Raw genomic sequence first — 55,447 nt, 5'->3', positions numbered from 1 at the left:
TCCGCCGGTGCCGTCTACCGTTACTTCGGCGGCAAGGAGGAGCTGATCCACGCCATCGTCACCGAGGTCCTCGACGAGGTGCGGACCGTCTACGAGGACGCCGCCGGGCAGACTCCGCCCCCGCCGCCGCACGAGCTGCTCGGGAAGGTGCTCGGCGATGTGCACGGCCTGCGCCCCGGCCTCGTGGCGGACGGGGCGCCGGTCTTCGCGCGCCTGATGGTCCAGGTCTGGACAGAGACGCTGCGCGACCCCCGGCTCGCGCAGGTGATCCAGGAGGGCTTCGGAAAGGTGCACGCGGCCTGGGTGCGGATCGTCGAGGCGTACCGGGAGGCGGGCATGATCCGCGCCGATGCCGATCCGGCCGCCGTCGCGACCACGCTGATCGCCGCCGCCCAGGGGTTCATCGCCCAGCAGGCCATCTTCGGATCGGTGCCGCTCGACGCTCTGGAGCGGGGGGTGCGCGACCTGACGGGTATGGGGGAAGTCAGCGGTTGACCATGGCGCGGTCAATCAACGGTTAACGTCGTTGAAACTCCGTCCAACTAGCCTGCGACCCACGCCACCAGGGGTTTTCGTAGCCGGGGTGCGCAAGATCGCGCGCATTTCTTGTGTGTTACATCTATATCCGTCGTGGTGGCCGCGGCAGCCGGGCCCCGCACGGCCCGGAGCGAAGGACGATGAGGTGCGACCGTGCAACTGACCCCGCACGAGCAGGAGAGACTGCTCATTCATGTGGCCGCGGACGTGGCCGAGAAGCGCCGCGCCCGGGGTCTGAAGCTCAATCACCCCGAGGCGATCGCCCTGATCACCTCGCACATCCTCGAAGGCGCCCGCGACGGCCGCACGGTCGCCGAACTCATGGCGTCGGGGCGCAAGGTGCTCACCCGCGACGACGTCATGGAGGGCATCCCCGAGATGATCCACGACGTCCAGGTCGAGGCCACCTTCCCGGACGGCACCAAGCTCGTCACCGTCCATGAGCCGATCGTCTGACGGGGGAGCGGCAGCCATGATTCCCGGAGAGATCCTCTTCGCCGACGAGCCCGTCGTATACAACGAGGGCCGTGACGTCGTGCGCATGACGGTGCTCAACGCCGCCGACCGCCCCATCCAGGTCGGCTCCCACTACCACTTCTACGAGGCCAACCCCGGCCTCGACTTCGACCGCGCCGCCGCCCGCGGCAAGCGGCTCAACATCGCCGCGGGCACCGCCGTGCGCTTCGAACCCGGCATCCCCGTCGACGTCGAACTCGTACCCCTCGCGGGAAACCGGATCGTCACCGGCCTGCGCGGCGAGACCGGAGGTGCCCTCGATGCCTGAACTGTCCCGCGCCGCCTACGCCGACCTGTTCGGCCCCACCACCGGTGACCGCATCCGCCTCGCCGATACCGATCTCCTCGTCGAGATCGAGGAGGACCGCTGCGGCGGCCCCGGCCGCTCCGGCGACGAGTCCGTGTTCGGCGGCGGCAAGGTGATCCGCGAGTCCATGGGCCAGTCGCGTGCTACGCGTGCAGAAGGCACCCCGGACACCGTCATCACCGGCGCCGTGATCATCGACCACTGGGGCATTGTCAAGGCCGACATCGGCATCCGCGACGGCCGGATCACCGCCATCGGCAAGTCCGGCAACCCGGACACCATGGACGGCGTCCATCCCGATCTCGTCATCGGCCCGGAGACCGAAGTCCTCGCGGGCAACGGGAAGATCGTCACCGCGGGCGGCATCGACACCCACATCCACTTCATCTCGCCGACCATCGTCGACGAGGCGCTCGCCTCCGGTGTCACCACGCTCGTCGGCGGTGGCACGGGCCCCGCCGAGGGCTCGAAGGCGACCACCGTCACGCCCGGCTCCTGGCATCTGACCCGGATGTTCGCGGCGATGGAGAACAGCCCGGTCAACATCGGCTTCCTCGGCAAGGGCAACACCATGTCGAAGGCGTCGATGCGCGACCAGCTGCGCGCCGGTGTCTGCGGCTTCAAGATCCACGAGGACTGGGGCGCGACCCCGGCCGTGATCTCCGCCTGCCTCGACGTGTGCGAGGAGTCCGGGGCCCAACTCGCCGTCCACTCCGACACGTTGAACGAGGCCGGCTTCGTCCAGGACACCTTCGACGCCGTCGGCGGGCGCACCCTGCACGCCTTCCACGTCGAGGGCGCGGGCGGCGGCCACGCCCCCGACATGATCACCGCGGTGCAGCTGGAGAACATGCTGCCGTCGTCGACCAACCCGACCCGGCCGCACACCATCAACACCGTCGAGGAGCACCTCGACATGCTGATGGTCTGTCATCACCTGAACCCGGCGGTCCCCGAGGACCTCGCGTTCGCCGAGTCCCGCATCCGGCCCACCACCATCGCGGCCGAGGACATCCTGCACGACATGGGCGCCATCTCGATCATGTCGTCGGACTCGCAGGCCATGGGCCGCGTCGGCGAGGTCATCATGCGCACCTGGCAGACCGCGCACGTGATGAAGCGCCGCCGCGGCTTCCTGCCCGGCGACCTCCGCGCCGACAACGCCCGCGCCCGTCGCTATGTCGCCAAGTACACGATCAACGCGGCGATCGCACAGGGCATCGAGGGCGAGATCGGCTCCGTCGAGACCGGCAAGCTCGCCGACCTCGTGCTGTGGGACCCCAAGTTCTTCGGGGTGAAGCCGCAGGTGGTGCTCAAGGGCGGACAGATCGCGTACGCGCAGATGGGCGACGCCAACGCCTCCATCCCGACCCCGCAGCCGGTCATGCCGCGCCCGATGTTCGGCGCGTACGGCAAGGCGCCCGCCGCCAACTCCCTGAACTTCGTCACGGAGACGGCGATCGAGGACGGGATCGTGGAGCGGCTCGGCCTCGACCGGTCCTTCGTGCCGATCCGCTCGACGCGCGGCCGCAGCAAGGCGGACATGGTCAACAACGACGCCCTGCCGCGGGTCGAGGTCGCGCCCGACTCGTTCGCCGTCCTCATCGACGGCGAGCTCGTCGAGCCCGCACCCGCCGCCGAACTGCCGCTCGCACAGCGGTACTTCCTGTTCTGAGCCCCGGGTGAGTACGTCATGACGCGCGCAACCCTGCTCGTCCTGGCCGACGGCCGCTTCCCCGCCGGTGGGCACGCCCACTCCGGCGGGGCGGAGGCCGCGGTCAAGGCGGGCCGTATCACCGGCGCCGCGACCCTGGAGGAGTTCTGCCGGGGGCGCCTGCACACCGGCGGGGCCGTCTCGGCGGCCCTCGCCGCGGCGGCGGCGCTCGGCGTCGACCCGGTCGTGCTCGACGCGGCCGCCGACGCGAGAACCCCGTCCGCGGCCCTGCGGGTCGCCGCCCGCAAACTCGGCCGGCAGCTGATGCGGGCCGCCCGTGCCACCTGGCCCCACCCCGAACTGGACGCCCTCGCCCGGCAGTTCCCCAAGGGCGCCCATCAGCCGGTCGTGCTCGGGCTCACCGCACGGGCCGCCGGGCTCGGGGCCGAGGACGCCGCGTACTGCTCCGCGTACGAAGGCGTCAGCGGGCCCGCGACCGCGGTCGTCCGGCTGCTGAGCCTCGACCCGTTCGACGCGACGAGAGTGCTCGCGCGCCTCGCGCCCGAGCTGGACCGGGTCGTCGCCGACGCCGTCGACGCGGCCCGGCGCGCCGTCTCCGAGGGGGTCGACGCGCTGCCGGCCGGGTCCGCGCCGCTCCTGGAGATCGGTGCGGAGGCGCATGCCGCCTGGCCCGTGCGGTTGTTCGCGTCGTAGCCCGGGCCATGGAGCCCGCCCCGCCACCCCTTCCCGTTCCCGACCCGGGGGCTTCGCCCCCGGCCCCCCCTTTTCGGCCCGAACCGCCTCGACCTCAAGCGCCGGACGGGCCGAGAAGAACCTCTCTGGAGCCGTGATCACCATGCACATGCACCTCGACCACTCCCACGACGAGGCCTCCGCCGTCTCCGCCGACGCGCGCAGGGCCGACGGCACCCGGCGCGCTCTGCGCATCGGGCTCGGCGGGCCCGTCGGGTCCGGCAAAACCGCGACCGTCGCCGCCCTGTGCCGCGCCCTGCGCGACGAGCTGTCCCTCGCCGTCGTCACCAACGACATCTACACCCGCGAGGACGCCGAGTTCCTGCTGCGCGAGGCCGTACTGCCGCCCGAGCGGATCACCGCCGTGGAGACCGGCGCCTGCCCGCACACCGCGATCCGCGACGACATCTCCGCCAACCTCGAAGCGGTGGAGGACCTGGAGAACGAGGTCGGCCCGCTCGATCTGATCCTCGTCGAGTCCGGTGGCGACAACCTCACCGCCACCTTCTCCAAGGGCCTCGTCGACGCCCAGATCTTCGTGATCGACGTCGCGGGCGGCGACGACATCCCGCGCAAGGGCGGTCCCGGCGTCACCACCGCCGATCTGCTCGTCGTCAACAAGACCGACCTCGCCCCGTACGTCGGCTCCGACCTGGCCCGGATGGCCGCCGACGCCAAGCAGGCGCGCGGTGAACTCCCCGTCGTGCTGCAGTCGTTGCGCTCGGAGGCCGGGGTCGCCGACGTCGCGGCCTGGGCGCGCGCACAGCTCGCCGCGTGGACGGCGCGATGACGGCAGGGGTCCGCTCCGCCGCCCGGATCCACGCCCGCGGCGACGGCCGGAGCGGCACCGCGTTGCCGGTCCTGGAGAGCGAGGGCTCGCTCGCGCTGCGCCGCACCCGGGCGGCGGCCGAGGGCGAGGCGCGCGTCATGCTCGTCGGCGCGATGAGCGGCCCCCTCGGTGGTGACCGCTTCACCGTCGAGGCCCGCGCGGACGAGGGCGCCCGGCTGCATGTCGGCTCCGTCGCCGCCACGCTCGCGCTGCCCGGGCAGGCCAAGGGCGAGGCCCGCTACGACGTCCGGCTCACCGTCGCCGACGGGGCCCGGCTCGACTGGCTGCCCGAGCAGCTGATCTCGGCGGGCGGCAGCGACCTGCGCGTCACCACGCGCGCCGAACTCGCCCCGGGTGCCCGGCTGGTGCTCCGCGAGGAGCAGGTGCTCGGCCGGGTGGGGGAGGAGCCGGGCCGGCTCACCAGCCGCCTGACCGTGTACCGCGGCGGCCGGCCGCTCCTCGACCAGGAGCTGGCGTGCGGCCCCGGCGCGCCCGGCGGCTGGGACGGGCCCGCCGTCCTCGCCGGGCACCGCGCCCTGGGTCAACTCGTCATCGTACGGCCCGAGTTCGAGAAGGACCGACCGGCCGCCGCGATCCTGGACGAGCAGGGCACGGCCGCCCTCACTCCGCTCGCGGGGCCCGCCGTACTCGTCACCGTCGTCGCTCCGGACGCCCTGCGGCTGCGCCGCACGCTCGACGCCGTAGGGGGCCGATTGGCGGACTGACCGCTCACCGGGACGAGTTATCCCGTTTATCGGATTGGTAAAGATCGCCTGTCTTCACTGTCCTCGGGATGCCCACAGCCGACAGGATCCCCGTACCGATCGCAACACGATCGACGTAACGATCGAATCCATGTACGGGAGGGCTCACTTGAGACGGACTCGACAGACGAGTCGTGGCGGCCGGAAGGCGGCGATCGGCTCCGCCGGTGCCGTCGCGGCGGCGGCGCTGATAGCGGGTGCGGTCATCGCCCCGGTCGCCAACGCTTCGACCCCGCACACGTCGTCCGGTACCAGCACCCAGAACCGCGAGGCCAAGGGAGCCGTGATCGCGGCCGCCAAGGCCGCGAAGACGGGCATCGACTGGAAGGACTGCCCCGCGGACTGGGGCTTCGCCAAGCCGATCCAGTGCGGTTACGTCTCCGTGCCGCTGGACTACACGAAGCCGTACGGCAAGCAGATCAAGCTCGCCGTCGACCGTGTCGGCAGCACCGGCACCAAGGACGAGCGCCAGGGCTCCCTCGTCTACAACCCGGGTGGTCCCGGCGGTTCGGGCATGCGGTTCCCGACCCGCGTGACCAACAAGAACCCGATCTACGCGAACATGGCGAAGGCGTACGACTTCGTCGGCTTCGACCCGCGCGGCGTCGGCCACTCCGCGCCGATCTCCTGCATGGACCCGCAGGAGTACGTCAAGGCGCCCAAGGCGGACCCGGTCCCGGACACCGAGGCGGACAAGCTCGCCCAGCGCAAGCTCGCCAAGGAGTACGCGGACGGCTGCTACGAGCGCAGCGGCGAGATGCTGCCGTTCATGACGACGCCGAACACCGCGCGCGACCTCGACGTCATCCGGGCCGCGCTCGGCGAGAAGAAGCTCAACTACCTGGGCGTCTCCTACGGCACCTACCTGGGCGCCGTCTACGGCACGCTCTTCCCGGGCCACGTCCGCCGCATGATCGTGGACAGTGTCGTCAACCCGGCCAAGTCCAACATCTGGTACCAGGCGAACCTGAACCAGGACATCGCGTTCCAGGGCCGCTGGAACGACTGGCAGGACTGGGTCGCCAAGAACGACGCGTCCTTCCACCTCGGCACCACGCGCGCCGCGGTGCAGAAGCAGTGGGAGACGCTGCGCGCCGCGGCGAAGAAGAACCCGATCGGCGGGGTCGTCGGCCCGGCCGAGCTCATCGGCTTCTTCCAGAACGCGCCGTACTACGACTCCATGTGGGTGCCGGTCGCCCAGGCCTGGAGCAAGTACGTCGCCGGCGACACCCAGGCGATGATCGATGCCGCCGCCCCCGACATGTCGGACACCGCGGGCAACGCCTCGTCGGAGAACGGCAACGCGGTCTACACCGCCGTCGAGTGCGCCGACGCCAAGTGGCCCACCAGCTGGTCGAAGTGGGACAAGGACAACACGGCGCTGAACGAGAAGTACCCGTTCATGACGTGGGCCAACGCCTGGATGAACCTGCCCTGCGCCACCTGGAAGACCAAGCAGCAGACGCCGGTCGACGTGAAGACGGGCAAGGGCCTGCCCACCGTCCTCATCGTCCAGTCCGAGCGTGACGCCGCCACTCCGTACGAGGGCGCCGTCGAACTGCACAAGCGCTTCAAGGGCTCCCGCCTGATCACCGAGAAGGACGCGGGCTCGCACGGTGTCACCGGTCTGACCAACCCCTGCATCAACAACCGGGTCGACACGTACCTGCTCACCGGCAAGGTCGACGGCAAGGACGTGACGTGCGCCCCGCACGCCACCCCTAAGCCGTAACCCTCACCCGGCGAACGGCCCGGCCTCCTCGTGGGGCCGGGCCGTTCGCACGCCCTAGCCGCGCGACGCCAGCCAGGCGTCCTCGGCCGCGTAGTCGAAGATGCCCGTCGTGTACGACGCCACCATCTTCGGGAAGCCGTCCTGCCAGTCCCGCTCGCGCAGCCGCGCGGTCAGCCACTCCACGGTCTCCGGGAGCGCCTCGGCATAGCTCGTCACCGGCTTGTACCCGAGCTCGCGCTCGGCGGCCGACATGTCGACGATCAGCGAATGAGGCACCGCCCACGGCGAATCGCCGACGTTCGGCGCCGGGGGAGGACCGTCGACGAGCACCGACTCCGTCTCCACGCCCATCAGCTCGTCGATCATCGCGCCGATCTCGCCGACCGAGGGCCGGTCCGGGTCCGCGCCGTTCAGCACCCGCGAGCCCGGCCGGGCCGCGGCGAGCCGCACCAGCTCCGCGAGGTTGTGCACGCTCGCCGGATGGAAGACGCTCGCCCCGTTGTACGCGAGCACGCGCGTACGGCGCCCGTCGAGGTTCCGCTTCACGAAGTACAACTCGCGCGGGGTGCGGCAGTACGGCCCGTGCACCGCGGTCGCCCGCAGCACGGTGGTCGGCATCCGCTCACCCAGCGCCAGCAGATCCTGCTCGATCCGCACCTTCCGCGCCCCGTACCCGTCGCCCGGGGCGATCGTGTGCCAGCTCTCCGGGACCGGCACCGGGTACTGCGGCCAGCCGTCCGGCTCCTCCTGCGTGTGGAAGCCGCGCCCCCGCTCGTCCACGTACACGGCGCCGCTCGACACCACGACCGCCGAACCGATCCGGTCGGTGAGGCCCGCGAGCTGCTGCCCGTGCTCCGGAGTGAAGGCGACCAGGTCCACGACGAGATCGACCCCGTCCCCGACGAGCGCCGCGACGGCGTCACCGTCCTCCCGGTCGAGCCGCACCGTCCGTACCGCGTCGGGCCAGTGCGCGTCCCGCCCGCCCCCGAGCGAGGCCGCCGTCACCTCCCAGCCGTCCTCCGCGAGCGCCCGCACCGCCGGCCGCCCGATCTGTCCCGCCGCACCGATCACCAAAGCCTTCTTCATGCCGGGACCGTACGACGATCATCAGTGTCCGGCCCAGGCTTTTCTGCTCAGCGCAGAGCGGCTCAGCTCAGCGGCATCCGCGGGAACCTGCGCGCCTTGGCCTCCTCGGCCTCCGCCTTCACCTGGGCCGCGTACTTGTCGACGTACTCCTGCCCGGACAGCTCCAGGATCGCGTACATGATCTCGTCGGTGACCGCCCGCAGGATCGCCTTCTCGCCGTCCATCCCCGCGTACCGGGCGAAGTCGAGCGGCTCGCCGAAGCGGATCGTGACCCGGCGCATGTTCGGGATCGCCTGTCCAGGCGGTTGCGCCTCGAACGTGCCGATCATGGCGCACGGGATCACCGGGACCTGCGCCTTCAGCGCCATCGCGGCCACCCCGACCTTGCCCTTGTAGAGGCGGCCGTCGTGCGAGCGCGTGCCCTCCGGGTAGATGCCGAGCAGCTCACCGCGGCGCAGCACCCCGAGCCCTTCCCGGATCGCGGCCTGGCCCGCCTCCTTGCCGGAGCGGTCCACCGGGATCTGGCCCGCGCTGCGGAAGAACGCGGCGGTCAGCCGGCCCTTGACGCCGGGCCCGGTGAAGTACTCCGCCTTCGCCAGGAACGTGATCCGCCGCTTGAGGATCGCCGGCATCAGGAAGTGGTCGGAGAACGACAGATGATTGCCCGCGACGATCGCCGCGCCGTCGTCCGGAACGTGCTCCAGGCCCTCGATCCGAGGCCGGAACATCAGCCGCAGAAGCGGTCCGAGAATCACGTACTTGAGCAGTCTGTAGAACATGGCCGTCGCCTTCCCCCATGGAGCACGAACCCTGATCAGATACGCGGGTGCGAACGCACAGTAGCCAATCCGTCGCCCCTGCGCGAGGGCCCGATCGGGCCCTGTCCGCATGCCGACCGGCGCGTCCGCTTGGCGACGGCAAAGACGCCAGGTCCGCTGGGGCCGACCCGCGCCACGTCCCGCACCGGAGGCCCCCGCATGCACCCGAGACACCTCGCCGCAGCCGCGCTGCTGTCCCTCGCGGCGGCCGTACCCACCGCCCACGCCGCCGACGGGCCGACGGACCGCCCCGACCTGCTCCTCACCGTCTCCGGTACCGAGCACACCTGGATCCGCGGCGTGCTGCTGAGCTGCGAGCCCGAGCCGTCCGGACACCACCCGTACGCAGCCGAGGCCTGCGCCGCACTCGACGCTGCGGGCGGTGATCTCGACGCGGTGCGGGCGGAGCCGCACGCCTGCACCGAGGAGGACGACCCGGTCACGGCAAGCGCCACCGGCGTCCACCGCGGCCGCACGATCACCTGGAGCAGGACGTTCCCGAACACCTGCGCCCTGGACGCGGCGACCGGCTCCGTGTTCCGGTTCTGACCGCCCCCGCGCCCGGTGCCGGGGCGTCACGCGCCCCGCGAGGCCGCCATCGCCACGGTGAGCAGGCCGAGGACGACCCAGCCGAACCAGAGCCAGCCGTTGCTGCCGAGCGCCACCGTGTAGGCGGTCACCGCGACCAGGCCGCCGACGGTGAACACGCCCATCGTCTTCGTGGATCCGGGCATCGCACACACCCTCCTCCCGGCAGCCGGGACGCCGTACGGCGGTGTTGTGCGGCGCCCGTGCCGCGGCCAGGAGGCCATCCTCACCCGGGACCGGGCGGCTGCGCTACTGCCCGCGCGCCTGCAGCGAGGCCAGGTAGGCGTTGTACGCCTCCAGCTCCTTGTCGCCGTCCCGGTCCGCGGCGCGGTCCTTGCGCCGTGCCTGCCGGTCGTCCGACTTCTTCCACTGGAAGAGCAGGGCGAGCAGCACGAGGACCGACGGCACCTCACTGAACGCCCACGCGATCCCGCCCGCGGCGGTCTGATCGGCGAGCGGATCGATGCCGAGCGAGGCCGGCGGGTTGTCGAACGTGCCGACCATCGTGGTGCTCGCCATCATCAGCGCGATCCCGAAGAACGCGTGGAACGGCATGCCCGCGAACAGCTCCAGCATCCGCATGATGTAGCCGGGCCGGTGCGGCCCCGGGTCCACGCCCATGATCGGCCAGAAGAACACCAGGCCCACCGCGAGGAAGTGCACCATCATCGCGATGTGCCCGACCTTCGACCCCATCAGGAAGTCGAACAGCGGCGTGAAGTAGAGCGCGTACAGGCTCGCGATGAACAGCGGGATGGTGAACGCCGGATGCGTGATGATCCGCATGTACCGGCTGTGCAGCAGCATGAGCAGCAGCTCGCGCGGCCCCTTGTCGCCGCGCTTCGCCGCCACCGGCAGCGCGCGCAGGGCGAGCGTGATCGGCGCGCCCATCAGCAGCAGGATCGGCGACAGCATGCTGATCACCATGTGCTGCACCATGTGCACGCTGAACATGACCATGCCGTAGTCGTTCAGCTTGGTGCACATCACCAGACCGATGGTGAGCACACCGACGACGAACGAGAGGGTGCGGGACACCGGCCAGGAGTCACCGCGCCGGGTGAGGCGCACGACGCCCCACCCGTACAGGGCGAGCGCCAGCACACAGCCGACGAGGAAGAAGGTGTCGGCCGACCATTGCAGACCGTTGCCCAGCGTGAACGGCGGCAAGTCCATGTTCATGCCGTCCATGCCGTCCATGCCGTGCCCGCTGTGATCCATGAGCCGGCTCCTGTTGCTCGTTTCGTACGGATTGTGCGCCACCAGAGTAGAACTGCCCCCGGCCATGACTTCGGCCGGGGGCAGTTCTCTTTAAAGGCGGACTAAAAAGTGCCGCGCTCTTCGACGGCTGGGCTCAGAGGACGCACTCCGCCTCGGCGTAGCGCTCCTCGGGCACCGTCTTCAGCGTCTCGACGGCCTCGGCGAGCGACACCATCACGATGTCCGTGCCGCGCAGCGCGGTCATGTGCCCGAACTCGCCGCGGTGCACGGCCTCCACGGCGTGCCAGCCGAAGCGGGTCGCGAGGACCCGGTCGTACGCGGTCGGGGTCCCGCCGCGCTGCACATGGCCCAGGATCACCGGACGCGCCTCCTTGCCGAGCCGCTGCTCCAGCTCGACGGAGAGCTGACGGGCGATACCGGCGAAGCGCTCGTGGCCGTAGACGTCCTTGCCGCCCTCGTCGAACTCCATCGAGCCGACGCGGGGCTTGGCGCCCTCGGCGGCGACGACGATGGCGAACTTCTTGCCGGCCTCGAACCGCTCGCCGACCTTCGCCGCGAGCTCGTCGATGTCGAAGGGGCGCTCGGGGACGACGATGGCGTGGGCGCCGGCGGCCATGCCGGAGTGCAGCGCGATCCAGCCGGTGTGGCGCCCCATGACCTCGACGATCAGCACCCGCTGGTGCGACTCGGCGGTGGTCTTCAGCCGGTCGAGGGCCTCGGTGGCGACGCCTACGGCGGTGTCGAAACCGAAGGTCACGTCCGTGACGGCGATGTCGTTGTCGATCGTCTTCGGTACGCCGACGATCGGCAGTCCGCTGTCGGAGAGCAGCCGGGCCGCCTTGAGGGTGCCCTCGCCGCCGATCGGGATGATCGCGTCGAGCCCGAGATCGGCGACGTGCCCCTTGGCCCGCTCCACACCGTCGCGCAGATGGGCCGGCTGGACCCGCGAGGAGCCGAGGATGGTGCCGCCGCGGGCGAGGATGCCGCCCACCGCGTCGAGGTCCAGTTTGCGGTAGTCACATTCGAGCAGCCCCTTCCACCCGTCGTGGAAGCCGATGACCTCGTCGCCGTGGTCGACGACGGCCCGGTGCACGACCGAACGGATCACGGCGTTCAGGCCGGGGCAGTCGCCGCCGGAAGTGAGGACACCAATACGCATAAGCCCGGAATACCTTTGCAAACGTGGGCCGATGACCGGACCACGTCGTCCGGCTGGATCCCCCGTACCTTATCGGCGCGAGGGGGGCCTCCTGCACGCCCCGTCCGGGTGCTGGACAGCCCCGCTCATATGGGCGCGGCAGCGCCCCGAAGGGGCGCGGGGCGGTGCCGATCCGCGGCTCCGTCACGTGGGCGCGGGCAGGCGGCGGACGCCTAGGCCGGCTGCGCCGTTGCGGCAGCGATCCGCTCGTTGCGGAGCGCCTCGTACCACCGGTCGTCCACCGGAGGCAGCGCGTTCACATCGAGCGCCAGCTTCAGCAGCAGGTCGCCGATGTGCGGGTTACGGGCGAGCACGGGCCCGTGCATGTACGTACCGAACACCGTGTCGTTGAAGGCGCCCTCGGTGCCGTCCCCCGTGCCGTTGCCCTTGCCGATGCGGGTGCGGGCGAACGGGCGGGCCGACGGGCCGAGGTGCGTGATGCCCTGGTGGTTCTCGAACCCGGTCAGCGGCGGCAGGCCCAGCTGCGGGTCGATGTCGGCCAGCACGTCACCGACGCACCGCTCGCCCTCGCCGCGGGTGGAGACGACGTCGAGCAGGCCGAGGCCCGGCTCGCGCTCACCGAGGTCGTTGATGAACTCGTGGCCGAGGATCTGGTACCCGGCGCACACGGAGAACACGATGGCACCGTTGGCCACCGCGCGCTGCAGGCCGCCGTCACGGCGCAGCCGCTCCGCGGCGAGCCGCTGCGGACGGTCCTCGCCGCCGCCGATCAGGTAGATGTCACCGGAGGTGGGCACGGCCTGGTCGCTGCGGACGTCGTGCCGCTCGACCTGGAGGCGGCGCTGCCGCGCGCGGCGCTCCACCACGAGGGCGTTGCCCTGGTCTCCGTACGTGCTGAGCAGGTCCGGGTAGACCCACACGAGACGCAGGCTGCTTTCACTCATGCTCATGATCCTTCGCTGGCTCTCGTGCGCGGGTCAGTTGCCGACGCGGCGGCGGACGTCCTGGAACGCGGTGTAGTTGGCGATCAGTTCGATCCGGCCGGGCGGGGACGCCTGCACGGCCTGGTCGAGGGTGTCGCAGACCTGGAACTGCAGGCCCGCCACCTCAAGACGCACCGCGAGGTCGAGCTTGCGGTCGCCGATGACGGCGATCGGGTGCCCGGCCAGACGCGTGTAGTCGACGTCCCACAGCCAGGAGGTGTCGGTGCCGTCCGCACCGCGTGCGTTGACCGAAAGGATCACCGGGGTCGGCGGCGGGTCGATCAGAGTGAACGTTTCGAGCCAGCCCGCCGGGTTCTTCGCGAGCAGCAGCCGCAGGTCGCGGTTGAGGAACTGCACGACGTCGTAGCGGCCGGCCACGGCCTGCACCTGGTACATGCGCTCCAGGGCGACCTGCGGCGGCACGCCGAAGCAGGCGGCCACGGCGGCGGAGGTGGCCGCGTTCGCCTTGTTGGCACGGCCCGGCAGCTGGAGGTGGATCGGCCAGGCGGAGCCGTGCGGGTCGAGGACGTAGTCGCCCTGCAGCGCCCAGCTCGCGGTCGGCCGGCGGAAACCGCACTCGCCGCAGAACCAGTCGTCGCCGGGGCGCTGCATCACGCCGCCGCAGGCCGGGCAGGACCAGGCGTCGTCCTTCCACTCCTGGCCCGCGGCGACCCACACCACGTTCGGCGAGGAGGACGCGGCCCACACGACCAGCGGGTCGTCGGAGTTCGCGATGACGATCGCCTTCGAACCGGCGAGCCCTTCGCGCCACTTCTCGGCGAGCATGCGGGTCTCGGCGGCGCGGTCCAGCTGGTCGCGCGAGAGATTGAGCAGCGCGATCGCCTTCGGGTCCACGTCACGGGCGACGCCGGCGAGGTACTTCTCGTCGACCTCGATGACGCCGAACTTGGCGTCGGAGCCGCCGGCCAGCGCGGAGGTGATACCGGCAGGCATGTTCGCGCCCAGCGCGTTCGACACGACCTCGCCGCTGGCGCGCAGCGCCTCGGCGATGAGGCGGGTGGTGGTCGTCTTGCCGTTCGTGGCCGAGACGAGCACCACGTCCAGGTGCTGGGCGAGCCGTCCGAGCAGCTCGGGGTCGAGCTTGAGCGCGACCTTGCCGCCGATCACCGAACCGCTGCCGCGGCCCGCCGCGCGCGACACCGCGGCCGCGGCCTTGCCCGCCGTCACGGCGAGCTTGGCCCGCGGAGTCATCGACTCCGAGTTGCCTGCCATCTTCTTGGGTCCTCCTTGCGTACGGCGCCGCGCCTGCCCCCGGCATCGCTTTCCGGCCTCAGCCTATCGAGATCCTCTGACAAGCCCGAACTGCGGCTCGGGGTACCGCTCGACCGTACCCTTACGGCCATGCGACACGGCTCTATCCCGGGCTCTTCCGGACACGTACGACCCCTGACCCTGCTCGGTGACCCCGTGCTGCACCGCCCGTGCGCCGACGTCACGGACTTCGGGCCCTCGCTCACCCGGCTCGTCGAGGACATGTTCGCGACGATGTACGCCGCCCAGGGCGTCGGCCTCGCCGCCAACCAGATCGGTGAAGCGCTGCGCGTCTTCGTGTACGACTGCGAGGACGACGACGATGTGCGGCACGTCGGGTACGTGGTGAATCCGCGGCTCGTCGAGGCGGACGGCGTCGTGATCCGCGGCCCCGAGGGCTGCCTCTCGCTGCCGGGCCTGGAGGCCGGCACCCCGCGCTTCGACCACGCGCGCGTGGAGGGCCAGGACCTGCACGGCGACCCCGTCGTCCTTCACGGCACGGGGTGGTTCGCCCGCTGTCTGCAGCACGAGTGCGACCACCTGGCGGGCACGGTCTACACGGACCGGGTGACGGGGTGGAGGCGCAGTCGGGTCCTGCGGCAGGCAGCGAAGGCGCCCTGGGGCAAGACGTCCCGATAGCGGCGCGGGGCTGCGTCGAGGTGCGGCTCCGCCGCGTGGACGCGACCCCCCACGACGTGCGCGCACGTGACGGGGCCGGGGGCGGAACCGGTCAGAACCCGGGACCGCCCACCTTGTCGCCCGCCGCGGCGAGCCGCCCCCACAGCAGGTCGGCGAGCCCGCGCACCAACTCGGCCCGGGTGCACGGCCGTTCACCGAGCCACCAGTCGCCGGCGGCGTGCATCATGCCGACGATCCCGTGCCCCCACACGCGCGCGAGCTGCGCGCTGCCGGGGCCGAGATCGACGCGCTCCTCGATGACCTCGGCCAGTTCCTCGCCCATGCGGCGCAGCAGCGGCGCGGAGTGGCGGCCGACGTCGAAACCCGCCTCGACGGGGGCGCCCTCCGCCGGATGCATCAGGAACCGGTAGACCTGGGGCCTGGCCTCGATCGCCGCGAGGTAGGTGTCGAGGGTCGCCTCGACGCGCTCGCGGCGCTCCGCCGGGGCGTCCAGGGCCGCGCGCAGGGAGGCCAGAAGGGCGTCCGTGTGCCGCTTGGCCAGGGCCGCGTACAGGCCGCCCTTGTCGCCGAAGTGCCGGTACAGGATCGGCTTGGTGATCCCGGCCTCGGCGGCGATCGCGTTCATCGACGCGCCGGGTCCGTCCCTGAGCACCACGCGGTCCGCGGCCTCCAGCAGCTCACGCCGCCGGCGCTCGGCGGCGGACTGCTGTTCCGCGCGCTGATCGGTCCGCTGTGTGGTCTCCATGACGATCTCCCCGCCCGTGCGATTGCTTGACGCACGCGAAAGGTAACACTCACGGCCCGTGCGGGATCGAACGCGCACTCGGAGGTTGACATGGGCTACTGGCGAGTAACAGACTCTCGTTACCGCAAGTAACATATGCAGTGTACGCAGCCCTGGAGGGGTCATGGCCGAGTTCACAATGGATCTCAACGACGAGCAGAAGGAAGTCCGTGACTGGCTGCACGGCTTCGCCGCCGATGTGATCCGCCCCGCGGCCGCCGAGTGGGACGAGCGCGAGGAGACTCCCTGGCCGGTCATCCAGGAAGCGGCCAAGATCGGAATCTACTCTCTCGACTTCTATGCGCAGCAGTTCTTCGACCCGAGCGGTCTGGGCATCCCGATGGCCATGGAGGAGCTGTTCTGGGGCGACGCGGGCATCGCCCTGTCGATCGTCGGCACCGGTCTCGCGGCGGTCGGCGTCCTCGCCAACGGCACCGAGGAGCAGATCGGCACCTGGATCCCGCAGATGTACGGCGACGTGAACGACGTGAAGGTGGCCGCTTTTTGTTCCTCGGAGCCGGACGCCGGCTCGGACGTCGCTTCCATGCGTACGCGTGCCGTCTACGACGAGGCCAAGGACGAGTGGGTCCTGAACGGCACCAAGACGTGGGCGACGAACGGCGGCATCGCCAACGTCCACGTGGTCGTGGCCTCCATCGACCCCGCGCTCGGCTCCAAGGGGCACGCCTCCTTCATCGTGCCGCCGAACACCCCGGGCCTGTCCCAGGGCCAGAAGTTCAAGAAGCACGGCATCCGCGCCTCGCACACCGCCGAGGTCGTCCTGGAGAACGTGCGCGTCCCCGGCTCCTGCCTGCTCGGCGGCAAGGACAAGCTCGACGAGCGCCTGGCCCGCGCGCGGGAGAAGGCCGCCAAGGGCGGCGAGCGCGTGAAGAACGCCGCCATGGCGACCTTCGAGGCGTCCCGTCCGGCCGTCGGCGCGATGGCGGTGGGCACGGCCCGCGCCGCGTACGAAGAGGCCCTGGAGTACGCCAAGACGCGTGAGCAGTTCGGCCGCCCGATCATCGACAACCAGGGCGTGGCCTTCCAGCTCGCGGACATGCGTACGCAGATCGACGCCGCCCGCCTTCTGGTGTGGCGCGCCTCCTGGATGGCGACCACCGGCAAGAAGTTCGAGAACGCCGAGGGCTCCATGTCCAAGCTGTTCGCGAGCGAGACCGCCAAGAAGGTCACCGCCCAGGCGATCCAGATTCTCGGCGGCAACGGCTTCACGCGCGAGTACCCCGTGGAGCGCATGCACCGCGACGCGGCGATCTACACGATCTTCGAGGGTACGAGCGAGATCCAGCGCCTGGTCATCGCCCGCACCCTCTCGGGGATGCCGATCCGCTAGCCGGTCTTCACGGTGCCGTGCCGCAGCGGCGTCAACTGCTCGATGTCGTACCGGGAGCGGAGATCGGCGATCGCCGCGTGATCCGGCGGCCCGTCCGCGGAGAGGATCTCCAGGAGTTCCTCGAAGTAGTGCTCGTGGTCGGGCGGGGGAGAGGCCTGGAAGAACATCTTCGCGGGCGTGTCCGTCGGGTTGGCGAACGCGTGCGGGCAGCCCGGCGGCACCACGATGACCGTGCCGGGGGTCGCCCGCACCACCTTGTTCCCCGAAGGGGACTGCCAGCGCTGCCAGCTGTCCGGGGTGCGCACCCGCGGCTCGAAGGCGAGGACGTCCAGCTCGCCTTCGAGGACGTAGAACAACTCCTCGCTGCGGGTGTGGACATGGGCGCCCACGTCGAAGCCGGGAGGGACCACGACCTCGAAGCTGGAGGCGCTGCGCGAATGGTTTCCGGTGACCTTGAAGGTGACCTGCTGGGCCGCCGTGTGCACGGTACGACCGTGTCCCGGCGGCACCAGCAGTCCCTCCGGCGGTGTCAGCGCCGTCATCCGTCCGCCGACCAGGTCACCGGAACCGCCTCGGGCCCGCGGATCAGGGCCCCCTTGCGGAAGGGGACCCGCTCCGCGGGCACCGCGAGGCGCAGCTCGCGGAAGCGGTCCAGCAGGGCGCCCACCAGAAGCTCCGACTCCAGCCTCGCCAGCATGCCGCCCACGCAGTAGTGCGGGCCGAAACCGAACGAGACGTGCGGATTCGGCGCACGGTCGAAGTCGATGCGATCGGGGTCGGGGAAGACGTCCGGATCGCGATTGGCCGCCAGGTACGAGACGTAGATCGGATCCCCTTCGCAGATCCGCACCCCCGCGACGTCGACGTCCTCCAGGGCGATGCGCGACAGACCGACCGCGCTGCGGTGCGGGATGTAGCGCAGCAGCTCGTCGATGGCCTGCGGACGCAGCGCGGGCTCGGCGCGCAGCCGTTCGGCGAGATCGGGGCGGGTGAGGAGGATGTAGGCCATGTTGCCGCTGTTGTTCGTGACGGCCTCGCCGCCGATCTGCACCAGGACCGCGAGGCCGACCGCCTCGTCCTCCGTCAGATCGCCCGCGCCGACCGCCGTGCCCAGCAAGGAGGCGACGTCCTCGCCCGTGCCGTCGTCGTGCGAGCGGATCAGCCGGGCGAAGTAGGCCGACATCTCGTTCTTGGCGCGCTCACTGACCTCGGCCCCGTGCGCCGACGACAGGATCAGCTGCGTCCAGGTGTGCATCAGGTGCCGGTCCTCGCCGGGCACGCCCATCAGCTCACAGATCACGGCGATCGGGAACGGGACCAGCAGCCGCTCGGTGAGGTCGGCCGGCGGCCCGTCACGGAGCATGCCCGTCACCAGCTCGTCGAGCAGCTCCTGCGCGCGCGTGCGCAGCCGCTCGACGCCGCGCGCGGTGAACGCCGCCGCGACCGAGCGCCGCAGCCGTGTGTGGTCGGGCGGGTCCGCGAACCCCACGGCGCCCGCCTGCGGGATGAAGTGCGGTGCCAGGCGCGTCACTTGACGCCCCACGACGGCCTCGCGGCTGAAGCGCGAGTCGTTCGTGACGGTCCGCACGTCCTCGTAGCGCGTCACCAGCCACGCCCAGCCCTCGCCGTTGGGCAGCTGGATCCGTGTCACCGGGCCCTCCCGCATCAGCCGGGTGAGAACCGGGTCGAAGTCGACGCCGTGCAGGTCCAGAGCGGGCCACTGGCGGACCGGCGGCCGCAGGGTGGTGTCCTCGGTCATACGGCGGCCTCCGCGGGCGCGGAGCGGCCGTCCTGACGGTTCCAGCGGCCCAGGGACATCTCCGCGGTGATCCCGGGCCCGAACCCGGCGAGCATGCCGCGCGCGGTGTCGTGGGCGCCGCCCTCGTCGAAGAGCCGGCGCAGCGCGTCCAGGACCACGGCGCTGGCGATGTTGCCGTACTCGGTGAGCGTGGCCCGGCTGAACCGGAAGGCGTCCGGCGGCACTTGGAGGAACTTGCTCAAGTCGTCGAGGATGCGCGGGCCGCCCGCGTGGATGATGTAGAAGTCCAGGTCGGAGGCGTCCCAGCCGTGCTCGCCCGCCAACTGCTTGAGCGCCGGGGCCAGCGGCTCCATCGTCGTCGGCACCCGCTTGTCGAGCATGAAGTGGAAGCCGGTGGCGCGGACGTCGTACGCGATCCAGTCCTCGGTCTTCGGGATCAGGTACGAGCCGTTGCGCTCCAGGGAGATGCCGGTCCCGCCGCGGCCGCGCACCACGGCGGCCGCCACTCCGTCGCCGAAGAGCCCGTTCGACAACAGGGAGCCCACGCCCAGGTCCGTGGGCTGGTAGCACAGCGAGCAGAACTCGCAGGCCACGATCAGCGCGTTCGCGTCCGGATAGGCCGTGCAGAAGTCGTGCGCCCGGTTCACCGCCGCACCGCCCGCCGCACAGCCCAGCTGGGCTATCGGTATCTGGCGGGTGTCGCTGGAGAAGTCCATCTCGTTGATCAGCCACGCGGTCAGCGACGGCATCATGAAGCCCGTGCACGACACGTAGATGATCACGTCGATGTCGGTGGTGAGCAGCTGCGCGTCGTCGAGCGCGCGCCGCACCACGGCCGGCACCCGGGCTTTCGCCTCGGCCTCGTAGAGGGCGTTGCGCTCCTTGAAGCCGGGATGCTTCAGCGTCTCCTCGATCGGCTGCACGATGTGCCGGGTGCGTACGCCGGTGTTCTCGATCAGGCGCAGCGCGAGCGGCAGTTGAGGGTGGTCGGCGTGGTGGGAGCGTGCCAGAGCGAGTGTCTCCTCCATGGTGATCACATGTTCCGGTACGGAGACAGCGGGTCTGCACAAAGTCGCCATGAGCCTGCGCCTTCTGGTAGCCCCCCGGCTGATCGGTGGCCTCCCTCGGAGGAAGGAGGTCCACCCACGATCACCCGCCGCGTGCCGTTCGTCCCGTCGGACTACTCCATGCCGGTTCCCGAACCCTTCCGGGAGTCGCCGGCGCCGAGGGCCGTGACCAGCGCGGACGCCGGATCGGACGCCGAGGGACCCGCAGGCGTCCAGCGGCCGCGTTCCTTGCGGTACGGCCACCAGCGCCCGTCCCGGCCCAGGCGCAGCTGGGCGTCGCCGCCGGAGACCGTCCAGCGGCCGCGCGAGCCCTTGAGGGCGGGCCGCTCGTCCTCCTCCCAGGCCGCTTCGAGCGCCGCACGCGCGCGTGCGGCGCTCTTCGCGTCGGGCGTCCAGTCGTCCTCCAGGGCGGCCAGCGCTGCGACGCCCCCGTGCTCCCAGGCACGGGCGGCCGACGCGAGCCCCTCGCGGTCCCGGCCCGAGGCGTGGGCGAGGCGGGCCGCGACGTGCGGCCCGGGACCCGCCGCCGCCAGCCGCGCGGCATCCTGCGCCACGGTCAACCCCGGCTCCGCGGCGCGCTGTTCGTGCCCCGGGCCCAGCGCCTCGGCCAGCAGCCGGTGCGCCTCGGCGGCGGCCCGCGCAGCCAGGAACTCCAGCGCGGCGACGTCCGTGTCCGCCGGCGGCGGTGTCTCCGTGTCCAGGGCGGGCGGCAGGCCGGGCTCGGCCGGCAGGGGCGGCGGCTCGGGCAGCGGCGGCAGCACGACCGCGGACGCGTAGGCCTCCGCGGCGTCCACGCCCTCCGGCTCCGCCGCGGGCGCCACGGGTTCCGCCGCCGCGGCGCTCCGCACCTGGAGCTCGTCCAGCAGGGCCTGCTCGCCGCGGCCGCGCAGCAGGAGCAGCACGAACGGGTCCTGGTCGAGCAGCCGCGCCACCTGGTAGCTCAGGGCGGCCGTGTGCGCGCAGTGGTCCCACGCGTCGCAGTCGCACCGCGGCTCCAGGTCGCCGATCCCCGGCAGCAGCTCGACACCGGCCGCCGCCGCGTCCTCCACCAGATGCGGCGGCATCTCACGGTCGAGGAGCGCAGCGATGTGCGCCGACCGCTCGACGGCCATGTCCAGGAAGCGGTCCCAGTCGTCGCCGCCGAGCTGCTGCAGCAGCACGTCGGAGCGGTGCTGGACGCCGCGCCGGTCCGCCACGAGCGCGGTGATGCGCCCGGGCCGCACCGTCACCGCGCCGACCGCCCCGGCCCGCGCCAGCCTCCGGCCCGCCTTGAGCTGCTGAAGGTCGAGCGCCGTGTCCTCCAGGGCCTTCAGCCACGCCTGACCCCACCAGGTGGCGGCAAAGCCCTTGCCCTGGATGGACGGCAGCGCGGCGAAGGTGCGCTCCTGCGCGTCGTCGGCGCCGGCCGCACCATCCTCGAACTCCTGATGCTCGTCGTACAGATCACTCATCGGGCGCCCCCTCGCAGCTCGACCAGATCGGCCAGTTCGGCATCGGTGAGTTCGGTCAGGGCCGCCTCACCGGCCCCCAGGACGGCATCCGCCAGATCCTGCTTGCGCACGAGCATCTCGGCGATGCGGTCCTCGATCGTGCCCTCCGCGATCAGCCGGTGCACCTGCACGGGCCGGGTCTGCCCGATCCGGTACGCGCGGTCGGTGGCCTGCGCCTCCACGGCCGGGTTCCACCAGCGGTCGTAGTGCACGACGTGCTCCGCGCGCGTGAGATTGAGCCCCGTACCGGCCGCCTTCAAGGAGAGCAGGAAGACAGGAACCTCCCCGTCCTGGAAACGCCCCACCATGGCCTCGCGCTCCGCGACCGGGACGCCGCCGTGCAGGAACTGGGTCGCCACGCCCCTGCCCTCCAGGTGCTTCTCCAGGAGGCGGGCCATCTGGACGTACTGCGTGAAGACCAGCACGCTCGCGTCCTCGGCCAGGATCGTGTCCACGAGCTCGTCCAGGAGCTCCAGCTTTCCGGAACGGCCCGCGACGCGCGGCCTGCTCTCCTTCAGGTACTGCGCCGGGTGGTTGCAGATCTGCTTGAGCGCCGTCAGGAGCTTCACGATCAGACCGCGCCGCTCGATCCCCTCGGCGCCGGCGATCTCCGCCAGCGTCTCGCGCACCACGGCCTCGTACAGGCCCGCCTGCTCCGTGGTCAGCGACACGGCGCGGTCGGTCTCGGTCTTGGGCGGCAGCTCGGGCGCGATACCGGGGTCCGACTTGCGGCGGCGCAGCAGGAAGGGCCGCACCAGCTTGGCCAGCCGCTCGGCGGCGGCCGGGTCCTTGCCGCCCTCGACGGCCCGGGCGTAGCGGGTGCGGAAGGTGCCGAGCCGGCCGAGGAGGCCCGGGGTGGTCCAGTCGAGGATCGCCCACAGCTCGGACAGGTTGTTCTCCACCGGGGTGCCGGTGAGCGCCACGCGCGCGCGGGCGCCGATGGTGCGCAGTTCCTTCGCCGTCGCGGAGAACGGGTTCTTCACGTGCTGGGCCTCGTCGGTGACGACCATGCCCCAGGGGACGGCGGCCAGTTGCGCCGCGTCCAGGCGCATCGTCCCGTACGTGGTCAGGACGAACTCGCCGTCCGCCAGGTCGTCCAGGGACCGGCGCCCGCCGTGGAAGCGGCGGACCGGGGTGCCCGGGGCGAACTTCTCGATCTCGCGCTGCCAGTTGCCCATGAGCGAGGTCGGGCACACCACCAAGGTGGCGCCGGAGGTCTCGGGTGCCGTCTGCCGGTGCAGGTGCAGCGCGATCAGGGTGATCGTCTTGCCGAGCCCCATGTCGTCGGCGAGGCAGGCGCCCAGGCCGAGCGAGGTCATCCGGGCCAGCCAGTTCAGTCCGCGCAGCTGGTAGTCCCGCAGTTCGGCCGCGAGCGCGGCCGGCTGCCCGACGGGGTCCATCCCCTCGGGGTCCGCGAGCCGGTCCCGCAGCTCCGCCAGCCAGCCCGTCGGGCGGACCTCGATCCGGCGCCCCTCCACCTCCGTGGAGCCCGTCAGAACGGCGCTCAGCGCGTCGACAGGGGTGACCTTGCGGTCCTGGTGGGCGCGGGCCCGCCGGGCCTCGTCCGGGTCGATGAGCACCCACTGGTCGCGCAGCCGCACCACCGGCCGGTTCGCCTCGGCGAGCACGTCCAGCTCCGCGCGGCTCAACTCCTGGTCGCCGAGGGCGAACCGCCAGTCGAACGCCAGCAGCGCGTCCGCGGACAGGAACGACGGGGTGTCCGATGCGAGCCGGTCCCCGCCCTCGTCGTCCGGCGGGCCGACCACGGCGCGGGCCGTGAGTTTGCGGGCCAGTTCCTTGGGCCAGTGCACCTCGACACCGGCCGCGGCCAGGGCGCGCGCCCCGCTTCCCAGCAGGTCGACGACCTCCTCGTCGGCCGGCTCCAGCGCATCCGGGACGGCGGCCGACAGCAGCGGGGCCAGTGGCGCCCACGCGCGCGTGGCGCGCCGCAGTGCCAGAAGGGCGTCCATGCGGGCGCGCGCACCGAAGGCCCTGGCGGCCGCGCTGGTCCCCGCCCACACCTCCGCGGCGTCCGCCACCAGCGCGGGATCGGCGACGCTGTGCATCTGCAGCACGATCCGGAACGGCAGCCGGGTCTGGGTCTCCTCACCGGCGGACAGCGCGAGGCCGGGCACCTCCACCCGCAGGGAGAGCCGCACCCCGGCGTCGTGCCCGGACGCGACGTCCGCCGCCCATGGCCGCAGCTCCGGCACCCGCTGCGGGCGACGCGCCGCGAACGCGGCGGAACCGGCGGCCGCCTGCGCGGCGGGGGAGCGCGGCAGCGTGTCGGCCACCGCGTCCAGGAAGGACCTCACGAGCCGCTCCGGAGCGTGCAGCCGGGGCGGCGCGTGCCCGTCCAGCGGGACGGCGTGCGCCTGCGGAGGCATCGCGGCCGCCAGCTCGCGCACCCGCTCCAGGTCCTCGGCGCGCAGCGGACCCGACCGCCACGCGTCGTGGTCGTCCGCGCTCACTCCCGGCAACAACAGCCCCTGCGCGGCGAGTTGCAGCGCCAGAAGGGTCGCGGCGCCCCAGAAGGCCGCCGTCGGATCGGCGTCGGCGGCCGCCCGCGCGCGCGTGAGGACCGGCAGCGCGGCCCGCACCGGCAGAGCCACCGCGGAGACCGTCACCACTCCTTCGGGCAGCGCCAGCGGCACCTCGACGGGAGTGCCCGCCTGCGGCAGGGGCGGCTCGTCGCCGTCGGGGCGCCAGAAGGCCACGGTCGAGGTGCGCGCCGGGTCCGCCGGCAGGAACAGGACACGACACCGTACGAGTTCGGTCGTCTCGGCAGGAGTGGGCACGGGATGCGTGTGCTCGGAGATAGCTGCTTCCTCGTTCTTCCGTCTCGAAGTCTTCAAATTTGACTACCCGCTCTGGAGGCGCCGACAGTACACCCCCGCGCAAGCCGGACGGGAACCTTTTTGTCGTGATGTGGATCACCTGACCCTTAAGGGTGGGGGTAACCCCCCGCTCGCCGTGTGGTGACCCCCTGTCGCAGTCGGGTGGTGGCGCCATGGCCGCCCAAGGGCCCTGATCCATACGTTCGTCGGGTCGGGCCGACGCGTAGCCCGCCGCTTCGCCCACGCCCATCACAGACCGGAGAACAGCCATGTCCCTGGCCGTCGCCGCACCGCCGTCACCGACCGACACGGGAAGCGAGTTCACGCCCCTGCTGAAGGACGTCAAGGGGCAGGGGCTGCTCGACCGGCGCACCGGCTGGTACGTGCGCACCATCGTGACCAACGCCCTCGCGCTCGCCGCCGTCGTCACCGGCATGGCGCTCATCGGCGGCACCTGGTGGGTGCTCGCCCTCGCGCCCGTCCTCGCCGTCCTCAGCGCGCGTACCGCCTTCATCGGCCACGACGCCGGCCACGCCCAGATCACAGCCAACCGGTCTGTGAGCCGAGTCATCGGGCTGATCCATGGAAACCTGCTGCTCGGCATGAGCTATGCGTGGTGGAACCAGAAGCACAACCGCCACCACGCGAACCCCAACCACATCGACAAGGACCCCGACGTCGCCGCCGACGTCCTCGTCTTCACCAGCGGACAGGCCGCAACCCGTACCGGCTTCCGCGGCTGGCTCACCCGCCACCAGGCCTGGCTGTTCTTCCCGCTCACGCTCCTGGAGGGCCTCGCCCTGAAGGTGTACGGGTTCCAGGACCTGCGCCGCCAGAGCGGCCGCGAGCGCCTGGTGGAGGGCGCGCTCCTCGTCGCCCACGTCGTCGGCTACGTGACCCTGCTGCTGTCCCTCATGCCGCTCGGCCACGCCCTCGTCTTCGCCGCGCTGCACCAGGCGCTGTTCGGGCTGCACCTGGGCATGGCCTTCGCGCCCAACCACAAGGGCATGGAGATGCCCGACCCCGACGGCGACAAGTGGGGGCACCTGCGGCGCCAGGTCCTCACCTCGCGCAACATCAAGGGCGGAGCGCTGACCGACTGGTTCCTCGGCGGCCTCAACTACCAGATCGAGCACCACCTGTTCCCCAGCATGCCGCGCCCCCACCTGCGCCTCGCCCAGCCCATGGTGAAGGCCCACTGCCGACGCCTCGGCATCCCCTTCGTGGAGACGGGGCTCGTCGACTCCTACCGCCAGGCACTGCGGCACATGTATGAAGTGGGGGAGCCGCTGCGGGCCGACATCTGACGCGCCCCGGGGACGTCCCGGGGGCGCGGGATCAGGGACGTATCAGGGTCGCGCGACGGAACCGTGGACGCCGCGGGCCCGTTTCTCACAGCAGAGGCGGGCCCGCTCCACCCATCCGAGGGCGGGCCGCCCCGAAGGAGGCCACACACATGTCGAAGAACGCGAAGATCGCCGCGGGAGGCGTGGCGGCCGGGATCATCCTGCTGATCTGGCTGCCCTGGTGGGCGGCCCTGCTCATCGTGCTGGGCGTACCCGCCGCGGCGTACCTGACGCTCGATCCGTCACAGCGGCGCAGGCTGCGCCGCGTGACACGCAAGGAGCTGGGTCGCTAGGGGGCGCTGACGGAGCACGAGTTGACGACGTCACCGCTCGCGGGCCGCCGCACCGTGTGGTCCGCGGGCGGCTTCGTGCCGTGCTCCACCCACCGGGTGAGGGTGTCGAAGGCGTCCCGGTAGCACGGCAGGATCGGCCGCAGCCGGTCCGGATAGGTGTCGTACAGGCCGTCGGTGTGCGTGCCGTCCTGGATCCGGTACGTGCGGTGCAGCCGCCCGCGTCCCTGGTCGTCGGCCATCCGTGCGTACACGTCGGCGTCCGTGGCGATCGGCAGCAGCGTGTCCAGGTCGCCCTGGAGTGTCAGCAGCGGCTTGCCGACGCGCCCGGTCAGCGCCACGCGCGAGACGGCCCGGCGCACCGGCTCCGGACGGTCGGCGTAGCGGTACGAGCCGTCCGACGCGCAGGGCGCGAGCATCTCGTCCAGTGTCGAACCGGCCGAGTCGCCGGGGCAGTCCGGGTCGTAGGACGGGTCGAACTCGGCGCGGTACACCTTCTGCGTCAGGCCCCAGTACGCCTTCTGGTGATACGGCCACAGGAACTCGGAGCCGCGGGCGAAACCGGCCGCGTACATGTCGTCCGCATCGGCTTTCCCCTGCCCGTACGCCACGGCTGTCGGCAGCGTGGTGAAGAGATTCGGGCCGTCCGTGGTCCACAGCACGCCTTCCCAGTCGACGCCGCCGTCGTACAGCTCGGGGTGGTTCTCCAGCTGCCAGCGCGTCAGATAGCCCGCGTTGGAGATGCCGGTCATGTACGTGCGCCGGGGCGAGTGTCCGTAGCGCAGGGCGACGGCCTTCTTGGCGGCGCGCGTGAGCTGCGTGGTGCGTTCGTTCCACTCGGCGACCGCGTCACCGGCACGCTTGCCGTCGCGATAGAAGTCCGGGCCCGTGTTGCCCTTGTCCGTGGCCGCGTACGCGTATCCCTGGGCGAGCGCGCGGTCGGAGATGGCCGTGTCGGTCGAGTACTGCTTGCGGTTGCCCGGCGAGGCCGTCACCACCAGGCCGCCGTTCCAGTGCTCGGGCATCCGGATCACGAACTGGGAGTCGTGGTTCCAGCCATGCGTGGTGTTCGTGTGCGAGCCGTCCCGGAAGTACCCGTCGATCTGGATGCCGGGGACACCGGAGGGGTTCTGCGTGGCCTTGGCCGTCAGACCCGCCTGGTCGGTCATGTCGGTGTACGCGGTGCCGGCCAGGCCCTTCGTCGTCAGGTCGTCCAGACAGGCTGTCTGCTGAAAGGCCGCGCCCGGCACGCGCGCGTGGACCTGCCCTGCGCACCGCGCGACGTCTTCGGTGGCCGCACTCGCCAGGTGCGGCCCCGAGACGGTCAGGGCCACGAAGGCGGTGGCCAGCAAGGTCACGGTTCTGGGCGTACGCATGGAAAGGCCTCCTCGTGAGGGTGGGAAGAGGCCTCATCGTCGGGGCACGGACCGCCCGCACCTATGGTGTGGGGCCACATGGAGCGCCCATGCCCTGTGTGGCAAAGGCGGTTCAGGCCGGGCGGACCGCCATCCTGTCGAGCGCTTCCAGCAGTCCGGGCAACTCGGCGCCCCTGCCGACCGGGAGCACCTCGCCGGGCTCGTCGTCGAGCAGTACGAAGGCGATGTCGTCGGTGCGCGCCACCATCGACCAGCCCGGCCCGTCGGCCCGCAGTGTCCGGGCGTCGCCCGACGCGAACGCCGAGCGCACGCGGCCCAGCGGCGGCGGCGAGTCCACGTAGGCGCGGGCCTCGGCCAGGACGCGGCGGATACCCGTGCGGGGGCCCTGTGGAGCTTGTGCGGCATCGTCCGCGGCGTCCGGGCCACCCGCGTCGGCCTCGGGCCCTCCGTCCGCAGGCTCGGACGGCGTCCCGGCCGTGTCCGTGGCGAACTGGGAGTCGTCGATCTGGTCCCGCCAGGTCGCCCACTGCAGGGCGATCTCGTCCGCCCCCAGGCGTCGCTGCGCGGGCCCCCACGTCTGCGTGTCGGGCGGCGAGAGCGGTTCCTGGTCGCCCGCCTCGGGGCCGGGCTCCGGATCGTGCGGCGCCGGGACGCCGGGCGCCGACACCGCGAGCGCCAGCGGCCAGCCGGGCAACGCCGCGACCATGCTGTTCTCGTCGGGCGAGAGCTCGTACTCCATGCCGCAGTCCCAGGAGGCGATGGCGACGGCGACCAGGGACACGTCGTCGACGACGACCGTCCAGCGCGCGCCGTCCCCGTCCTGGCCGAGCACCAGGCCGTACCCGTCCGCCAGCGGCGCGAGCCCCAGCGCGGCGCACGCCTCCGGATAGTCGTCGCCGAGCACGCTGGGGAACTTTGCGGGCGTCAACAACACCGCGGTCAGTACGTACAGCGCGTCGTCCTCGGCGGCGACTGCGTCGTCCGTCCCGGCCATGCCAGCCTCCCCTTAGCTACGTTCCGTCGGCGTGACCTTAGTCAGTCGCGGACGATGTCGTACAGGGGCGATGACCAGGAAAATCAGTCGCTCCGCCGCAGCGTGCGCCCCTTCGGTGGAGGTCATGTCGATGAAGCGTGTGCGCTTTGTGTGACTCCCTTGCCGGGTCGCTTTCAAGGCGACCGGCGGCCACGGGCGGCGCGGCGGGCCCTCACCGCGGTGCCGCGGGCAGAACCGCGCTTGCGTCAGCACTGCTGCGGCCCCGGCCACCGGCCGCGCACCGTGCGCGAGTTCCGCGAGCGGCCGGCCCGCGTGGCCGAGACGGGCAGCGCCGTACCTGCCGCACTCAAGTGTCCCGATCCGGCGCGCACGGACGTCAGGCGACGGGCAGGCCGAGGAGGCTTCGCGCCACGACCCGCGGCGATTCGTCGCGTTCTCGCGCGAGCGCGATGAGCGCCCTGCACGCCAGCTCGTTGACCCCGAAGGCCAGGGCGTTGGGCTCCACCCAGCCCGCGGCCTCGTCGACGCGTTCCTGGTCGTCCTCGACGCAGGCCGTCACGTAGGCGGCGGCCGCCTCGAACAGGTTGGGCGTACGCCGCGGTCCGCCCGCGGCCCGCCGGGCCCCGTGCCCGTCCTGCGCACCCTCGCCGTGTGTTCGCTCCTCGTGCCGGGTGGCCTTCTTGCGCCAGGTGCTCCACGCCTTGTGGACTCTGTCGAGCATGCGTCCCACCGTCCCCCTGCTGATCGACTCCCGCCCGGGAACTGCATTTATGCCTCCCCCAGTTGCAGCCATGGTGACAGAAGAAGGCGGCGGCCGACCCTTCATGTCGGACGTCAACTCCCTTCTGGATCAAGGGACTTGAGCGTCTCGCGCAACCAGGCGAGCTCGGTGCGACTGGTGGCGCGGGCGATGGTGAGGATCCCCTGGCGGAACGGATCGTCCAACTCCTCGGCCCGCAGCGGCCGCTCCCCCGCGTAGAAGAAGCTCGCGGGCTCCTCCAGGAAGCCGAGCCGACGGCGTAGTACGCCCGCCTGCTCGCGTGCGTCGTCGAGATGGCGCAGGAACGCGAGCACGGTGAACCAGCGGTTCTCGTCCGTGATGTCCGTGCGGGCCGGCTCGCGCAGCCGGTGGCGCAGTTCCGCGCGCCCCGCCTCGGTGAGGCTCAGCATGTGCCGCGGCGCCGCGACCGCGCCGGGCTGCGTCTCCCGGGTGAGCAGCCCCGCCTTCTCCAGGCGCTTGATCGCCGGATACAGGGTGCTCTCGGCGACCGGCCGCACGTGGCCCGTGAGCGCGGTGATGTGTTTGCGCAGCTCATAGCCGTGCAGCGGGGTGTCGTAGAGGAAACCGAGGATGGCGAGCTCCAGCATGCCCACATTGTGGCGCACCTCGGCCGCCCTCGAAGTACATCGTTGACGCAGTACTACGGCACCGATGTATTCTCACGGTGATGTGACCGGAGGGATCGACGAGCGATCCAGGAAGAAGGAGGCCGCCATGCGGCAGGCGCCGTTCGATGCGCAGGGAAGCTGTGTCCGCTGGACCGAGGTGGCGGGGGCGGCGGCCGCGCGGGTGTACGTCCATGGCCTCGGCTCGGCCTCCACCGTGTACCACGCGCACATCGCCGCCCGCCCCGAACTGGCCGGACGCCGCTCCCTGTTCGTGGATCTGCCCGGCCACGGCATCAGCGACCGGCCCGCCGATTTCGGCTACACCCTGGAGGACCACGCCGACGCGCTGGCGGCCGTGCTCGACGCCGCCGGGGTCGCCGGGGCGGAGATCGTCGGGCACAGCATGGGGGGCGCCGTGGCGATCGTCCTCGCGCACCGAAGGGCCGACCTGGTGTCCCGGCTCGTGGTCACCGAGGGCAACCTCGACCCGCATCCGCCCGTGACGGCGGGCAGCAGCGGGATCATGGCCTACGAGGAGGATGCGTACGTGAACGGTGGCGGCCACGCGCGCGTGCTCGAAAGGGTCGGCCCCCTGTGGGCCGCCACCATGCGCCTCGCCGACCCGCTCGCCCTCCACCGCAGCGCGACCGGCCTCGTGCGCGGCACCGAGCCGACCATGCGCACCATGCTGGAGGGGCTGAAGACCGACCGGGTCTACCTCCAGGGCGAGCGCAGCGGTGCACTGCCCGGCAAGGAAGGCCTGGTGGCCTCGGGGGTACGGGTCGTCGAGGTACCGGACGCCGGGCACAATGTCATGTTCGACGCCCCCGACGCCTTCGCGGCCGCAGTGCGGGGCTGACGGGCGGCCGCGTCCGGGCTCAGCTCTCGCGTACCGCCAGCGCGAGGAAGCGCGCGTCCTCGTCGACGTACGACGTCAGCCGCCAGCCGGAACGGGCCAGCAGGGGACGCAGACGGGGCTCCGCCCGCAGGTCGTCGGGAGTGATCTGTCTGCCATGGCGCGCGGCGAGAGCCGCCCGGCCGATCGGGTGGAAGAGGGCGAGGACCCCGTCGGGGCGCACCACGCGCGCGAGTTCGCGCAGGTTCTCCTCCGGGTGCGGCAGGTGGGAGATCAGGCCCGCGCCGAAGACCGCGTCCAACGCGCCGGTCCGCAGCGGCAGTCGGGACACGTCCGTGAGCAGCAGTTGCCCCTCGGCGTCCCGTCCCGCCCGCACCGCCGCCTCCAGCATCGCGGGCGTCAGATCGGCGCCCAGGACCGTCCCCGAAGGCCCGACGGCCGCGCGCAGCGGCGGGAGCGCGCGACCGGTCCCGCAGCCGGCGTCCAGCACTCTGCCGCCCGGACACAGGCCGAGGGCGGCGACCGCGGCCGTGTACGCCGGACCGTCGTCGGGGAAGCGGGAGTCCCAGTCGGCGGCTCGGGCCGCGAAGAACTCCTGCACACGTGTGGGGTCATCGCTCATGCGCTCCATGATTGCGCAGCCCACCGACAACGAGTGCGACACGAGCGGGGGACCCCGAGTCGAAAGGTCCCCATCCGAACCGAAAGGGTCGCAAGCGCGTGCGGTGCACACGTTCGACCCTGATGCGATCGTTCAAGGCCGCATCTCTGTCATCTTTCAACAGCTTTCGAAATGCGCCCCAGTTGTGCGCCCCCGGCGGGGCTAGCGTCCCTGGGCCATGGGACACCTGGACCACGCCACCTTCGGCTGGCTGACCCCCGTGCTGTCGTACGTGATGGCCTGCATCGGCGCCGCGCTCGGGCTGCGCTGCACCGTGCGCGCCCTCAACGCCACCGGGCGGACCCGCCGCAACTGGCTCCTCACGGCGGCCTCCGCCATCGGCACCGGCATCTGGACGATGCACTTCGTGGCGATGCTCGGCTTCGGCGTCACCGGCACCGAGATCCGCTACAACGTGCCGCTGACCATCCTGAGCCTCGTCGTCGCGGTTGCCGTCGTCGGCGCCGGCGTCTTCGCCGTGGGCTACAGCCGGGACCGCGGCCGGGCCCTCGCCCTGGGCGGGCTCACGACCGGGCTCGGCGTCGCGAGCATGCACTACCTCGGCATGGCGGCACTGCGGCTGCACGGCAGCATCGGCTACGACTCCGTACGGGTCGCGCTCTCCGTGGTGATCGCCGTCGTCGCCGCGACCGCCGCACTGTGGGCGGGCCTCAACATCAAGTCGCCCGCGGCGGTGGCCGTCGCCTCCCTGGTGATGGGCGGCGCGGTCAGCAGCATGCACTACACCGGCATGATCGCGGTGCGGGTGCACGTGACGCCCTCCACGGCGTCCCTGCCCGGGGCCTCGGCGATGCAGTTCATCTTCCCCCTCGCCGTGGGCCTCGGCTCCTACCTCTTCCTGACCTCGGCGTTCGTCGCGCTGTCCCCGACCGCCGACGAGCGGGAGGCCTCCGCGTCGGCACAGCAGCCCCTGGAGAGCCCCGTCGGCTGAACCCGCCCTCCCGCCCGCGACGCGTCCGCCCACACCCCGAACGAGGAGACCATGCGCCCGCCCCGCAGCACTCCCGGCTCAGGCCCGCCCCCCATACCCGCACCCATGGCGCGCGGACGGCGTGCCCACGCGGGGCCGCCCGCCGCCGACGAAGCCGCGACCGACAGCGGGCCCGCCCCCGAGGCACCACCCACGCGCGCGGGACGCAGCCGCCTGCGCCCCCGCACGGTCCGCGCGAAGATCGTCTGCCTCCTGATGGTGCCCGTCGTCTCCCTGCTCGCCCTGTGGGCCTACGCGACCGTCACCACGGCCCAGGACGTCGCGCGCCTGCGCCAGGCGCAACAGGCCGACTCCACGGTGCGCGATCCCCTGACGCAGGCCGTCGCGGCACTGCAGGCCGAGCGCGTGGCGGCGGTCGGCTACACCGGTGAGCCCGCGGCCGACGGCGCCGACGAACTCAAGCGGCTCGGCGCCACCACCGACCGGGCCGTCGCCGCACTGCGCCTGGGACGCGGCAACACCGTCGCCGACGGCGCCGACCTGCCGCACGGCGTGGCCGCCCGTCTGGAGACGTTCGTGCGCGGCGCCGAGCAACTGCGCGCCGTCCGCACCGCGGTCCTGGAGCGCCGGGCCGGCTGGGACACCGCGTACGGGCAGTACACGAAGGCCATCGGCGCCGCGTTCACGGCCCAGGGCGCGCTGGCCGGCGTACAGGACCCGGCCCGCGTGTCCGACGCGCGCGTGCTGCTCGAATTCGGCCGCTCGGCCGAGATGCTGGCCCGCGAGGACGCGCTGTTGACCGCCGCGCGCCCCGCCGGGTCCTTGGACGGCGAGCGGCTACGGCTGTTCGTCGGTGCCGTCGACACCCGGAGGGCGTTGATCGAGTCGGCCGCCACCGACCTGCGCGGTCCCGAACGAGCTGCCTGGAACCACCTCGCGGAGGGGAGTGCGTACGGCGACGTACGCGCCGTCGAGGACCGGACGCTCATCGCACCCCCCGGGCGCAAGGCACTCGCCGCCGCGCCCGCGGCCACCTGGGACAGCGCGCACGCGGCCGTGCAGGACGGCATGCGCGGCATCGAGTCGGACGCCGCGCGCAGCGCCGCCGACCGGGCCGACCCGTTCACCCGGGTGCTGCTCACCCCCGCGGGCGCGGCCGTGCTGTTCGGCCTCGTCGCCGTGGCCGCGTCGCTGGTGATCTCCGTACGGATCGGCCGCGGGCTCGTCGTCGAGCTGATCAGCCTGCGCAACAGCGCCCTGGAGATCGCGCGGCGCAAACTTCCGCACGCCATGAGGAAGTTGCGGGCCGGCGAAGAGATCGACATCCGTGCGGAGGCACCCCAGGGGCCGCCCGCGGAGGACGAGACGGGACAGGTCTCCGAGGCGCTCACCACGGTGCACCGCGCGGCCCTGCACGCCGCGGTGGAGCGCGCCGAACTCGCCAGCGGCATCTCCGGGGTCTTCGTCAACCTGGCCCGCCGCAGCCAGGTCCTCGTCCACCGCCAACTCGGCCTCCTGGACAGCATGGAGCGACGCGCCGACGACCCGAGCGAACTCGGCGACCTCTTCCGCCTCGACCACCTCACCACCCGGATGCGGCGCCACGCGGAGAGCCTCATCATCCTCTCCGGCGCCGCCCCCGGGCGGGCCTGGCGGATGCCCGTACCGCTGACGAACGTCGTACGGGCCGCCATCTCCGAGATCGAGGACTACGCGCGCGTGGAGGTGCGCAACCTCGCGGCGGCCAACGTGGCGGGCGCGGCCGTCGCCGACCTCACCCACCTGCTCGCCGAACTCGTCGAGAACGCCGCCCAGTTCTCGCCGCCGCACACCAAGGTGCGCATCAGCGGAGAGCCGGTCGGCAACGGTTACGCCATCGAGATCGAGGACCGCGGCCTCGGCATGGGCAAGGAGACCCTCGACGAGGCCAACGACCGCATCCAGCAGTCCGAGGCGCTCGACCTGTTCGACAGCGACCGGCTCGGCCTCTTCGTGGTGAGCCGCCTCGCCCACCGCCACGACATCCAGGTGCACCTGCGCACCTCCCCCTACGGGGGTACCACCGCCGTGGTCCTCCTGCCCACCTCCTTGCTGCACAAGGACGGCGTGGAGACCGGCGAGACCCCCCATCCTCCGTCCGACGAAGAGCGGCGCTACGCGCGCGTGCCAGAGCCCGAAGCAGCGCCCATGAACGGAAATCCGGTCCCCGCCCCCGCTCCCCGCCCGGCTCTCGCGGCCTCGGCGGCACCCCCGCCCGAGGAGACGCCCCACCCACCGGGCGTCACAACGCTGCGCCTGCGCAAGCCCCCGAGCACGGACGGGGACGAGGGCGCGGACACCGGCGGCCTGGACACGGGCGGCCTTCCCCGCCGGGTGCGCCAGGCCAGCCTCGCGCCCCAACTGCGCACGCGCCCGGAGGAACAGACCACACCCGCACGGCGCGTCCCGGAGCCGGGCGAGCGCACCCCCGAACAAGCCAGGGCGCGCATGGCGTCCTTCCGGGACGGCTGGGCCCGCGGCGGCGGACGTCCACCAGGCAGAGACAGCAGCGGAGGAGACCTCACATGATCAAGGAACCGACCACGGGCACGGCCCACGGCTCCGGTGAACTCGACTGGCTCCTCGACGACCTGGTGACGCGGGTCACCGAACTGCGGCACGCCGTCGTGCTCTCCAACGACGGTCTGGCCGTCGGCGCGTCCAACGGTCTGGGACGCGAGGACGCCGAGCATCTCGCCGCCGTCGCCTCCGGGTTCAACAGCCTCGCCAAGGGCACCGGCCGGCACTTCGGCACCGGAGGAGTGCGCCAGACGATGGTCGAGATGGACGACGGCTTCCTGTTCGTGGCCGCCGCGGGAGACGGCTCGTGCCTCGCCGTCCTGAGCACCGTCACCGCCGACATCGGGCTCGTCGCCTACGAGATGGCCCGCCTGGTGAAGCGGGTGGGCGAACACCTCTACACACCGGCCCGGTTCGCCGGCCCGTCGGCCTCCGCGGGCTGACGGGGACGGCCGACCTCATGGACGACGACATGGCCGACGCACCGTACCGGGGCGCGCTCGCCCCGGGCGGCCACCAGAAGCGGGGCAGCCCCGAGGAACAGGGCAGCCAGTGGTTCGACCACGAGGCCGGACCACTGGTCCGTCCCTACGCGGTGACCGGAGGCCGCACCTCGGCGGGCCCCCAAGGAGCGCAGTTCGACCTGATCGCCCTGGTGTCGCTCGATCCGGCCGCGCCAGGCTTCCACGACGACGGCGCACTCGGCCCCGAGCACCGGTCGATCATCGGGCTGTGCCGGGCCGAGACCCAGACGGTCGCCGAACTGGCCGCGGGCACCGACGTGCCCGTGGGCGTCGTCCGGGTGCTCCTCGGCGATCTGCTGGAACTGGGCTGCGTCAAGGTCAGCAGGCCGGTTCCCCCCGCACAGCTACCGGACGAAACGATCCTGAGAGAAGTCATCGATGGACTCCGAGCACTCTGACGACACCGCCGCCGGCGCCTCTGCCGCCCTCGCCCTGAAGATCCTGGTCGCGGGCGGATTCGGGGTGGGCAAGACCACCCTGGTCGGCGCGGTCAGCGAGATCCGCCCGCTGCGCACCGAGGAACAACTCAGCGAGCTGGGCCACTCCGTGGACGACACCGCGGGGGTGGCCCGCAAGACCACCACGACCGTCGCCATGGACTTCGGACGCATCACCATCAGGTCGGGCCTGTCGCTCTACCTGTTCGGCACACCGGGACAGGACCGGTTCTGGTTCCTGTGGGACGAACTGTCGCAAGGGTCGCTGGGTGCCGTCGTCCTCGCGGACACCCGCAGACTCGAGGACTGCTTCCCCGCCGTGGACTACTTCGAGCACCGCCGCATCCCGTTCGTGGTGGCGGTGAACTGCTTCACGGGCGCAAGGGCGTTCGGGGCGCACGAAGTGGCCCGAGCCCTCGACCTCGACCGCGGGACACCCGTGGTGCTGTGCGACGCACGCGACAAGGACTCGGGGAAGGAGGTGCTGATCAGGCTGGTCGAGTACGCCGGGCGGATGTACACCGCCCGGCTGCTCGACTCGGTCGGCTGAGGTCGGCCCTCGGGGTCTCAGCTCGATACGCCGCCGAGGGCCACGACCTTCTCGACGCGTACCCGGACGACGAGTTCGCCGGGTACGCCGTTGCGTCGGCCGAACTCCTCGGCGCGGTCCGCGCCCATGTACCGGCCGCCGATCCTGGTGGCCGAATCCAGCAACGCCGCCGGGTCCTCGCTGAGTTCGGCGCGCCCCTGGATCGTCACGAACGAGAACGGCGGACGCTCGTCGTCCACGCACAGCGCCACCCGGCCGTCGCGGGCCAGATTGCGGCCTTTGACGGTGTCCTTGCCGGTGTTGAAGACGATGTCGTCGCCGTCCACGACGAACCAGACGGGCGCGATGTGCGGACTCCCGTCCGCCCGCACCGTGGACAACTTGGCCGTGCGGGTGCCCTCGGAGACGAAGGCCCGCCATTCCTCATCGGTCATCTTGTGTGCCATGGGTCCATCTTGCTTGCCCGGACGGCGACGGTGAGCAAGGCTTGCGAGGCGGATCCTCCGGGCAGGCGAGCGACCGGGCCCGGACGGAGTGTCACTGGGGAGCGGGGAGAGCGGAACATGGCGGAGAACACGGGACTCGGTTGGCTGTTGGACGACCTCACACAGCGTGTCGAACACGTACGGCACGCCCTGGTCCTGTCCAACGACGGCCTCGTCACCAGTGCCAGTTCGGATCTGGGCCGTGAGGACGCCGAGCACCTCGCGGCCGTCTCGTCCGGACTGCACAGCCTCGCCAAGGGGTCGGGGCGGCACTTCGGTGCGGGCGGCGTGCGCCAGACGATGATCGAGTTCGACGACGCCGTGCTGTTCGTCACCGCGGCGGGGGACGGCAGCTGCTTGTGCGTGCTCAGTGACGGCGAGTCCGACATCGGGCAGGTCGCGTACGAGATGACCCTGCTCGTCAACCGGGTAGGCGAGCACCTCGACGTCGATGCGCGGCAGCCGGAGAAGGCCTCGTCCAGAGAGCTCTGACCTGCGGGTTCCAGGCGTGCGGCGAAGTTTTCCACAGGCTCGCACGAGGGTCGGTGATCCACGCTACGGTTCTTCCGGGTGGTCACGGAGAGTGACTGCTTAGGATCGACCGACGGGGGAGAACCATCGTGCAAGGCAATGCCATGACCAGGCCCCAGGGCAGCGCGGCCCGCGAGCTGGGGCTGAAACGCGGCGAGTTCGATCTCGCCGTACGGCTCGGCCGGATCCGTACCGTCGCGGCCCCGGAGGGCGGCCGCCGCCGGGTGCCGTGCGAGGAGATCGACCGGATCCGTGAGGCCGAGGGCTTTCCCGACGTCCTGCGCGAGCAGGTCCGGGTGGTGGGCACCGCGCAAGGAGCGGAGCTGATGGGTATCCCGCCGACCCGGTTCACCCGGCTCGCGCGTGCCGGACTGCTGACGCCGGTGACGTTCTACGTCAACCGCTACCGGACCGTGGTCTGGCTGTATCTGGCGCAGGAACTGAGCGAGTTCGCCCGCTCCGAGACGCATGCCCCGCTGCTGACCCGGCCGGCACCCGAGCAGGTGCGCGCCCGACTCGCGGCGGGGCAGGACCTCAGGCCGAGGAGCTGGCGGGCGCGGCACGCCCGGCATCTGCTCGGACAGTGCGCCGATCCCTGGGAGCGGGCCGCCGCGATCACCGCGTTCCTCGACCCGGCCCAGCTCGGTGAACTGGTCGAGAGCCCCTACGAGCGAGCCCAGCTGCACCGGCTGCGCCCCGACGAGAGCTGGTACGGGGCGCCCGACTCGCCGACGGCACGGGTGGTCGAGCGGATCCTGATCGCCGACGATCCGGACGAGATCAGCTGGATGCGGGGGAATCTGCTGCTGAGCCTGGAGGAGGCACGTCGGCTCCGCCCGGCCCCACGTCCCGCCACGGAGCGGACACCGGTAGAGGAGACACCCGGCACCGAGGAGCCCGAGGGGATGGACGGCGCTGAGGGGGACGCGTCCGCGGCGCGGTTGCTCGCACCGCCGACGCCCGCCGAGCCGGCCCGCGGTCTGTGGGCGCGCCTGCTCGGCAGACGGGGATGAGCTGCCGCGCGCAGTCGGCCTATGCGCCGGTGGCGGTGCCGGCGCCGCCCTCGACGGCGTCCAGGTCCTCGGCGTAGTACTCGATCGCGGGCCGGTACCCCACGATGTCCGGGTCGGAGCTGGTCTCGGCCAGGACCGTGAGCAGCAGCCGCATGCCGTCGTGAGCGCGTCCCACGTTGTAGAGCGCCATCGACAGGAACGTCTTGAGCGCGTTGTCCTCGGGGAACTCGACGGTCGCCGCGCTCAGCGTGGCCACGGCGTCGTCGTGACGGCCCAGCGTGCGATAGGTGCTGCCGAGACCGAGCAGCGCACCACGCCGCTCCTGCGCGGAGAGACCCGCGCCCCCGACCGCGTCGACATAGTGCGGGACCGCTTCCGCCTCAAGGCCGAGCGTGTCGTGGACCCAGGCGGTCTGGTAGGCGACCCGCGCGTCACCGGGGAAGCGTGAGCGCAGGCCGAGGAGCTGTTCGCGGGCCTGCTCGCGGTGACCGGACTCGCGCAGCCGCACGGCACGGGCCAGCAGCGCGTCGAGCTCGTCCGACGGCGTGACGTTCGACAGCCCGGCGTCCGGGGTCGGAGCGCCGGAGGGCGGGGTGCTCATGCTTCCAACTTCCTGAACAGGCCTTCCTGCACCACGGACACCAGCAGCCGCCCCTCGACGTCGTAGATGCGGCCCCGGGCCAGACCGCGGCCGCCGACGGCAATCGGCGACTCCTGGTCGTACAGGAACCACTCATCGGCACGGAAAGGACGGTGGAACCACATGGCGTGGTCGAGCGAGGCCATGTCGAAACCGCGCGGGCCCCACAGCGGCTCGACGGGCAGTCGCACCGCGTCGAGCAGCGTCATGTCGCTGGCGTACGTGAGCGCGCACGTGTGGACCAGCGGGTCGTCGCCGAGCGGGCCGACGGCGCGCATCCACACGGCGCTGCGCGGCTCGGCGGCCTCGACCTCCTCGGGGGTCCAGCGCAACCGGTCGACGTAGCGGATGTCGAAGGGCTGGCGCCGGGCCATGCGCTCCAGCGCCTCGGGCAGCGCGCCCAGATGGCCCTTGATCTCCTCGGCGATCGTCGGCAGCGCCTCCGGGTCCGGGACCTCCCGGGCCGGCGGCAACTGGTGCTCGAAGGCTCCCTCTTCGGGCTTGTGGAAGGAGGCGGTGAGATTGAAGATCGTGCGGCCCTGCTGCACGGCGGTGACGCGGCGCGTGGTGAACGAGCGGCCGTCGCGGACCCGTTCGACCTGGTACACGATGGGCACACCCGGGCGGCCCGGACGCAGGAAGTACGCGTGCAGCGAGTGCACGGGGCGGTCGCCCTCGGTCGTGCGGCCCGCGGCCACCAGGGCCTGCCCCGCGACCTGCCCGCCGAAGACGCGCTGCAAGGACTCCTGCGGGCTGCGCCCACGGAAGATGTTGACCTCGATCTGCTCCAGGTCGAGCAGGTCGACGAGCCGCTCCGCAGGATTCGTCATGCGTCGTTTCTCTCTCGTGTGTGCGGCCGGAGGGCTCCGGCCAGGGGCGCGGCCGGACCCTACCGTCCGGCCGGTCCGGGTTCTACAACTGGCCGACGTCCGTGACCCGGACGACGGCACGGCCCTCGGTGTCGGAGGCCGCGAGATCGACCTCGGCGCTGATGCCCCAGTCGTGGTCGCCGTTCGGGTCGGCGAAGGTCTGGCGCACCTTCCACAGGCCGTGCTCCGGGTCCTCCTCGATCATGAGCAGCTTGGGGCCGCGCGCGTCGGGCCCGGTGCCGAGGTCCTCGTACTCGTCCCAGTACTTGTCCATGGCCTCGCCCCAGGCGTCCGCGTCCCAGCCCGCGTCGCCGTCCATCTCGCCGAGCTCCTCGACGTTGTCGAGGGCGGCCAGCTCCACACGGCGGAACATGGCATTGCGCACGAGGACACGGAACGCGCGCGCGTTCGCGGTGACCGGCTTGACCTGGTCGGCCTTCTCCTGGGCCTCCTCGGCGGTCATCTCCTCCGGGTTGGCCAGCTGCTCCCACTCGTCCAGGAGGCTGGAGTCGACCTGGCGCACCATCTCGCCGAGCCAGGCGATCAGGTCCTCCAGGTCCTCCGACTTCAGGTCGTCGGGCACGGTGTGGTCGAGCGTCTTGTAGGCGCTCGCCAGGTAGCGCAGGACGATGCCCTCGGTGCGCGCCAGCTCGTAGTAGGAGGTGAACTCCGTGAACGTCAGCGCCCGTTCGTACATGTCGCGGATCACGGACTTCGGCGAGAGCGGGTGGTCGCCGACCCACGGGTGGCTCGTGCGGTACGTGTTGTACGCGTGGAAGAGCAGCTCCTCCAGCGGCTTGGGGTAGCTGATGTCCTGGAGGCGCTCCATGCGCTCCTCGTACTCGACGCCGTCCGCCTTCATCAGGGCGACGGCCTCGCCGCGCGCCTTGTTCTGCTGGGCGTGCAGGATCTGGCGCGGATCGTCGAGCGTGGACTCCACCACCGACACCATGTCGAGCGCGTACGACGGCGACTCCTTGTCGAGGAGGTCGAAGGCGGCGAGCGCGAAGGTGGACAGCGGCTGGTTGAGGGCGAAGTCCTGCTGCAGATCGACCGTCAGGCGCACGATGCGGCCCGTCGCGTCCGGCTCGTCGAGCTTCTCGACGATGCCGCCGTCGAGCAGCGAGCGGTAGATCGCGATGGCCCGGCGGATGTGCCGCAGCTGTGCCTTGCGTGGCTCGTGATTGTCCTCCAGGAGCTTGCGCATGGCCTCGAAGGCGTTGCCCGGGCGCGCGATCACCGAGAGCAGCATCGTGTGCGTGACCCGGAAGCGGGAGGTCAGCGGCTCCGGCTCGGAGGTGATCAGCTTCTCGAAGGTGCTCTCCGTCCAGCCGACGAAGCCCTCCGGGGCCTTCTTGCGGACGACCTTGCGGCGCTTCTTCGGGTCGTCACCGGCCTTCGCGAGCGCCTTCTCGTTCTCGATGACGTGCTCGGGGGCCTGGGCCACCACGAAGCCCGCCGTGTCGAACCCGGCCCGTCCGGCGCGGCCCGCGATCTGGTGGAACTCGCGGGCGCGCAGCGTACGGACCCGGTTGCCGTCGTACTTGGTGAGCGCGGTGAACAGCACTGTGCGGATGGGCACGTTGACGCCGACGCCGAGGGTGTCGGTGCCACAGATGACCTTCAACAGGCCCGCCTGGGCGAGCTTCTCGACGAGACGCCGGTACTTCGGCAGCATGCCGGCGTGGTGCACGCCGATGCCATGACGCACGTAACGCGACAGGTTGCGGCCGAACTTGGTGGTGAAGCGGAAGTTGCCGATCAGCTCGGCGATCTTGTCCTTCTCCTCGCGCGTGCACATGTTGATGCTCATCAGCGCCTGGGCGCGCTCGACGGCCTGCGCCTGCGTGAAGTGCACGATGTAGACGGGAGCCTGCTTGGTCTCCAGGAGCTCCGTCAGCGTCTCCGTCAGCGGGGTGAGCCGGTACTCGTAGGAGAGCGGGACCGGGCGGGTGGCCGAGCGGACCACGGAGGTGGGGCGACCGGTGCGGCGCGTCAGGTCCTTCTCGAACATCGCGACGTCGCCGAGCGTGGCCGACATCAGGATGAACTGCGCCTGCGGCAGTTCGAGCAGCGGGATCTGCCAGGCCCAGCCGCGGTCGCCCTCCGCGTAGAAGTGGAACTCGTCCATGACGACCTGGCCGATGTCGGCCTGGGCGCCGTCGCGCAGCGCGATGGAGGCGAGGACCTCGGCGGTGCAGCAGATCACGGGTGCGTCCGAGTTCACGGAGGCGTCGCCCGTGAGCATGCCGACGTTCTCGGTGCCGAAGAGCTTGCACAGCTCGAAGAACTTCTCGGAGACGAGTGCCTTGATGGGCGCCGTGTAGAACGTGACCTCGTCCCGGGCGAGCGCCGCGAAGTGCGCACCGGCGGCGATCATGCTCTTGCCGGAGCCGGTGGGCGTCGACACGATCACGTTCGCACCCGAGACCGCCTCGATCAGGGCCTCCTCCTGGTGGGGATAGAGGGTGAGCCCACGCTCCTCGGCCCACGACTCGAAGGCGTCGTAGAGGGCGTCCGGGTCGGCGGTCTGCGGGAGCTGATCGATAAGGGTCACGTCACCATCTTGCCTGGCTTTGCACCCGATCCGGCAATCGGATGCCCGTACGAAGATCACGAAGGCTAGGGTGGACCGCCGACACGGCGTCAGGGCGCGGATCCCGTACCCGGTCAACAAGGCGTCGGCACAAGGGACATGTGGGACTTCTCCGCGCTGTGCGGGCGGTCGGCACACGTGGGACACACGAGGGACAGGGGCGGATCACAGCCATGATGGGACCGGCACACTCGCTGTCAGGAGCGGCGGCCTGGCTGGGGGTGGGCGCGGCCGCGGCCGCCGCGGGACACCCGATGCCCTGGCCGGTCGTCCTCGTCGGCGCGCTGATCTGCGCGGGCGCGGCGCTCGCCCCCGACCTCGACCACAAGGCCGCGACCATCTCACGCGCCTTCGGGCCCCTCTCCCGGGGCCTGTGCGAGATCGTCGACAAACTCTCGTACGCCGTCTACAAGGCGACCAGGAAGCAGGGCGACCCGCGCCGCTCCGGCGGACACCGCACGCTCACCCATACGTGGCTGTGGGCGGTCCTCATCGGGGCAGGCGCGTCGGTCGCGGCGATCACCGGTGGCCGCTGGGCCGTACTCGTGATCCTCTTCGTGCACATGGTGCTCGCCATCGAGGGGCTGCTGTGGCGGGCGGCGCGCGGCTCCAGCAGCGACATCCTGGTGTGGCTGCTCGCGGCGACCAGCGCCTGGATCCTCGCCGGGGTCCTGGACAAGCCGGGCAACGGCGCGGACTGGCTGTTCACCGATCCCGGCCAGGAGTACCTGTGGCTGGGTCTGCCGATCGTCCTCGGGGCGCTGGTGCACGACATCGGGGACGCGCTCACCGTCTCGGGCTGCCCGATCCTGTGGCCCATCCCCGTCGGCCGCAGGCGCTGGTACCCGATCGGCCCGCCGAAGCCCATGCGTTTCCGGGCCGGCAGCTGGGTGGAGCTGAAGGTGCTCATGCCGGTGTTCATGCTGCTCGGCGGCGTGGGGTGCGCGGCCGCGCTCAACTTCATCTGAGCGCGGCCGCGCACCGCCCCTGGCACGGTCAGCCGTGCCAGGACCGCCACAGCGCCGCGTACGCCCCGTCGGCCGAGACCAGCTCGTCGTGACTGCCCAGCTCGCGGATCCGGCCGTCCTCGACCACGGCGATCACGTCCGCGTCGTGCGCGGTGTGCAGCCGGTGCGCGATGGCCACGACCGTGCGGCCGTCCAGGACCCGGGCGAGCGAGCGCTCCAGGTTCCGGGCCGCGCGCGGGTCGAGCAGCGACGTCGCCTCGTCCAGGACCAGCGTGTGCGGGTCCGCGAGGACCAGACGGGCCAGCGCGATCTGCTGGGCCTGCGCCGGGGTGAGCGCGGTCCCGCCCGAGCCGACCTCGGTGTCGAGGCCGTCGTCCAGGGCGCGGGCCCACCCGTCGGCGTCGACCGCGCCGAGTGCCGCCCACAGCTCGGCGTCCTCGGCGCCGGTGCGGGCGAGGCGCAGGTTGTCGCGGAGCGAGCCGACGAAGACGTGGTGCTCCTGGTTGACCAGGGCCACGTGCGAGCGGACCCGCTCGGCCTGCATCCGGGAGAGCTCCGCGCCGCCGAGCGTGATCTGACCGGCCCGGGGCGCGTAGATCCCGGCGAGCAGCCGGCCCAGCGTGGACTTGCCCGCGCCGGACGGCCCGACCAGGGCGAGCCGGGTCCCCGGTCGGACCTCCAGGGAGACCTTGCGCAGCACGTCGACGCCCTCGCGGTACCCGAAGTGCACCTCGTCCGCGTGCACGTCACGCCCGTCGGGGCGCACGGAGGCGTCGCCCGCGTCCGGCTCGATGTCCCGGACGCCGACCAGCCGGGCCAGCGACACCTGGGCCACCTGGAGCTCGTCGTACCACCGCAGGATCTGTCCGATCGGGTCCACCAGCATCTGCGAGATCAGCGCACTGGTGGTGAGCTGCCCGACGTCGATCCAGCCCTGGAAGACGTACACGCCGCCGATCGTCAGTACCGACAGCTGGATGACCGTCTGGGAGGCGTCGAACGTCGGGAACAGGATGGTGCGGAGGTACAGGGTGTACCGCTCCCACGACGTCCAGACCCGGATCCGCTCGTCCGACTGCGCGACCCGGCTCTCCCCGAGACGGTGGGCCTCCACGGTGCGGCCCGCGTCGACGGTCTCGGCGAGCGCCGCCGCCACCGACGCGTACCCGGCGGCCTCGGAGCGGTACGCCGAAGGGGCCCGCTTGAAGTACCAGCGGCACCCGAGGAACAGCACCGGAACGGCGAGGAGGATCACCGGCGCGAGCGTCGGCGCGGTCACCGTCAGGCCGCCGATCAGCAGCGTCAGCCACACCGCGGCGATGGTCAGCTGCGGCACCGCCTCCCGCATCGCGTTGGCGAGCCGGTCGATGTCGGTGGTGATCCGGGACAGCAGGTCACCCGTGCCGGCCCGCTCCAGGACACCCGGCGGCAGGCCCACGGACCGCACCAGGAAGTCCTCGCGCAGGTCGGCGAGCATCCGCTCGCCGAGCACCGCGCCGCGCAGCCGCACCGCGCGCACGAAGTACGCCTGGACGAGCAGCGCGACGACGAACAGCGCCGTGATGCGCGCCATCGGGATGTCGTCGACGCCGTCGGCGAGGTCCTGCACCAGGCCGCCGAGCAGCCACGGCCCCGTCATGGAGGCGACCACGGCGAGCGTGTTGGCCCCGATCAGCAGGGCGAACGCGCGGCGGTGGCGGCGCACCAGTTCCCCGACGTACGCGCGGACGGTGGCCCCCGAGCCCACGGGCAGGGTCTCGGCGGTCGTGGGGGCCGCGGGGTCGAGTTCGGGCGGTCGCACGGTGAGCGACCGGACGGCGGTCATGCGGATTCCTCGACTTCCTCGATACAGGGGGTGGTGCGGGCCTCGTCGGCCCGTTCGTCGTCGGTCTCACGGGTGACGACCGCCCGGTAGCCCGGGTCGGACGCGAGCAGTTGACGGTGCACGCCGACCGCGGCGACCTCGCCCTCGTGCACGAAGACCACGCGCTCGGCCCGGTCGAGGAGCAGCGGGGACGACGTGAGCACCACGGTGGTGCGCCCGCGCCGCAGCGCCGCGACGCCCTCGGCGATGCGTGCCTCGGTGTGGGAGTCGACCGCGGAGGTCGGCTCGTCGAGGACCAGCACCTGCGGGTCGGTCGCCAGCGAGCGGGCCAGCGCGAGCCGTTGACGCTGACCACCGGAGAGCGAACGGCCCCGCTCGGTGATGTGCGCGTGCATCGGCTCCCCGTCGAGCGCCGCCTGACCGAGCGCGTCCAGCACGTCGCCGCACTGGGCGGCGGCGAGCGCCTCGGCGGCCGCCACCTCGCCGGAGGAGGGCACGTCGAACAGGTCGGTCAGCGTGCCGGAGAGCAGCACCGGGTCCTTGTCCTGGACCAGGACGGCCCGGCGCGCGGTGGCGAGCGGCAGCCGGTCGAGTTCGGTCCCGCCGAGGCGTACGGACGAGAGGTCCGTGCGCTCCGCCGGGTGACCGCCGAGCCGTTCGGCGAGCCGGCCCGCCGCGTCCGGGTCGCCGCAGACCACGGCGGTGAGCCGACCGGCCGGGGCGAGCAGCCCGGTCGCCGGGTCGTACAGGTCGCCCGAGGGGTCCTCGGCCGGCTCCGTCGTCCCGTCGGCCGTGGTCTCGCGCTCCAGCGAGAGGACCCGCGCGGCGCGGCGCGCGGACGGGCGGGAGAACGCGTAGGCCATCGCGATCTCCTCGAAATGCCGCAGCGGGTACATGAGGACCGTCACGGCGCTGTACGTGGTGACCAGCTCTCCGACGGTGATCCGGCCCTCGCGGGCGAGATGGACGCCGTACAGCACCAGGCCGATGAGCAGGAGACCCGGCATCAGCACCTGCAGACCGGAGATCAGCGACCACATGCGGGCGCTGTGCACGGCGGCCTTGCGGACCTCCTGGGACGCGGTGCGGTAGCGGCTCAGGAAGAGGTCCTCCCCACCGATGCCCCGGAGCACCCGCAGTCCGGCGACGGTGTCGGCGGCGAGCTCGGTGGCGCGACCGGCCTTGGCGCGCTGCTGGTCGGCGCGCCGGGTCGCGGCCGGGAGCAGCGGCAGCACCGCGCAGGCCAGGAACGGGACGGCGGCGGCGACGACCACGCCGAGCGTGGGCGCGAAGAAGAGCAGTCCCACACAGGTGAGGGCGACGGTGACGGCGGCGGCGCTGAACCGGGACAGCGCCTCGACGAACCAGCCGATGCGTTCCACGTCACCGGTGGAGACCGCGACCACTTCACCGGCCGCGACCCGTCGGGTCAGCCCCGATCCGAGGTCGGCGGCGCGGCGCGCCAGCAGCTGCTGGACGCGTGCGGCGCAGGTGATCCAGTTGGTGACGGCGGAGCGGTGCAGCATGAAGCCGCCGACCGCCACGGCGAGACCGAGTCCCACCAGGAGCGCGCCGGCCGCGGCGAGCCGCTGACCGTCGTGGTCGACGACGGCCTGCACACCGAAGCCGATCGCGTACGGGAGACAGGCGACGGCGCCGAAGTGCAGCAGTCCCCAGGCGAGGGACTTGAGCTGGCCGCCGATCTGGTTCCGGCCGAGCCAGAGCAGGAACCGGGGGCCGGAGCGCGCGTCGGGCACGCCCGGATCGGGATACGGAAGGTCGGAGATCTGCATGACGTCCCAGGACTCGACAAGTCGATAAGAAGGGAAAGAGAGGAGGGGAGACGGAGAGAAGGGGAGGGAGGGGGGAAGGGGAGGAAGGGAGACGCGGGAAAGGGGAGGCCGGAGCCGGGCTGCGGACGGGCGGGCAAGAGGCGGGCAAGGGGCGGGCGGAACAAACCGTGAAAGGTTCGCGTCTTTCAGTGACCGGTGGCAACCGGTTTTACGGCGCCCGGCTCAGGGCGGCAGACAGCGGCCGGGATTCGACCGGATCACCCCTGGTGGCGGGGCCCCGCTCCGGGGTTCGGGCGGCGAGGTGCGAGCATGGAGCGCATGCGTATTGCGGGTGCGGTTCGAGCGGGCGTCACAGCGGCGGCCTGCGGGGTGTTGCTGACGACGGTGGCGGCGTGCGGTGCGGACGGCGGTGACGGCGGGAAGCCCACCTCGGCGTCGCACGGTGCGGCGGACGACGCGCGCAGCGACGAGGCACGTTCGGTCGACCTGAAGACCATTCCGGACGTGGGGGACCGCTACCAGCAGCAGATCCCGGCGAACGCACGGCAGGTCGTGGCGGTCTACGGGGACGGGAAGGACTCCGCGGACTCGACGATCGCGCTCTACACCCGGTCGGGCACGGGCTCGGACGCCACCTGGAAGAAGGAGCGCAGCTGGTCCGGGCACAACGGGAAGAAGGGCTGGACGACGGACCACCACGAGGGCGACAAGCGCAGCCCCGTCGGCGTGTTCACGCTCAGCGACGCCGGCGGTGTGCTGGCCGACCCCGGGGCGAAGCTGCCCTACACGCAGACCGCGTCGATCCAGGCCCCGCACTACTGGGCCAAGTCGCACTGGCACGACTTCGACTACGTGATCGCGATCGACTACAACCGCGTCAAGGGCACCGCCCCGAACGATCCGACGCGCCCGCAGGGCCAGTCCAAGGGCGGCAGCATCTGGCTGCACATGGACCACGGCAGCGGCACCTCGGCCTGCGTCAGCCAGTCGAAGACGGACATGGAGTACCTGCTCAAGACGCTCGACCCGAAGCAGCACCCGGTCGTCGTCATGGGGGACAAGGCCGACCTCAAGGCGTCCTGACCCGGACCCGCCCCGGGGTCAGTACGCGTGCCGCAGGGACGGCCACAGCGCGGACCACTTCCGGTGCGGGCCGCTGCACAGGACGACGGAGCCGTTCTGCTCCTCGTTGTCGACGTCGTGCCCGTTGTCGACGCGGGCCACCGTGCGGCAGCCGGAGAAATGCCCCTCGATGCCGGAGTCGCCGGTCTGCCGGACGAGCAGTACGGGCCCGTCCGCGGCGTCCGGCGGCGGACCCCAGTCGGCGTAGCTCATGTGGCCCGAGTAGGGGCGCGGCAGCCCGCGGGCGGGGCCGTACCGGTCCAGGGCGCCCGCCTCGCCGTAGTTGACGGTGAACAGCACCGCCCGCGACCGGTCGCGCACCGGGATCCGGGTCCAGCCCTGGCGCGTGGCGTCGGCGAGTTCGGGCCAGCCGAGCTGCTCGCCCTGTTCCGGGTCGAGCGCCATCGGCACCGTGAGCGCGTCCGGCGGCAGCACCGGCAGCACGATCACGGAGTTGATCGCGGCCGACAGCACCAGCACACCGGCCAGCAGGGCCCGGCGCACCCGGGCGCGACCGGCCCGCGCCCAGCGCAGCGTCGGCCCGCACCCGGCCGCCAGCAGCACCACGAGCAGCGGCACCGTGTAGTACCCCTTGCCCCCGGCGACGAGCACGATCACGCACAGCAGCGGGTACGCCACCGCGAACGCCCGCGCCCACCGCACCTCGTCCGCGCGCCACAGCCGACGCCACCCGGCGACCCACACGGGCACGAACAGCGGGGACAGATAGATGAGTTGCTGCGGCACGAGCAGCACACGGTTCTCCGCGCCGTCGTCCTCGCTGATGCCCCGCGCCACCGTGAACTGCGGCCAGCCGTGCGTCGCCTGCCACACCACGTTCGGCGCGGCGAGCGCGAGCGCCAGCACGGCGCCGCCCGCGAGCCACCGGCTGCGCAGCACCTCACGCGGCCCCACCCAGGCGATCGCCGCGAGCAGCACGGCGACCAGCAGCACCACCAGATACTTGTTCTGCACGCCGAGCCCCACCACCGCGCCGACCGCGAGCCACCAGCGCCGGTCGCCGCCGCGCAGGACGCGCAGCACCAAGAGGCTCACCGTCACCCACACCAGGAGGTCGAACGTGGCCGTGGACACCATGTGCCCGACCGCGAGCCCCTGCGCGCCGAGCGCCGCGAGGGCGGCGGCCAGCAGCTGAGGGCCGCGGCCGCCGCCCAACTCCCGCGCGATCAGGGCCACTACGAGCACGGTGGCCGTGGCGGCAAGCGTCGCGCCCACGCGCAGTCCGACGAGGCTGTCGCCGAAGACGGCCGTGGAGGCGCGGGCGAGCAGGGGCGTGAGCGGTGGCTGATCGACGTAGCCCCAGTCGAGGTGGTGGCCGGCCTCGCGGAAGTACAACTCGTCGCGGTGGTAGCCGTAGCGAGCCGACAGCAGGCCCAACACCCCGGCGTGCAGGGCCAGTCCCATCAGCAGGGGGCGCCGGGGAACCGGGGCGAGGGTGCCCACGGCGCGCTGTTCGTCCTCGCTCATGACGCCCCCCGTCGCCCGTGAACCGGTGCGCCGGGAGCGTACTGGCGCGGCCGGGGCCGGTCGAGAGGGACGGTCGCGATCCGCCTCGCCCGGCCCCGGCTCGGCTCACGCCTCGGACGGCTTCTGCGAGTCGACGCCGCCGCGCTCCTTGCGCCACTCGCCACGCGTGAAGTCCGGGATCTGCTGCGGCGCACCGTGCGCCTTGATGGAGAGATGGCTGAGCGGTACCGGAGAGGTCCAGGTCGCGGCGTCGTACACGTCGAAGTCGGGGACGAGGCCCAGCCGCATCGTCTGCATCAGGCGGTACACCATGATGTAGTCCATGCCGCCGTGCCCACCGGGCGGGTTGGCGTGCTCCTTCCACAGCCAGTGGTCCCAGTCGGCGTACTTCGCGAAGTCGCCCCACGCGTCGTTCGTGTGGTCAGGCTCGATGTAGATGCGCGCCGGGTAGTCCTCGAACACGCCCTTCGTGCCGCCGAGTTGGTTGATCCGCGAGTACGGGTGCGGGGTGCTGACGTCGTGCTCCAGGCGGATCACACGGCCCTTCGCGGTCTGTACGAGGCTGATCGTGCGGTCCGACTCGATGTACGACTCCTTCCAACTCGGGTCGCCCTTGGGCATGTTGGCCGCGCGGTACTCGGCGAGGCCGAGCGATGGGGTACCGAAGCTGGAGATGTGGGTGACGCGGTCGCCGCGGTTGACGTCCATGTAGTTGGCGACCGGGCCGAAACCGTGGTTCGGGTAGAGGTCGCCGCGCAGCCGGGTGTGCCACAGGCGCCGCCACGGACCCTCGTAGTAGTCGGGGTCGAACATCAGGCCCCGCAGATCGTGGTTGTATGCGCCCGCGCCGTGCAGGAGTTGGCCGAACTTGCCCGCGTGGGCCATCCGCAGCACCCGCATCTCGTTGCGGCCGTAACAGCAGTTCTCCAGCTGCATGCAGTGTCTGCGGGTGCGCTCCGAGAGGTTCACCAGCTCCCACAACTGGTCCAGCTGCAGGGCGATCGGACACTCCACGCCGACGTGCTTGCCGTTCAGCATCGCCGTCTTCGCCATCTCGAAGTGCCAGTCCCACGGCGTCGCCGCGTACACGAAGTCGATGTCCTGGCGCTTGCAGAGGTTCTCGAAGTCGTGATCGCCCTTGGTGTACGTCGCCGGGGCGGGCTGGCCCGCGGCGGTGACCTTGGCCGCGGCCCGCTCGGTCTTCTCCTTCACCGGGTCGCACAGCGCGACGACCTGGACCCCCGGCATCGCGAGGAACAGGTCGATCATGCTGCCACCGCGGTTGCCGAGGCCGATGATGCCGATGCGCACGGTGGAACGCCGCTCGAACGGGACCCCGATCATCGTCGCGCCCTGCCGCGCGGGCGCCGCCGCCGTGTCCTGCTCGCCCTCGGGTGCCTGCGGTGCGGCCTGCGCCGCCCCGGCTCCGAACGCGGTGAGCCCGAGTCCGGCGCCCGCCACCCCCGCGGTGCGCAGCACGTCGCGGCGTGAACGGCCTTCGCTCTCAGGGGTGTCGAAGGACAGGCTGTCGTCGTGCATCGGACCTCCAGGGTGGTGGGTGCGGTGCGTGGCAAACGCAAGCCACCCTGGAGGGGGTGAGAGCGGGACGCAAGAGCCCTAAGGGGACGAGGAGTTGGACTTCCTTTGCCGAGCCTTTGGACTCTTGGGGTGACGCAAGGGGAAAGCGGGTCAACTGGTGCCCGTGGAAGGCCGCGTGGCCCGCTCCAGTTCCACGAGGACCGAGTAGTAGCTGCGGCCCGTCGCATGATCCATGCCGACCTCGCACATCCGGTTCGCCGACAGGTGCGCGTCGTAGGCGCGGGACGTGACCTCCGCGGCCTCCTTCGCCGTCGCGGACTCGGTCAGCTCCTTGTGGAGCATGCCGCGGTCGCCCGCGAAGGCGCAGCACCCCGCGTCGTCCGGGATCACCACCTCGTCGGCGCACGCCTCGGCGACCGCCCGCAGCTGCGCCACGTCACCGAGGTGCTCCATCGAGCAGGTGGGGTGCAGGACGGCCGAGCCGACCGTGCGCTCGATCGTCAGACGCGGCAGCAGCTCCTCGGCCGCCCACACCAGCGAGTCGACGATCTTCAGCTCCGCGTGCAACTCCCGGTTGTCGTCGGTGAGATACGGCACGACCTCGTGCGCGATGCCGAGCGTGCACGACGACGCGTCCACGACCAGCGGGAGGCGGCCACCCGCCGTCCAGCCCCAGGCCGCTTCCACGATCCTGTTCGCCATCACCGTGTTGCCCTCGTCGTAGCCCTTGGAGTGCCAGATCGTGGCGCAGCACGTGCCCGCGACGTCGTCCGGGATCCACACCGGCCTGCCCGCGCGCGCGGAGACCGCGACGACGGCCTGGGGGAGCGGCATGTCGCCGGGGGTGCCGAAGATCCGGTTCACACACGCCGGGTAGTACACGGCCGTGGCCCCCGCGCGCGGGGTGCGGGGCAGCCTGCGCGCGGCCGCGCCCGGGATCTCCGGCAGCCACTCGGGGACCAGGTCGGGCCGGATCGCCTTACGGGCGGCGGTCGTCACGGACGTCAGCAGACGGTCCCCGATCTTGCCGGCGGCCGCCACCGCGAGCCGGGCCGATGCCTCGACCGCCTTGAAGTTCTTCGCGGCGAGCGCCGCCACCTGCTCCTCGCGGGGCGAGTGCCGCGCGTGCCGGAAACCCTTCATGAACGCGCCGGTGTCGATGCCGACCGGGCACGCCAGCTTGCACGTCGAGTCGCCCGCGCAGGTGTCCACCGCGTCGTACCCGTACGCCTCGATCAGCTCCTCCTCGACCGGGGAGCCGGACGGCTGGCGCATCATCTCGCGGCGCAGCACGATCCGCTGGCGCGGTGTCGTCGTCAGGTCCTCGCTGGGGCAGGTCGGTTCGCAGAAACCGCACTCGATGCAGGGGTCGGCGATCAGCTCCACCTTCGGGATGGTCTTGAGGCCGCGCAGATGCGCCTTCGGGTCCCGGTCCAGGACGATCCGCGGCGCCAGCACGCCGTCCGGATCGATGATCTGCTTCGTGCGCCACATCAACTCCGTGGCCGTGGGCCCCCATTCGAGCTCCAGGAAGGGCGCGATGTTGCGGCCCGTCGCATGCTCGGCCTTCAGGGACCCGTCGAACCGGTCCACCGTCAGGCGGCAGAAGTCGTCCATGAAGGCCGCGTACCGGTCCACGTCCGCCGCTCTGCCCGCGTCGAAGGCGAGCAGGAAGTGCAGATTGCCGTGCGCCGCATGGCCGGCCACCGCGGCGTCGAACCCGTGCCGCGTCTGCAGTTCGAGCAGCGCCTCGCACGCCTCCGCCAGGCGCGACGGCGGCACCGCGAAGTCCTCCGTGATCAGCGTCGTCCCCGAGGGGCGCGAGCCGCCGACCGCCGTCACGAACGCCTTGCGCGCCTTCCAGTAGCCCGCGATCGTCTTCGCGTCCCGCGTGAACGCGTTGGTCACCGAGGGGACCGGCGTGACCAGGTCGAGCCCGGTGAGCACCGCCGCGGCCTTCTCCTCGTACGCCGCCTGCTGCTCCTCGTCGGGCGCCCGGAACTCCACCAGAAGCGCCGTGGTCTCCTTCGGCAACCGCGCCCAGTCCTGCGGCACTCCCTGCACGCTCACCGACGCGCGCAGCGTGTTGCCGTCCATCAGCTCCACGGCCAGCGCCCCCGCCTCGTTGAACACGGGCACCGCCGCGGCTGCGGCCGGCAGCGAGGGGAAGAACAGCAGCGCCGTCGACACCTTCCGGTCCAGCGGCAGCGTGTCGAAGACGACTTCGGAGATGAACCCGAAGGTGCCCTCCGAACCCACCATCAGACCGCGCAGGATCTCCACCGGCGTCGAACCGTCCAGGAACGCGTCGAGCCGGTACCCGTTCGTGTTCTTGATCTCGTACTTGGCGCGGATCCGGCGGGTCAGCACCGCGTCCGCCTCGATCTCGCGCTTGATCTCCAACAGGCCCTCGCACAGCGCCGGTTCGGCGTGCGCGAGATCCTCGTCGGCCTGCGGGTCACCGGTGTCGACGACCGTCCCCGACGGCAGCACGAAGGTGAGCGAGGCGACCGTCTTGTACGAGTTCCTGGTCGTGCCCGCCGTCATCCCCGAGGCGTTGTTCGCCACCACGCCGCCGACCGTGCAGGCGATGGCGCTCGCCGGGTCGGGGCCGAGCACCCGGCCGTGCCGGGCCAGCGTCGCGTTGGCCCGCACGATCGTGGTGCCCGGACCGATGCGGGCCCGCTTGCCGTCGCCGAGCACCTCCACCCCCGCCCAGAACTTCCGGACGTCGACCAGGATGTCCTCCCCCTGCGCCTGCCCGTTCAGCGAGGTGCCCGCCGCGCGGAAGACCACCTCGCGGCCTTTTCCGTGCGCGTACGAAAGGACCGCCGACACGTCGTCGATGTCCTCGGCGACCACCACGACCCGCGGCACGAAGCGGTACGGGCTCGCGTCCGACGCGTAGCGCACCAGGTCCGAGATCTTCGTGAGCACCTTGTCCGGGCCGAGCAGCTCGGTCAGCTCCGTGCGCAGCGGCTCGGGCGTGCCGTCGGCCCGGTCACCCGGCACCCGGTCGGGCGCGGGCTGCGACGGGCGGGATCCGGGACGCAGGGCTTCCGGCTTCGGCTCCAGCAGCGGCATGGGCTCTCCTCGCCAGGCAGGGGGCGGTCAGCAGTCCCGCTCTCGCGGGGCCTCGAACAGAGCGTTCAGCAACACCGTCAGCTGCGCGCGCTGCTCCGTGTCCAATGGGGCCAGGATCTCCTCTGCCGCGGCGCGGCGCGCGCTGCGCAGCTCCCGAAGGGCGGCGCGGCCCTTCTCCGTGAGCTCGATCCGGATGACGCGGCGGTTGGTCGGATCGGGTGCGCGACGGACCAGACCGGCCGACTCCAGGCCGTCCACGACCGTGGTGACCGCCCGCGGGACGACCTCCAGGCGCTGCGCCAGATCGGCCATCCTGGGTGGAGTGTCGTAGTGGACCAGCGCGCGCAGCAACCGCGACTGGGCGGGGGTGATCCCGACCGGCTCCAGCTGGCGCTTCTGGATGCGGTGCAGGCGGCGCGTGAGCCGCAGCAGCTGCTCGGCGAGGAAGCCGTCGGCGTCCGGGGTGTTCATGCCGGGAACATTAGCAGGACTTTGTGCATTGTGAGTATAGGTAACAATGAGCTACGCTCCTCGGGAAGCTCAGAATCCAGAAACCTAGGAGGCCCATGCGCCGCGACGAAATCAACTGGACGCCGCCCCCCGATGCCAAGACATCGGGCCAGCCGCGGCAGATCCGCCGCATCCTGTCCCTCTTCCGCCCCTACCGCGGCCGCCTCGCCCTCGTCGGGCTGCTGGTCGCCGCGTCCTCCCTGGTCGGCGTTGTCACGCCGTTCCTGCTCAGGGAGATCCTCGACGTCGCCATCCCCGAGGGCCGCACCGGGCTGCTCAGCCTGCTCGCGCTCGGCATGATCGTCAGCTCCGTCGTCACCAGCGTCTTCGGCGTGCTGCAGACCCTGATCAGCACCACCGTCGGCCAGCGCGTCATGCACGACCTGCGCACGGCCGTCTACGGACGGCTGCAGAGCATGTCCCTCGCCTTCTTCACCAAGACCCGCACCGGCGAGGTCCAGTCCCGCATAGCCAACGACATCGGCGGCATGCAGGCGACCGTGACCTCCACCGCGACCTCCCTCGTCTCGAACCTGACGAGTGTCGTCGCCACCATCGTCGCGATGGTCGCCCTCGACTGGCGCCTCACGGTCGTCTCCCTGCTTCTGCTGCCGGTCTTCGTGTGGATCAGCCGCCGCGTCGGCCGTGAGCGCAAGAAGATCGCGACGCAGCGCCAGAAGCAGATGGCCGCCATGGCCGCCACGGTCACCGAGTCGCTCTCCGTGAGCGGCATCCTGCTCGGCCGCACCATGGGCCGCGCCGACTCGCTGACGAAGTCCTTCTCCGACGAGTCGGACGAGCTGGTCGACCTGGAGGTCCGTTCGAACATGGCGGGCCGCTGGCGGATGGCCGTCATCTCGATCGTCATGGCCGCGATGCCCGCGGTCATCTACTGGACGGCCGG

At 71.8% G+C, this 55,447-nt stretch carries 52 protein-coding genes (2 of these 52 running past the window's edge); 24 read left to right on the top strand and 28 right to left on the bottom strand.

The annotated features are described in order from the left end of the window. From J3486_RS14045 to J3486_RS14010, 8 genes are all read left to right on the top strand, one after another. Positions 1 to 495, top strand: partial view of a TetR/AcrR family transcriptional regulator gene (locus J3486_RS14045; RefSeq protein WP_207820612.1) — the 3' portion only. 129 nt of this gene lie to the left of the window's left edge; only the last 495 of its 624 coding nucleotides appear in the window; the start codon falls outside the window, past its left edge; it ends in the stop codon at positions 493 to 495. A 195-nt stretch (positions 496 to 690) separates the two neighbouring features. Next, a complete protein-coding gene (locus J3486_RS14040) occupies positions 691 to 993 on the top strand; it encodes an urease subunit gamma (RefSeq protein WP_207820611.1) in 303 nt (100 codons plus the stop codon). A gap of 16 nt (positions 994 to 1,009) precedes the next feature. Further along, positions 1,010 to 1,321 (top strand): urease subunit beta, encoded by a 312-nt coding sequence (locus J3486_RS14035; RefSeq protein WP_207820610.1) that lies wholly within the window; start codon positions 1,010 to 1,012, stop codon positions 1,319 to 1,321. Beyond that, entirely contained in the window at positions 1,314 to 3,035 is a 1,722-nt protein-coding gene (locus tag J3486_RS14030; RefSeq protein ID WP_207820609.1) for an urease subunit alpha, read from the top strand. Before J3486_RS14035 ends, J3486_RS14030 begins: the two co-directional genes overlap by 8 nt. An 18-nt stretch (positions 3,036 to 3,053) precedes the next feature. Next, the gene (locus J3486_RS14025; protein WP_207820608.1) at positions 3,054 to 3,728 is read left to right on the top strand and encodes an urease accessory protein UreF; all 675 of its coding nucleotides are present in this window, start codon (positions 3,054 to 3,056) and stop codon (positions 3,726 to 3,728) included. Between the two features lie 148 nt (positions 3,729 to 3,876). Continuing rightward, positions 3,877 to 4,557 carry an urease accessory protein UreG gene (gene ureG, locus J3486_RS14020; protein ID WP_207820797.1) on the top strand — a complete coding sequence of 227 codons (681 nt, stop codon included), beginning with the start codon at positions 3,877 to 3,879 and terminating at the stop codon, positions 4,555 to 4,557. Then, a complete protein-coding gene (locus tag J3486_RS14015) occupies positions 4,554 to 5,321 on the top strand; it encodes an urease accessory protein UreD (RefSeq protein WP_207820607.1) in 768 nt (255 codons plus the stop codon). Before ureG ends, J3486_RS14015 begins: the two co-directional genes overlap by 4 nt. Before the next feature lie 148 nt (positions 5,322 to 5,469). After that, a complete protein-coding gene (locus J3486_RS14010; RefSeq protein ID WP_229377975.1) occupies positions 5,470 to 7,092 on the top strand; it encodes an alpha/beta hydrolase in 1,623 nt (540 codons plus the stop codon). Positions 7,093 to 7,146: 54 nt separating this feature from the next. Here the strand turns inward: J3486_RS14010 and J3486_RS14005 are convergent, their stop codons facing one another. Both J3486_RS14005 and J3486_RS14000 read right to left on the bottom strand, forming a co-directional pair. Further along, a complete protein-coding gene (locus J3486_RS14005) occupies positions 7,147 to 8,178 on the bottom strand; it encodes an NAD(P)-dependent oxidoreductase (protein WP_207820605.1) in 1,032 nt (343 codons plus the stop codon). 62 nt (positions 8,179 to 8,240) lie between these two features. Then, on the bottom strand, positions 8,241 to 8,957 hold the full coding sequence (locus tag J3486_RS14000; protein WP_207820604.1) for a 1-acyl-sn-glycerol-3-phosphate acyltransferase: 717 nt from the start codon (positions 8,955 to 8,957) through the stop codon (positions 8,241 to 8,243). A 198-nt stretch (positions 8,958 to 9,155) separates the two neighbouring features. Here J3486_RS14000 and J3486_RS13995 point away from each other — a divergent pair, with 198 nt between their 5' ends. Continuing rightward, complete coding sequence (locus tag J3486_RS13995) at positions 9,156 to 9,545, top strand: SSI family serine proteinase inhibitor (protein ID WP_207820603.1); 390 nt, start codon at positions 9,156 to 9,158, stop codon at positions 9,543 to 9,545. A gap of 26 nt (positions 9,546 to 9,571) precedes the next feature. Here J3486_RS13995 and J3486_RS13990 read toward each other — a convergent pair whose 3' ends face one another. The 5 genes from J3486_RS13990 to J3486_RS13970 form a co-directional block, all read right to left on the bottom strand. Next, a complete protein-coding gene (locus J3486_RS13990) occupies positions 9,572 to 9,730 on the bottom strand; it encodes a hypothetical protein (protein WP_207820602.1) in 159 nt (52 codons plus the stop codon). 103 nt (positions 9,731 to 9,833) lie between these two features. After that, the gene (locus J3486_RS13985) at positions 9,834 to 10,805 is read right to left on the bottom strand and encodes a cytochrome c oxidase assembly protein (protein ID WP_207820601.1); all 972 of its coding nucleotides are present in this window, start codon (positions 10,803 to 10,805) and stop codon (positions 9,834 to 9,836) included. Between the two features lie 133 nt (positions 10,806 to 10,938). Next, entirely contained in the window at positions 10,939 to 11,964 is a 1,026-nt protein-coding gene (locus J3486_RS13980) for a 6-phosphofructokinase (protein WP_207820600.1), read from the bottom strand. 212 nt (positions 11,965 to 12,176) lie between these two features. Beyond that, positions 12,177 to 12,908 (bottom strand): type 1 glutamine amidotransferase, encoded by a 732-nt coding sequence (locus J3486_RS13975; RefSeq protein WP_207820599.1) that lies wholly within the window; start codon positions 12,906 to 12,908, stop codon positions 12,177 to 12,179. 33 nt (positions 12,909 to 12,941) lie between these two features. Then, positions 12,942 to 14,180 carry a MurT ligase domain-containing protein gene (locus J3486_RS13970; protein ID WP_207820598.1) on the bottom strand — a complete coding sequence of 413 codons (1,239 nt, stop codon included), beginning with the start codon at positions 14,178 to 14,180 and terminating at the stop codon, positions 12,942 to 12,944. A gap of 129 nt (positions 14,181 to 14,309) precedes the next feature. Between J3486_RS13970 and def the strand changes: the two genes are divergently transcribed. Beyond that, positions 14,310 to 14,858, top strand: a complete 549-nt coding sequence (def, locus tag J3486_RS13965) for a peptide deformylase (RefSeq protein WP_207820597.1) — start codon at positions 14,310 to 14,312, stop codon at positions 14,856 to 14,858. Positions 14,859 to 14,949: 91 nt separating this feature from the next. Here def and J3486_RS13960 read toward each other — a convergent pair whose 3' ends face one another. Further along, the gene (locus J3486_RS13960) at positions 14,950 to 15,603 is read right to left on the bottom strand and encodes a TetR family transcriptional regulator (protein WP_207820596.1); all 654 of its coding nucleotides are present in this window, start codon (positions 15,601 to 15,603) and stop codon (positions 14,950 to 14,952) included. A gap of 163 nt (positions 15,604 to 15,766) precedes the next feature. On the opposite strand from J3486_RS13960, the gene J3486_RS13955 reads away from it, so the two are divergent. Continuing rightward, a complete protein-coding gene (locus tag J3486_RS13955; RefSeq protein WP_018534164.1) occupies positions 15,767 to 16,993 on the top strand; it encodes an acyl-CoA dehydrogenase family protein in 1,227 nt (408 codons plus the stop codon). On the opposite strand, the gene J3486_RS13950 is transcribed toward J3486_RS13955, so the two are convergent. From J3486_RS13950 to J3486_RS13930, 5 genes are all read right to left on the bottom strand, one after another. Beyond that, a complete protein-coding gene (locus J3486_RS13950; RefSeq protein WP_207820595.1) occupies positions 16,990 to 17,535 on the bottom strand; it encodes a cupin domain-containing protein in 546 nt (181 codons plus the stop codon). The two genes, J3486_RS13955 and J3486_RS13950, sit on opposite strands and share 4 nt — an antisense overlap. Then, a complete protein-coding gene (locus tag J3486_RS13945) occupies positions 17,532 to 18,752 on the bottom strand; it encodes a cytochrome P450 (RefSeq protein WP_207820594.1) in 1,221 nt (406 codons plus the stop codon). Before J3486_RS13945 ends, J3486_RS13950 begins: the two co-directional genes overlap by 4 nt. After that, complete coding sequence (locus J3486_RS13940) at positions 18,749 to 19,831, bottom strand: type III polyketide synthase (protein WP_207820593.1); 1,083 nt, start codon at positions 19,829 to 19,831, stop codon at positions 18,749 to 18,751. The genes J3486_RS13945 and J3486_RS13940 overlap by 4 nt, the downstream gene beginning before the upstream one ends. Before the next feature lie 101 nt (positions 19,832 to 19,932). Then, entirely contained in the window at positions 19,933 to 21,270 is a 1,338-nt protein-coding gene (locus J3486_RS13935; RefSeq protein WP_207820592.1) for an SWF or SNF family helicase, read from the bottom strand. Continuing rightward, positions 21,267 to 24,107, bottom strand: coding sequence for a DEAD/DEAH box helicase (locus J3486_RS13930; RefSeq protein ID WP_307804805.1), 2,841 nt, complete (start codon positions 24,105 to 24,107; stop codon positions 21,267 to 21,269). The genes J3486_RS13935 and J3486_RS13930 overlap by 4 nt, the downstream gene beginning before the upstream one ends. Positions 24,108 to 24,415: 308 nt before the next feature. On the opposite strand from J3486_RS13930, the gene J3486_RS13925 reads away from it, so the two are divergent. Then, the gene (locus tag J3486_RS13925) at positions 24,416 to 25,453 is read left to right on the top strand and encodes an acyl-CoA desaturase (protein ID WP_207820591.1); all 1,038 of its coding nucleotides are present in this window, start codon (positions 24,416 to 24,418) and stop codon (positions 25,451 to 25,453) included. 149 nt (positions 25,454 to 25,602) lie between these two features. Then, a complete protein-coding gene (locus tag J3486_RS13920) occupies positions 25,603 to 25,785 on the top strand; it encodes a hypothetical protein (protein ID WP_207820590.1) in 183 nt (60 codons plus the stop codon). On the opposite strand, the gene J3486_RS13915 is transcribed toward J3486_RS13920, so the two are convergent. The 4 genes from J3486_RS13915 to J3486_RS13900 form a co-directional block, all read right to left on the bottom strand. After that, positions 25,782 to 27,158 carry a tannase/feruloyl esterase family alpha/beta hydrolase gene (locus J3486_RS13915; RefSeq protein WP_207820589.1) on the bottom strand — a complete coding sequence of 459 codons (1,377 nt, stop codon included), beginning with the start codon at positions 27,156 to 27,158 and terminating at the stop codon, positions 25,782 to 25,784. The two genes, J3486_RS13920 and J3486_RS13915, sit on opposite strands and share 4 nt — an antisense overlap. A gap of 112 nt (positions 27,159 to 27,270) precedes the next feature. Next, complete coding sequence (locus tag J3486_RS13910) at positions 27,271 to 28,152, bottom strand: hypothetical protein (protein WP_207820588.1); 882 nt, start codon at positions 28,150 to 28,152, stop codon at positions 27,271 to 27,273. A 376-nt stretch (positions 28,153 to 28,528) separates the two neighbouring features. Further along, positions 28,529 to 28,873, bottom strand: a complete 345-nt coding sequence (locus tag J3486_RS13905; RefSeq protein WP_207820587.1) for a hypothetical protein — start codon at positions 28,871 to 28,873, stop codon at positions 28,529 to 28,531. A 113-nt stretch (positions 28,874 to 28,986) separates the two neighbouring features. Continuing rightward, entirely contained in the window at positions 28,987 to 29,520 is a 534-nt protein-coding gene (locus J3486_RS13900; RefSeq protein ID WP_207820586.1) for a PadR family transcriptional regulator, read from the bottom strand. A 127-nt stretch (positions 29,521 to 29,647) separates the two neighbouring features. Here J3486_RS13900 and J3486_RS13895 point away from each other — a divergent pair, with 127 nt between their 5' ends. Then, a complete protein-coding gene (locus tag J3486_RS13895) occupies positions 29,648 to 30,400 on the top strand; it encodes an alpha/beta fold hydrolase (protein WP_207820585.1) in 753 nt (250 codons plus the stop codon). A gap of 19 nt (positions 30,401 to 30,419) precedes the next feature. On the opposite strand, the gene J3486_RS13890 is transcribed toward J3486_RS13895, so the two are convergent. Then, on the bottom strand, positions 30,420 to 31,019 hold the full coding sequence (locus J3486_RS13890; RefSeq protein WP_207820584.1) for a class I SAM-dependent methyltransferase: 600 nt from the start codon (positions 31,017 to 31,019) through the stop codon (positions 30,420 to 30,422). Between the two features lie 217 nt (positions 31,020 to 31,236). Between J3486_RS13890 and J3486_RS13885 the strand changes: the two genes are divergently transcribed. Genes J3486_RS13885 through J3486_RS13865 form a run of 5 tightly spaced genes read left to right on the top strand, consistent with a single transcriptional unit; the run spans position 31,237 to position 36,080 of the window. After that, the gene (locus J3486_RS13885) at positions 31,237 to 32,010 is read left to right on the top strand and encodes an MHYT domain-containing protein (RefSeq protein WP_207820583.1); all 774 of its coding nucleotides are present in this window, start codon (positions 31,237 to 31,239) and stop codon (positions 32,008 to 32,010) included. Between the two features lie 51 nt (positions 32,011 to 32,061). Beyond that, positions 32,062 to 34,578 carry a nitrate- and nitrite sensing domain-containing protein gene (locus tag J3486_RS13880; RefSeq protein ID WP_207820582.1) on the top strand — a complete coding sequence of 839 codons (2,517 nt, stop codon included), beginning with the start codon at positions 32,062 to 32,064 and terminating at the stop codon, positions 34,576 to 34,578. Next, on the top strand, positions 34,575 to 35,012 hold the full coding sequence (locus J3486_RS13875) for a roadblock/LC7 domain-containing protein (protein WP_207820581.1): 438 nt from the start codon (positions 34,575 to 34,577) through the stop codon (positions 35,010 to 35,012). The genes J3486_RS13880 and J3486_RS13875 overlap by 4 nt, the downstream gene beginning before the upstream one ends. A gap of 29 nt (positions 35,013 to 35,041) precedes the next feature. Beyond that, the gene (locus J3486_RS13870; RefSeq protein WP_207820580.1) at positions 35,042 to 35,491 is read left to right on the top strand and encodes a DUF742 domain-containing protein; all 450 of its coding nucleotides are present in this window, start codon (positions 35,042 to 35,044) and stop codon (positions 35,489 to 35,491) included. Further along, the gene (locus tag J3486_RS13865; RefSeq protein WP_207820579.1) at positions 35,472 to 36,080 is read left to right on the top strand and encodes an ATP/GTP-binding protein; all 609 of its coding nucleotides are present in this window, start codon (positions 35,472 to 35,474) and stop codon (positions 36,078 to 36,080) included. Before J3486_RS13870 ends, J3486_RS13865 begins: the two co-directional genes overlap by 20 nt. A 17-nt stretch (positions 36,081 to 36,097) precedes the next feature. Here J3486_RS13865 and J3486_RS13860 read toward each other — a convergent pair whose 3' ends face one another. Continuing rightward, a complete protein-coding gene (locus J3486_RS13860) occupies positions 36,098 to 36,526 on the bottom strand; it encodes a PPOX class F420-dependent oxidoreductase (RefSeq protein WP_207820578.1) in 429 nt (142 codons plus the stop codon). A 117-nt stretch (positions 36,527 to 36,643) separates the two neighbouring features. On the opposite strand from J3486_RS13860, the gene J3486_RS13855 reads away from it, so the two are divergent. Next, the gene (locus J3486_RS13855; RefSeq protein ID WP_207820577.1) at positions 36,644 to 37,057 is read left to right on the top strand and encodes a roadblock/LC7 domain-containing protein; all 414 of its coding nucleotides are present in this window, start codon (positions 36,644 to 36,646) and stop codon (positions 37,055 to 37,057) included. A gap of 143 nt (positions 37,058 to 37,200) precedes the next feature. After that, on the top strand, positions 37,201 to 38,109 hold the full coding sequence (locus J3486_RS13850; RefSeq protein ID WP_229377974.1) for a DUF6397 family protein: 909 nt from the start codon (positions 37,201 to 37,203) through the stop codon (positions 38,107 to 38,109). 19 nt (positions 38,110 to 38,128) lie between these two features. Here J3486_RS13850 and J3486_RS13845 read toward each other — a convergent pair whose 3' ends face one another. The 3 genes from J3486_RS13845 to J3486_RS13835 form a co-directional block, all read right to left on the bottom strand. Continuing rightward, positions 38,129 to 38,710 (bottom strand): tetratricopeptide repeat protein, encoded by a 582-nt coding sequence (locus J3486_RS13845; protein WP_207820575.1) that lies wholly within the window; start codon positions 38,708 to 38,710, stop codon positions 38,129 to 38,131. Beyond that, positions 38,707 to 39,579 (bottom strand): acyl-CoA thioesterase II, encoded by an 873-nt coding sequence (locus J3486_RS13840; RefSeq protein ID WP_207820574.1) that lies wholly within the window; start codon positions 39,577 to 39,579, stop codon positions 38,707 to 38,709. Before J3486_RS13840 ends, J3486_RS13845 begins: the two co-directional genes overlap by 4 nt. A gap of 82 nt (positions 39,580 to 39,661) precedes the next feature. After that, complete coding sequence (locus J3486_RS13835; RefSeq protein WP_207820573.1) at positions 39,662 to 42,175, bottom strand: DEAD/DEAH box helicase; 2,514 nt, start codon at positions 42,173 to 42,175, stop codon at positions 39,662 to 39,664. 212 nt (positions 42,176 to 42,387) lie between these two features. Here J3486_RS13835 and J3486_RS13830 point away from each other — a divergent pair, with 212 nt between their 5' ends. Continuing rightward, entirely contained in the window at positions 42,388 to 43,182 is a 795-nt protein-coding gene (locus J3486_RS13830) for a metal-dependent hydrolase (protein WP_207820572.1), read from the top strand. 28 nt (positions 43,183 to 43,210) lie between these two features. On the opposite strand, the gene J3486_RS13825 is transcribed toward J3486_RS13830, so the two are convergent. Continuing rightward, the gene (locus J3486_RS13825) at positions 43,211 to 45,007 is read right to left on the bottom strand and encodes an ABC transporter ATP-binding protein (RefSeq protein WP_207820571.1); all 1,797 of its coding nucleotides are present in this window, start codon (positions 45,005 to 45,007) and stop codon (positions 43,211 to 43,213) included. Beyond that, the gene (locus J3486_RS13820) at positions 45,004 to 46,800 is read right to left on the bottom strand and encodes an ABC transporter ATP-binding protein (protein ID WP_207820570.1); all 1,797 of its coding nucleotides are present in this window, start codon (positions 46,798 to 46,800) and stop codon (positions 45,004 to 45,006) included. Before J3486_RS13820 ends, J3486_RS13825 begins: the two co-directional genes overlap by 4 nt. A 318-nt stretch (positions 46,801 to 47,118) precedes the next feature. On the opposite strand from J3486_RS13820, the gene J3486_RS13815 reads away from it, so the two are divergent. Next, positions 47,119 to 47,883: a L,D-transpeptidase family protein gene (locus J3486_RS13815; RefSeq protein ID WP_207820795.1), complete on the top strand. Its 765-nt coding sequence runs from the start codon at positions 47,119 to 47,121 to the stop codon at positions 47,881 to 47,883. 18 nt (positions 47,884 to 47,901) lie between these two features. Here the strand turns inward: J3486_RS13815 and J3486_RS13810 are convergent, their stop codons facing one another. From J3486_RS13810 to J3486_RS13795, 4 genes are all read right to left on the bottom strand, one after another. Continuing rightward, positions 47,902 to 49,410 carry a glycosyltransferase family 39 protein gene (locus J3486_RS13810; protein ID WP_207820569.1) on the bottom strand — a complete coding sequence of 503 codons (1,509 nt, stop codon included), beginning with the start codon at positions 49,408 to 49,410 and terminating at the stop codon, positions 47,902 to 47,904. 105 nt (positions 49,411 to 49,515) lie between these two features. After that, complete coding sequence (locus J3486_RS13805; RefSeq protein WP_207820568.1) at positions 49,516 to 50,949, bottom strand: Gfo/Idh/MocA family protein; 1,434 nt, start codon at positions 50,947 to 50,949, stop codon at positions 49,516 to 49,518. 150 nt (positions 50,950 to 51,099) lie between these two features. Further along, positions 51,100 to 54,033 carry an FAD-binding and (Fe-S)-binding domain-containing protein gene (locus tag J3486_RS13800; RefSeq protein WP_207820567.1) on the bottom strand — a complete coding sequence of 978 codons (2,934 nt, stop codon included), beginning with the start codon at positions 54,031 to 54,033 and terminating at the stop codon, positions 51,100 to 51,102. Between the two features lie 27 nt (positions 54,034 to 54,060). Further along, entirely contained in the window at positions 54,061 to 54,504 is a 444-nt protein-coding gene (locus J3486_RS13795) for a MarR family winged helix-turn-helix transcriptional regulator (protein WP_207820566.1), read from the bottom strand. Between the two features lie 95 nt (positions 54,505 to 54,599). Between J3486_RS13795 and J3486_RS13790 the strand changes: the two genes are divergently transcribed. Beyond that, positions 54,600 to 55,447, top strand: partial view of an ABC transporter ATP-binding protein gene (locus tag J3486_RS13790; protein ID WP_207820565.1) — the beginning only. It continues 970 nt past the right edge of the window; only the first 848 of its 1,818 coding nucleotides appear in the window; it begins with the start codon at positions 54,600 to 54,602; the stop codon falls past the right edge of the window.

It is taken from the genome of Streptomyces sp. VRA16 Mangrove soil (assembly GCF_017377775.1).
Taxonomy (GTDB): domain Bacteria; phylum Actinomycetota; class Actinomycetes; order Streptomycetales; family Streptomycetaceae; genus Streptomyces.
Note: the sequence above shows the minus strand (reverse complement) of the source record. Positions and strands in the feature narration are given on the sequence as shown.

Coding starts and splice junctions, on each gene's coding strand:
- J3486_RS14035 (WP_207820610.1), top strand. CDS start 1,010: ATGATTCCCGGAGAGATCCTCTTCGCCGACGAGCCCGTCGTATACAAC.
- J3486_RS14030 (WP_207820609.1), top strand. CDS start 1,314: ATGCCTGAACTGTCCCGCGCCGCCTACGCCGACCTGTTCGGCCCCACC.
- J3486_RS14025 (WP_207820608.1), top strand. CDS start 3,054: ATGACGCGCGCAACCCTGCTCGTCCTGGCCGACGGCCGCTTCCCCGCC.
- ureG (WP_207820797.1), top strand. CDS start 3,877: ATGCACCTCGACCACTCCCACGACGAGGCCTCCGCCGTCTCCGCCGAC.
- J3486_RS14015 (WP_207820607.1), top strand. CDS start 4,554: ATGACGGCAGGGGTCCGCTCCGCCGCCCGGATCCACGCCCGCGGCGAC.
- J3486_RS14005 (WP_207820605.1), bottom strand. CDS start 8,178: ATGAAGAAGGCTTTGGTGATCGGTGCGGCGGGACAGATCGGGCGGCCG.
- J3486_RS14000 (WP_207820604.1), bottom strand. CDS start 8,957: ATGTTCTACAGACTGCTCAAGTACGTGATTCTCGGACCGCTTCTGCGG.
- J3486_RS13995 (WP_207820603.1), top strand. CDS start 9,156: ATGCACCCGAGACACCTCGCCGCAGCCGCGCTGCTGTCCCTCGCGGCG.
- J3486_RS13990 (WP_207820602.1), bottom strand. CDS start 9,730: ATGCCCGGATCCACGAAGACGATGGGCGTGTTCACCGTCGGCGGCCTG.
- J3486_RS13985 (WP_207820601.1), bottom strand. CDS start 10,805: ATGGATCACAGCGGGCACGGCATGGACGGCATGGACGGCATGAACATG.
- J3486_RS13980 (WP_207820600.1), bottom strand. CDS start 11,964: ATGCGTATTGGTGTCCTCACTTCCGGCGGCGACTGCCCCGGCCTGAAC.
- J3486_RS13975 (WP_207820599.1), bottom strand. CDS start 12,908: ATGAGTGAAAGCAGCCTGCGTCTCGTGTGGGTCTACCCGGACCTGCTC.
- J3486_RS13970 (WP_207820598.1), bottom strand. CDS start 14,180: ATGGCAGGCAACTCGGAGTCGATGACTCCGCGGGCCAAGCTCGCCGTG.
- def (WP_207820597.1), top strand. CDS start 14,310: ATGCGACACGGCTCTATCCCGGGCTCTTCCGGACACGTACGACCCCTG.
- J3486_RS13960 (WP_207820596.1), bottom strand. CDS start 15,603: ATGGAGACCACACAGCGGACCGATCAGCGCGCGGAACAGCAGTCCGCC.
- J3486_RS13955 (WP_018534164.1), top strand. CDS start 15,767: ATGGCCGAGTTCACAATGGATCTCAACGACGAGCAGAAGGAAGTCCGT.
- J3486_RS13950 (WP_207820595.1), bottom strand. CDS start 17,535: ATGACGGCGCTGACACCGCCGGAGGGACTGCTGGTGCCGCCGGGACAC.
- J3486_RS13945 (WP_207820594.1), bottom strand. CDS start 18,752: ATGACCGAGGACACCACCCTGCGGCCGCCGGTCCGCCAGTGGCCCGCT.
- J3486_RS13940 (WP_207820593.1), bottom strand. CDS start 19,831: ATGGCGACTTTGTGCAGACCCGCTGTCTCCGTACCGGAACATGTGATC.
- J3486_RS13935 (WP_207820592.1), bottom strand. CDS start 21,270: ATGAGTGATCTGTACGACGAGCATCAGGAGTTCGAGGATGGTGCGGCC.
- J3486_RS13925 (WP_207820591.1), top strand. CDS start 24,416: ATGTCCCTGGCCGTCGCCGCACCGCCGTCACCGACCGACACGGGAAGC.
- J3486_RS13920 (WP_207820590.1), top strand. CDS start 25,603: ATGTCGAAGAACGCGAAGATCGCCGCGGGAGGCGTGGCGGCCGGGATC.
- J3486_RS13915 (WP_207820589.1), bottom strand. CDS start 27,158: ATGCGTACGCCCAGAACCGTGACCTTGCTGGCCACCGCCTTCGTGGCC.
- J3486_RS13910 (WP_207820588.1), bottom strand. CDS start 28,152: ATGGCCGGGACGGACGACGCAGTCGCCGCCGAGGACGACGCGCTGTAC.
- J3486_RS13905 (WP_207820587.1), bottom strand. CDS start 28,873: ATGCTCGACAGAGTCCACAAGGCGTGGAGCACCTGGCGCAAGAAGGCC.
- J3486_RS13900 (WP_207820586.1), bottom strand. CDS start 29,520: ATGCTGGAGCTCGCCATCCTCGGTTTCCTCTACGACACCCCGCTGCAC.
- J3486_RS13895 (WP_207820585.1), top strand. CDS start 29,648: ATGCGGCAGGCGCCGTTCGATGCGCAGGGAAGCTGTGTCCGCTGGACC.
- J3486_RS13890 (WP_207820584.1), bottom strand. CDS start 31,019: ATGAGCGATGACCCCACACGTGTGCAGGAGTTCTTCGCGGCCCGAGCC.
- J3486_RS13885 (WP_207820583.1), top strand. CDS start 31,237: ATGGGACACCTGGACCACGCCACCTTCGGCTGGCTGACCCCCGTGCTG.
- J3486_RS13880 (WP_207820582.1), top strand. CDS start 32,062: ATGCGCCCGCCCCGCAGCACTCCCGGCTCAGGCCCGCCCCCCATACCC.
- J3486_RS13875 (WP_207820581.1), top strand. CDS start 34,575: ATGATCAAGGAACCGACCACGGGCACGGCCCACGGCTCCGGTGAACTC.
- J3486_RS13870 (WP_207820580.1), top strand. CDS start 35,042: ATGGCCGACGCACCGTACCGGGGCGCGCTCGCCCCGGGCGGCCACCAG.
- J3486_RS13865 (WP_207820579.1), top strand. CDS start 35,472: ATGGACTCCGAGCACTCTGACGACACCGCCGCCGGCGCCTCTGCCGCC.
- J3486_RS13860 (WP_207820578.1), bottom strand. CDS start 36,526: ATGGCACACAAGATGACCGATGAGGAATGGCGGGCCTTCGTCTCCGAG.
- J3486_RS13855 (WP_207820577.1), top strand. CDS start 36,644: ATGGCGGAGAACACGGGACTCGGTTGGCTGTTGGACGACCTCACACAG.
- J3486_RS13850 (WP_229377974.1), top strand. CDS start 37,201: ATGACCAGGCCCCAGGGCAGCGCGGCCCGCGAGCTGGGGCTGAAACGC.
- J3486_RS13845 (WP_207820575.1), bottom strand. CDS start 38,710: ATGAGCACCCCGCCCTCCGGCGCTCCGACCCCGGACGCCGGGCTGTCG.
- J3486_RS13840 (WP_207820574.1), bottom strand. CDS start 39,579: ATGACGAATCCTGCGGAGCGGCTCGTCGACCTGCTCGACCTGGAGCAG.
- J3486_RS13830 (WP_207820572.1), top strand. CDS start 42,388: ATGATGGGACCGGCACACTCGCTGTCAGGAGCGGCGGCCTGGCTGGGG.
- J3486_RS13825 (WP_207820571.1), bottom strand. CDS start 45,007: ATGACCGCCGTCCGGTCGCTCACCGTGCGACCGCCCGAACTCGACCCC.
- J3486_RS13820 (WP_207820570.1), bottom strand. CDS start 46,800: ATGCAGATCTCCGACCTTCCGTATCCCGATCCGGGCGTGCCCGACGCG.
- J3486_RS13815 (WP_207820795.1), top strand. CDS start 47,119: ATGCGTATTGCGGGTGCGGTTCGAGCGGGCGTCACAGCGGCGGCCTGC.
- J3486_RS13810 (WP_207820569.1), bottom strand. CDS start 49,410: ATGAGCGAGGACGAACAGCGCGCCGTGGGCACCCTCGCCCCGGTTCCC.
- J3486_RS13805 (WP_207820568.1), bottom strand. CDS start 50,949: ATGCACGACGACAGCCTGTCCTTCGACACCCCTGAGAGCGAAGGCCGT.
- J3486_RS13800 (WP_207820567.1), bottom strand. CDS start 54,033: ATGCCGCTGCTGGAGCCGAAGCCGGAAGCCCTGCGTCCCGGATCCCGC.
- J3486_RS13795 (WP_207820566.1), bottom strand. CDS start 54,504: ATGAACACCCCGGACGCCGACGGCTTCCTCGCCGAGCAGCTGCTGCGG.